The sequence below is a fragment of the Aquimarina sp. Aq107 genome (genome assembly GCF_943733665.1).
Taxonomy (GTDB): Bacteria; Bacteroidota; Bacteroidia; order Flavobacteriales; family Flavobacteriaceae; genus Aquimarina.
Genome location: NZ_OX030782.1, coordinates 2,317,569 through 2,375,239 on the forward strand (window position 1 = coordinate 2,317,569; position 57,671 = coordinate 2,375,239).

52 protein-coding genes (2 of these 52 cut by a window edge) are annotated in these 57,671 nt (G+C 31.3%); 24 read left to right on the forward strand and 28 right to left on the reverse strand.

Annotated features, from left to right (window positions below):
* Positions 1–61 carry the 3' end of a DUF4258 domain-containing protein gene (locus NMK29_RS09765; protein ID WP_108804072.1) on the forward strand. 314 nt of this gene lie to the left of the window's left edge, so the window shows 61 of its 375 coding nt (coding positions 315–375); the start codon falls outside the window, past its left edge; it ends in the stop codon at positions 59–61.
* A 154-nt stretch (positions 62–215) separates the two neighbouring features.
* Here the strand turns inward: NMK29_RS09765 and NMK29_RS09770 are convergent, their stop codons facing one another.
* Both NMK29_RS09770 and NMK29_RS09775 read right to left on the reverse strand, forming a co-directional pair.
* Entirely contained in the window at positions 216–506 is a 291-nt protein-coding gene (locus NMK29_RS09770; protein WP_108804580.1) for a DUF1272 domain-containing protein, read from the reverse strand.
* A 22-nt stretch (positions 507–528) separates the two neighbouring features.
* A complete protein-coding gene (locus tag NMK29_RS09775; RefSeq protein WP_108804071.1) occupies positions 529–1,188 on the reverse strand; it encodes a pyridoxamine 5'-phosphate oxidase family protein in 660 nt (219 codons plus the stop codon).
* Positions 1,189–1,260: 72 nt separating this feature from the next.
* Between NMK29_RS09775 and NMK29_RS09780 the strand changes: the two genes are divergently transcribed.
* Positions 1,261–2,757, forward strand: a complete 1,497-nt coding sequence (locus tag NMK29_RS09780) for a PLP-dependent aminotransferase family protein (protein WP_108804070.1) — start codon at positions 1,261–1,263, stop codon at positions 2,755–2,757.
* A gap of 130 nt (positions 2,758–2,887) precedes the next feature.
* On the opposite strand, the gene NMK29_RS09785 is transcribed toward NMK29_RS09780, so the two are convergent.
* A complete protein-coding gene (locus tag NMK29_RS09785; protein ID WP_108804069.1) occupies positions 2,888–3,268 on the reverse strand; it encodes a VOC family protein in 381 nt (126 codons plus the stop codon).
* Between the two features lie 6 nt (positions 3,269–3,274).
* Positions 3,275–4,450 carry a proline dehydrogenase family protein gene (locus NMK29_RS09790; protein ID WP_108804068.1) on the reverse strand — a complete coding sequence of 392 codons (1,176 nt, stop codon included), beginning with the start codon at positions 4,448–4,450 and terminating at the stop codon, positions 3,275–3,277.
* Positions 4,451–4,616: 166 nt separating this feature from the next.
* Here NMK29_RS09790 and aroB point away from each other — a divergent pair, with 166 nt between their 5' ends.
* Both aroB and NMK29_RS09800 read left to right on the forward strand, forming a co-directional pair.
* Positions 4,617–5,687, forward strand: a complete 1,071-nt coding sequence (aroB, locus tag NMK29_RS09795; protein ID WP_108804067.1) for a 3-dehydroquinate synthase — start codon at positions 4,617–4,619, stop codon at positions 5,685–5,687.
* A 47-nt stretch (positions 5,688–5,734) separates the two neighbouring features.
* On the forward strand, positions 5,735–6,451 hold the full coding sequence (locus NMK29_RS09800; protein ID WP_159092268.1) for a hypothetical protein: 717 nt from the start codon (positions 5,735–5,737) through the stop codon (positions 6,449–6,451).
* Between the two features lie 127 nt (positions 6,452–6,578).
* Here NMK29_RS09800 and NMK29_RS09805 read toward each other — a convergent pair whose 3' ends face one another.
* Genes NMK29_RS09805 through NMK29_RS09815 form a run of 3 tightly spaced genes read right to left on the reverse strand, consistent with a single transcriptional unit; the run spans position 6,579 to position 9,148 of the window.
* Positions 6,579–7,169, reverse strand: a complete 591-nt coding sequence (locus NMK29_RS09805) for a hypothetical protein (RefSeq protein ID WP_108804065.1) — start codon at positions 7,167–7,169, stop codon at positions 6,579–6,581.
* Positions 7,170–7,180: 11 nt separating this feature from the next.
* Entirely contained in the window at positions 7,181–8,623 is a 1,443-nt protein-coding gene (locus NMK29_RS09810) for a DASS family sodium-coupled anion symporter (RefSeq protein WP_108804064.1), read from the reverse strand.
* Positions 8,624–9,148 (reverse strand): hypothetical protein, encoded by a 525-nt coding sequence (locus tag NMK29_RS09815; protein ID WP_108804063.1) that lies wholly within the window; start codon positions 9,146–9,148, stop codon positions 8,624–8,626.
* A 152-nt stretch (positions 9,149–9,300) separates the two neighbouring features.
* On the opposite strand from NMK29_RS09815, the gene uvrA reads away from it, so the two are divergent.
* The 4 genes from uvrA to NMK29_RS09835 all read left to right on the forward strand — a co-directional run bounded on the left by uvrA (position 9,301) and on the right by NMK29_RS09835 (position 17,029).
* Positions 9,301–12,132 carry an excinuclease ABC subunit UvrA gene (gene uvrA, locus NMK29_RS09820; protein ID WP_108804062.1) on the forward strand — a complete coding sequence of 944 codons (2,832 nt, stop codon included), beginning with the start codon at positions 9,301–9,303 and terminating at the stop codon, positions 12,130–12,132.
* A gap of 91 nt (positions 12,133–12,223) precedes the next feature.
* Complete coding sequence (locus tag NMK29_RS09825) at positions 12,224–12,913, forward strand: TIGR00730 family Rossman fold protein (RefSeq protein ID WP_027391673.1); 690 nt, start codon at positions 12,224–12,226, stop codon at positions 12,911–12,913.
* A gap of 37 nt (positions 12,914–12,950) precedes the next feature.
* Positions 12,951–14,201 carry a hypothetical protein gene (locus NMK29_RS09830; RefSeq protein ID WP_108804061.1) on the forward strand — a complete coding sequence of 417 codons (1,251 nt, stop codon included), beginning with the start codon at positions 12,951–12,953 and terminating at the stop codon, positions 14,199–14,201.
* Positions 14,198–17,029: a metalloprotease gene (locus NMK29_RS09835; protein WP_234424290.1), complete on the forward strand. Its 2,832-nt coding sequence runs from the start codon at positions 14,198–14,200 to the stop codon at positions 17,027–17,029. Before NMK29_RS09830 ends, NMK29_RS09835 begins: the two co-directional genes overlap by 4 nt.
* Positions 17,030–17,047: 18 nt before the next feature.
* Here the strand turns inward: NMK29_RS09835 and NMK29_RS09840 are convergent, their stop codons facing one another.
* The gene (locus NMK29_RS09840; protein WP_159092267.1) at positions 17,048–17,752 is read right to left on the reverse strand and encodes a hypothetical protein; all 705 of its coding nucleotides are present in this window, start codon (positions 17,750–17,752) and stop codon (positions 17,048–17,050) included.
* 392 nt (positions 17,753–18,144) lie between these two features.
* Between NMK29_RS09840 and NMK29_RS09845 the strand changes: the two genes are divergently transcribed.
* On the forward strand, positions 18,145–20,559 hold the full coding sequence (locus NMK29_RS09845) for a thiamine pyrophosphate-dependent enzyme (RefSeq protein WP_108804059.1): 2,415 nt from the start codon (positions 18,145–18,147) through the stop codon (positions 20,557–20,559).
* Between the two features lie 9 nt (positions 20,560–20,568).
* Here the strand turns inward: NMK29_RS09845 and NMK29_RS09850 are convergent, their stop codons facing one another.
* The 3 genes from NMK29_RS09850 to NMK29_RS09860 are packed head-to-tail and all read right to left on the reverse strand — an operon-like array spanning position 20,569 to position 22,900.
* Complete coding sequence (locus NMK29_RS09850; RefSeq protein ID WP_108804058.1) at positions 20,569–21,186, reverse strand: hypothetical protein; 618 nt, start codon at positions 21,184–21,186, stop codon at positions 20,569–20,571.
* A gap of 31 nt (positions 21,187–21,217) precedes the next feature.
* A complete protein-coding gene (locus NMK29_RS09855; protein ID WP_108804057.1) occupies positions 21,218–22,021 on the reverse strand; it encodes a hypothetical protein in 804 nt (267 codons plus the stop codon).
* Between the two features lie 36 nt (positions 22,022–22,057).
* Complete coding sequence (locus NMK29_RS09860) at positions 22,058–22,900, reverse strand: 1,4-dihydroxy-2-naphthoyl-CoA synthase (RefSeq protein ID WP_108804056.1); 843 nt, start codon at positions 22,898–22,900, stop codon at positions 22,058–22,060.
* Between the two features lie 169 nt (positions 22,901–23,069).
* On the opposite strand from NMK29_RS09860, the gene NMK29_RS09865 reads away from it, so the two are divergent.
* Positions 23,070–23,552, forward strand: a complete 483-nt coding sequence (locus tag NMK29_RS09865; RefSeq protein WP_108804055.1) for a hypothetical protein — start codon at positions 23,070–23,072, stop codon at positions 23,550–23,552.
* Positions 23,553–23,590: 38 nt separating this feature from the next.
* Here NMK29_RS09865 and NMK29_RS09870 read toward each other — a convergent pair whose 3' ends face one another.
* From NMK29_RS09870 to NMK29_RS09890, 5 genes are all read right to left on the reverse strand, one after another.
* Positions 23,591–24,424, reverse strand: a complete 834-nt coding sequence (locus NMK29_RS09870) for a S1 RNA-binding domain-containing protein (RefSeq protein WP_108804054.1) — start codon at positions 24,422–24,424, stop codon at positions 23,591–23,593.
* Between the two features lie 111 nt (positions 24,425–24,535).
* The gene (locus tag NMK29_RS09875) at positions 24,536–24,877 is read right to left on the reverse strand and encodes a DUF2853 family protein (RefSeq protein ID WP_027391683.1); all 342 of its coding nucleotides are present in this window, start codon (positions 24,875–24,877) and stop codon (positions 24,536–24,538) included.
* A gap of 103 nt (positions 24,878–24,980) precedes the next feature.
* Positions 24,981–26,705 (reverse strand): 2-succinyl-5-enolpyruvyl-6-hydroxy-3-cyclohexene-1-carboxylic-acid synthase, encoded by a 1,725-nt coding sequence (menD, locus tag NMK29_RS09880; RefSeq protein ID WP_108804053.1) that lies wholly within the window; start codon positions 26,703–26,705, stop codon positions 24,981–24,983.
* A 54-nt stretch (positions 26,706–26,759) separates the two neighbouring features.
* A complete protein-coding gene (locus NMK29_RS09885; RefSeq protein ID WP_108804052.1) occupies positions 26,760–27,842 on the reverse strand; it encodes an isochorismate synthase in 1,083 nt (360 codons plus the stop codon).
* Position 27,843: 1 nt separating this feature from the next.
* Positions 27,844–28,269, reverse strand: coding sequence for a PaaI family thioesterase (locus tag NMK29_RS09890; protein WP_108804051.1), 426 nt, complete (start codon positions 28,267–28,269; stop codon positions 27,844–27,846).
* Positions 28,270–28,353: 84 nt separating this feature from the next.
* Between NMK29_RS09890 and NMK29_RS09895 the strand changes: the two genes are divergently transcribed.
* The 4 genes from NMK29_RS09895 (at position 28,354) to NMK29_RS09910 (ending at position 31,257) form a co-directional block, all read left to right on the forward strand.
* Positions 28,354–28,917, forward strand: a complete 564-nt coding sequence (locus tag NMK29_RS09895; RefSeq protein WP_108804050.1) for a TetR/AcrR family transcriptional regulator — start codon at positions 28,354–28,356, stop codon at positions 28,915–28,917.
* 2 nt (positions 28,918–28,919) lie between these two features.
* The gene (locus NMK29_RS09900; protein ID WP_108804049.1) at positions 28,920–29,768 is read left to right on the forward strand and encodes an alpha/beta fold hydrolase; all 849 of its coding nucleotides are present in this window, start codon (positions 28,920–28,922) and stop codon (positions 29,766–29,768) included.
* A 12-nt stretch (positions 29,769–29,780) separates the two neighbouring features.
* Positions 29,781–30,410 (forward strand): alpha/beta hydrolase, encoded by a 630-nt coding sequence (locus NMK29_RS09905; protein ID WP_108804048.1) that lies wholly within the window; start codon positions 29,781–29,783, stop codon positions 30,408–30,410.
* Positions 30,411–30,474: 64 nt separating this feature from the next.
* The gene (locus NMK29_RS09910) at positions 30,475–31,257 is read left to right on the forward strand and encodes a hypothetical protein (protein ID WP_108804047.1); all 783 of its coding nucleotides are present in this window, start codon (positions 30,475–30,477) and stop codon (positions 31,255–31,257) included.
* Between the two features lie 34 nt (positions 31,258–31,291).
* On the opposite strand, the gene NMK29_RS09915 is transcribed toward NMK29_RS09910, so the two are convergent.
* The 6 genes from NMK29_RS09915 to NMK29_RS09940 form a co-directional block, all read right to left on the reverse strand.
* A complete protein-coding gene (locus NMK29_RS09915; RefSeq protein ID WP_108804046.1) occupies positions 31,292–31,663 on the reverse strand; it encodes a nuclear transport factor 2 family protein in 372 nt (123 codons plus the stop codon).
* Positions 31,664–31,673: 10 nt separating this feature from the next.
* The gene (locus tag NMK29_RS09920; RefSeq protein WP_108804045.1) at positions 31,674–32,186 is read right to left on the reverse strand and encodes a DinB family protein; all 513 of its coding nucleotides are present in this window, start codon (positions 32,184–32,186) and stop codon (positions 31,674–31,676) included.
* Between the two features lie 109 nt (positions 32,187–32,295).
* Positions 32,296–33,342, reverse strand: a complete 1,047-nt coding sequence (locus tag NMK29_RS09925) for a S41 family peptidase (RefSeq protein ID WP_108804044.1) — start codon at positions 33,340–33,342, stop codon at positions 32,296–32,298.
* 102 nt (positions 33,343–33,444) lie between these two features.
* The gene (locus tag NMK29_RS09930; protein ID WP_108804043.1) at positions 33,445–34,380 is read right to left on the reverse strand and encodes an AraC family transcriptional regulator; all 936 of its coding nucleotides are present in this window, start codon (positions 34,378–34,380) and stop codon (positions 33,445–33,447) included.
* Between the two features lie 231 nt (positions 34,381–34,611).
* Positions 34,612–35,319 (reverse strand): DNA alkylation repair protein, encoded by a 708-nt coding sequence (locus NMK29_RS09935; RefSeq protein WP_108804042.1) that lies wholly within the window; start codon positions 35,317–35,319, stop codon positions 34,612–34,614.
* Between the two features lie 65 nt (positions 35,320–35,384).
* Positions 35,385–36,752, reverse strand: a complete 1,368-nt coding sequence (locus tag NMK29_RS09940) for a S9 family peptidase (RefSeq protein WP_108804041.1) — start codon at positions 36,750–36,752, stop codon at positions 35,385–35,387.
* A 409-nt stretch (positions 36,753–37,161) separates the two neighbouring features.
* Here NMK29_RS09940 and NMK29_RS09945 point away from each other — a divergent pair, with 409 nt between their 5' ends.
* A complete protein-coding gene (locus NMK29_RS09945; RefSeq protein WP_108804040.1) occupies positions 37,162–39,144 on the forward strand; it encodes an ATP-binding protein in 1,983 nt (660 codons plus the stop codon).
* Positions 39,145–39,256: 112 nt separating this feature from the next.
* Here the strand turns inward: NMK29_RS09945 and NMK29_RS09950 are convergent, their stop codons facing one another.
* The 3 genes from NMK29_RS09950 to NMK29_RS09960 form a co-directional block, all read right to left on the reverse strand.
* A complete protein-coding gene (locus tag NMK29_RS09950) occupies positions 39,257–41,839 on the reverse strand; it encodes a phosphoenolpyruvate carboxylase (RefSeq protein WP_108804039.1) in 2,583 nt (860 codons plus the stop codon).
* A 100-nt stretch (positions 41,840–41,939) separates the two neighbouring features.
* A complete protein-coding gene (locus tag NMK29_RS09955; RefSeq protein ID WP_027391699.1) occupies positions 41,940–42,419 on the reverse strand; it encodes an Lrp/AsnC family transcriptional regulator in 480 nt (159 codons plus the stop codon).
* A 75-nt stretch (positions 42,420–42,494) separates the two neighbouring features.
* Positions 42,495–43,652, reverse strand: coding sequence for a M14 family zinc carboxypeptidase (locus NMK29_RS09960; protein WP_108804578.1), 1,158 nt, complete (start codon positions 43,650–43,652; stop codon positions 42,495–42,497).
* 375 nt (positions 43,653–44,027) lie between these two features.
* Between NMK29_RS09960 and NMK29_RS09965 the strand changes: the two genes are divergently transcribed.
* The 5 genes from NMK29_RS09965 (at position 44,028) to NMK29_RS09985 (ending at position 47,561) form a co-directional block, all read left to right on the forward strand.
* Complete coding sequence (locus tag NMK29_RS09965) at positions 44,028–44,504, forward strand: helix-turn-helix domain-containing protein (protein WP_108804038.1); 477 nt, start codon at positions 44,028–44,030, stop codon at positions 44,502–44,504.
* Positions 44,505–44,583: 79 nt separating this feature from the next.
* Entirely contained in the window at positions 44,584–44,961 is a 378-nt protein-coding gene (locus NMK29_RS09970) for a DNA topoisomerase IV (protein WP_108804037.1), read from the forward strand.
* Positions 44,961–45,767 carry a TerC family protein gene (locus NMK29_RS09975; protein ID WP_108804036.1) on the forward strand — a complete coding sequence of 269 codons (807 nt, stop codon included), beginning with the start codon at positions 44,961–44,963 and terminating at the stop codon, positions 45,765–45,767. The genes NMK29_RS09970 and NMK29_RS09975 overlap by 1 nt, the downstream gene beginning before the upstream one ends.
* A gap of 22 nt (positions 45,768–45,789) precedes the next feature.
* Complete coding sequence (locus NMK29_RS09980; protein WP_108804035.1) at positions 45,790–46,368, forward strand: alkylphosphonate utilization protein; 579 nt, start codon at positions 45,790–45,792, stop codon at positions 46,366–46,368.
* A 197-nt stretch (positions 46,369–46,565) separates the two neighbouring features.
* The gene (locus NMK29_RS09985; RefSeq protein WP_108804034.1) at positions 46,566–47,561 is read left to right on the forward strand and encodes a glycoside hydrolase family 11 protein; all 996 of its coding nucleotides are present in this window, start codon (positions 46,566–46,568) and stop codon (positions 47,559–47,561) included.
* Between the two features lie 55 nt (positions 47,562–47,616).
* Here the strand turns inward: NMK29_RS09985 and NMK29_RS09990 are convergent, their stop codons facing one another.
* Together NMK29_RS09990 and NMK29_RS09995 are read right to left on the reverse strand one after the other, a co-directional pair.
* Positions 47,617–50,292, reverse strand: a complete 2,676-nt coding sequence (locus NMK29_RS09990; RefSeq protein WP_108804033.1) for a DNA gyrase/topoisomerase IV subunit A — start codon at positions 50,290–50,292, stop codon at positions 47,617–47,619.
* 37 nt (positions 50,293–50,329) lie between these two features.
* Entirely contained in the window at positions 50,330–52,183 is a 1,854-nt protein-coding gene (locus tag NMK29_RS09995; protein WP_027391706.1) for a DNA topoisomerase IV subunit B, read from the reverse strand.
* Positions 52,184–52,463: 280 nt separating this feature from the next.
* Between NMK29_RS09995 and NMK29_RS10000 the strand changes: the two genes are divergently transcribed.
* A complete protein-coding gene (locus tag NMK29_RS10000) occupies positions 52,464–53,063 on the forward strand; it encodes a GNAT family N-acetyltransferase (protein ID WP_371924099.1) in 600 nt (199 codons plus the stop codon).
* A 58-nt stretch (positions 53,064–53,121) separates the two neighbouring features.
* Here the strand turns inward: NMK29_RS10000 and katG are convergent, their stop codons facing one another.
* Positions 53,122–55,314, reverse strand: coding sequence for a catalase/peroxidase HPI (katG, locus tag NMK29_RS10005; RefSeq protein ID WP_108804032.1), 2,193 nt, complete (start codon positions 55,312–55,314; stop codon positions 53,122–53,124).
* 185 nt (positions 55,315–55,499) lie between these two features.
* On the opposite strand from katG, the gene NMK29_RS10010 reads away from it, so the two are divergent.
* The 3 genes from NMK29_RS10010 to NMK29_RS10020 form a co-directional block, all read left to right on the forward strand.
* On the forward strand, positions 55,500–55,826 hold the full coding sequence (locus tag NMK29_RS10010; RefSeq protein ID WP_108804031.1) for a helix-turn-helix transcriptional regulator: 327 nt from the start codon (positions 55,500–55,502) through the stop codon (positions 55,824–55,826).
* Complete coding sequence (locus NMK29_RS10015) at positions 55,823–56,272, forward strand: SRPBCC domain-containing protein (RefSeq protein WP_108804030.1); 450 nt, start codon at positions 55,823–55,825, stop codon at positions 56,270–56,272. Before NMK29_RS10010 ends, NMK29_RS10015 begins: the two co-directional genes overlap by 4 nt.
* A gap of 149 nt (positions 56,273–56,421) precedes the next feature.
* Positions 56,422–57,671 carry the 5' portion of an NAD(P)/FAD-dependent oxidoreductase gene (locus tag NMK29_RS10020; RefSeq protein ID WP_108804029.1) on the forward strand. The gene runs 466 nt beyond the window's last position, so only the first 1,250 of its 1,716 coding nucleotides appear in the window; the start codon lies at positions 56,422–56,424; its stop codon lies off the right edge, out of view.

The window sequence follows — 57,671 nt, forward strand, 5'->3', positions numbered from 1 at the left end:
ACTGCATATAGCAAATTGCGATTCTATTGCTAGAATGAATGCTTTAGAGATTTTAAAATAATTAGAGTTTCTTACTAATCATCCAAAAATCAAAATCTGCTTTACCAATGCAAAATTTATTGTCTTAGGCTCAGGTATTGTTCTTGCTATTGTTTGGGTTTTTGTAGAACAAAAAACTAGAGAAAAAAGGAAATCTATATCCTAACAAACCATCTCTATCGTTCTCTAGGGTTAGTACCTCTGAACTTTTCTAGTAATTTCTTGAATTTTTCAAGTTTTACTGGTTTATAAACCACTTTGGTACTTAAAGGATATTTTTCTAATAACTTGGTAGGCCTAGATGGTCTTTTAGTAAAACCACCTCCACAATTTGGACAAACATTAAACAAAACAGTATCTACACAATTTTTACAAAAAGTACATTCAAAAGTACAAATCATTGCCTCTTTACTATCATTAGGTAATGATACATTACAGTTTTCACAGGTGGGTCTAATTTCTAACATACTAATTAAATTTGATTCTACCTTAACTATTATCATTCACATATTGTGATACAGCATTAGGGATTTTAATTTCAGGGTTTAAATCAGATTCCGAAATAGGCTCATATGCAACTTGTTTAATAGGTACGACACCAGCCCAAATTGGTAAATTATGATCTTCTTTTTCATCCACAACACCTTCTGCCCTTACCTTAGCTGAGGCAGTATCTATTTTAATAGCCATTACTAATGTAGCATTAAATTCTTTAGTATTAGGTTTTCTTATATTATTCCAATGTCCCGGAACCATATGATTTAAAATACATTCTAAAGCACTCATCTTCTCTTTAGGATCTTCCACTTTACGTACATTTCCAAAAACAGTCACAGATCGATAATTCGCAGAATGATGAAATGCAGATCTTGCCAAAACCAAACCATCGAGATGAGTTACAGAAATACTTGCTTTACCTTCTTCCAATAAATTAACGATCATTCTATTTTTTAACGAACCATGAATATAAATCGTGTCTCCTTCTCTTCCATACGCTGTAGGTATCACTATTGCTTGATTGTTCCAAACATATCCTACATGACATAAAAAGGTATCATCCAAAATCTTATTAATTTCCATCTTATCGTAGGTAGCTCTTTTTGCCCCTCTAATTACTTTATTAAGAGGGGTAACTTTATATTCTGACATTACTTGTTCTTTTTTTGATTTAAATCAAAATTAGTAGTTTTATGGTGTATTAATTAATCCAGTTTGCATATTATGAGTAGTCCGGTTATATTTCCATTTAAGAGCAACATCGATTTAGATAAAAATTCAAGTCGACACCTCTACTTACAATTATGCGATCAATTGATTGGATTTATCAAATCCGGGAAACTAGCTCCTTCTACAAAGCTTCCTGGATCACGTAAATTATCTGAAGATTTGAAAATACATCGTAAAACTGTGGTCGCAGCCTATGATGAACTAACATCACAAGGCTGGATAGAAAGTATTCCAGCAAAAGGTACATTCGTTAATCATAATTTACCAATTATAAGCCCAAAAAAACTTGCTAACTCCAAGAAACCTGTCTTATTAAAAAATACATCGGGTTTTGAATTCAAAAAACGTAAAAACCTGTTTATAAAAGGAATAGAAACCATAAAAGCTTCTCTCAAAGTAGATGAAGGAGTCCCAGATCACCGATTAGCACCTATAGAAGATATTGCAAGAAACTATAGAAACATTACAAATAAAAAACATTATCAAGAATTATTAACCTATGGTGATACGCATGGCAATTTCGATTTACGCAAAGCACTAGTATCGTATCTAAATCAAACAAGAGGGTTAAAAATATCTACGGATAACATTCTTATAACAAGAGGCAGTCAAATGGGAATTTACCTTGCAAGTAAATTACTCCTTGATGATCAGAAAATTATTATTACAGGAAACACCAATTATATGACAGCTGATAATACATTTATAGAAGCAAAAGGTATTATCAAACGTGTTTCGGTAGATCAACAAGGTATCAGTACCACGGAAATTGAAAAAATATGTAAAAAAAATAAGATTAGTGCTGTTTACGTTACCTCTCATCATCACCATCCTACAACTGTAACTCTATCCGCAGAACGACGTATGCATTTACTTAATCTAGCACAAGAGAATAATTTTGCAATTATAGAGGATGACTATGATTATGATTTTCATTACCGCAACGCCCCTATTTTACCATTAGCGAGTAATGATACCCAAGGAAACGTAATTTATATTGGAGGGTTTACAAAAATTATTGCTCCTGCTTTACGAATTGGCTATTTTATTGCATCTAAAGACGTTATAGACGAGGCAGCAAGATTAAGACGTATTATCGATAGACAAGGTGATACTTTATTAGAACAAACATTGGCAAGAATGATCATCAATGGAGATGTTCAAAGACATAGCAACAAAGTTCGAAAAATTTATAAAGAACGAAGAGACCTATTCTGCGGTTTACTGAACGAGAAACTAAGTGATTTTTTTGATTTTGAAACTCCAAATGGAGGAATGGCAGTTTGGGTACAATTAAAACAGCCATATAATTGGGATGTAGTAATGACGGAAGCTCTAAAACTAAATATAGCCTTTAATCCAGAATGGAGGCGTTATGATAATAACCACTTAGGACACAATGGGATAAGAATAGGGTTTGCTGCTTTAAACAAAGAAGAAATTTTTAGCGTTATAAATACTTTAGAAACCGTTATGAAATCTATTCAATAATTAAATCAAACTTCTTTAACAACCTTGTTCTATTATCTCTAGAAAATATAGCTTTCTTTACTCTACTATTTATAGGATCTATACCAGAATTAATTTCAGTTTTAAAAGTTTTATCTAGTACTGAGTATCACTACTCACTTATTCTCCAAGGAGGATTTTTCCTGTTATCACCAGCAAAATATAAAATAATATTATTCCCATCCGGATCTTTAAGTCTTGCTTCTCTCCACAACCAACTTTGATCTGTTGGTAGTAAATTGAATTCTATACCTATAGATCTTAGCCTATCCACTTCTTTATCTAGTTGTTCCGTTTCAAAATAAACATAAACACCATCTTCCTCTGGTAATTTTTCAACTTCGTGAATAGAAAAAGTAGCTTCTCCTTCTTTACACTCGAACCTAGCATAATGCGGTAATGCTTTTACAATTAGCACTAAACCTAATTTCTCATAAAAAGAAATAGATTCTTCCACATTTTTAGACGGAACAGTAACCTGATTTAGATTCATACGTTATTATAACTTTCTTCTTTTTCTCTCCTTAGATAGTAAATCTAATTCTCTAGTTGTTTGACCAGCAACAGAAGTATTTTCCTCTGCTCTTCTAATAAGATAAGGCATAACATCCTTTACGGGACCGAACGGTAAATATTTAGCAACATTATATCCTTCTGAAGCTAGATTAAAACTAATATGATCACTCATACCATACAACTGTCCTAACCAAACTCTAGGATCATTTTTTACTATTTTTTGTTTTCTCATCAATTCAATAGCCTGATAACAACTTATTTCATTGTGAGTACCTATGAATACAGAAATATCATTTAAGTTTTCTAATATATATTCTAAAGTAGTATTAAAATTAAGGTCTGTAGCCTCTTTACTTTCGCATATTGGAGTTGGGTATCCTTTTTCTGAAGCACGATCATTTTCTTTTTCCATATAAGCTCCACGAACAATCTTCATTCCGATCTTAAATCCGTATACATTCGCCTCTTCATGCAACTTTTTTAAATAAGCTAATCGATCATGTCTATACAACTGCAATGTATTATATACTATTGCTTTTTCTTTATTGTATTTATGCATCATTTTGGCCACTAACTCATCCGCAGCATCTTGCATCCAACTTTCTTCTCCATCAATTAACAGCGGAACATCACATTCGTATGCTTTTTTGCATACCTGATCAAAACGTTCTTCTATCCTTTTCCATTCTTGTTCTTCTTCTTTAGTTAATGGAGTACCTTCTGTTTTCTTTTGCCATACTAGAAATCTGCCAAAACCAGTAGGTTTAAACACAGCAAAAGGAATTGCTTCTTTTTGATCTACAAAATCAAGAATTTTCAATATCTTCTTAAGCACGTGATCAAACTGCTCTTCTTCCTCTTTACCTTCAACAGAATAATCTAAGACAGAAGAAACTCTTCCTTTATCATACATTTTTTCAACAACTGGCAAACAATCTTCTTCATCCACTCCACCACAAAAATGATCAAAAACCGTTGCCCTAATTAATCCTTTAACAGGTAAATGGGCTTTCAACGCAAAATTGGTTACTGCAGTACCAATACGAACAAGAGGTTCATTAGCAATCATTTTAAAAAGAAAATATGCTCTTTCCAGTTCCGAATCACTTTTTAAAGCAAAAGCAGTTTCGGTATTATCAAACAAAGTATGTTCCTTCATTAAGTCTAAATTTTAAATATTCTTAACAATCAACCTAAATTCATTAAAATAACCATAGTATTATTAACTACTAGCTATTTGTTTTAAGATATCTGCAAATATAGAACTTGGAAGTTTATTTTATTACAAATTCTACTTAATTTCACAGCCTGTTAAAACACCTTTTATGAAGCCCATAGTTTCTAAAGATTCTATCGTATATTTTAACGATGAATGCTACACCGCACTTAATGCCTATTTAGAAAAAGCAAACCATTCTAAAATTTTCATTCTTGTCGATAGTAATACCTATCAAAACTGTTACGCTCATTTTATGAGTAAGATTGAAAAAGAATATGAGGTTGAAGTTTTAGAAATCGAACCTGGAGAAATCAATAAAAATATTGATACATGTACTAGCATATGGAATGTACTTGCAGAATATGGAGCTGACAGAAAAAGTTTATTAATTAATTTAGGTGGTGGTGTAGTTACCGATCTTGGAGGATTTATTGCTTGTACATACAAACGGGGTATTAGTTATATTAATGTACCCACTTCTTTATTAGCCATGGTGGATGCCTCTGTTGGAGGAAAAACAGGTGTGGACCTTGGGAATCTTAAAAATATGGTTGGTGTCATTAGCGAATCCGAAATGGTTCTGGTCGATACTGAATTTTTAGGAACTTTGCCTGTTAATCAAATGTGTAGCGGTTTTGCAGAAATGCTAAAACATGGATTAATACAAGACAGAGCATATTGGGATAAAATGAGCGACCTTTCTAAATTAACCACAGATGATTTAGATCAATTAATCTATGACTCTGTAATAATCAAAAATAAGATTGTTTTTGAAGACCCTACCGAACAGAATATCAGAAAATACTTGAATTTTGGTCATACACTTGGTCATGCCATTGAATCTTTTTACTTAACACATCCAGAAAAACCTGAATTATTACATGGAGAAGCGATTGCCATTGGTATGATTCTAGAAGGCTTTATATCCGCAGCATTGCTATCTGTTACAGAATTAGAGCTTATTCAAATCACCCAAGTGATCCTAGCTACATTCCCTAAAGTTGATATTGATCCTAAAGATTATCCTGCAATTATGGAACTATTAGTTCATGACAAAAAGAATGAAAAAGGGAATATTTATTTTGTATTGCTTAATACCATTGGCGATGCTAAATATAACTGTATTGTTTCTGATGATTTAATAATTGATGCTTTTGAATACTATGCATCGTTATAATTTCAGTTTGATTTAATATCTTTAAAACTGAATAAAATCTTACTATCTTGAAAAAAAGACTTTTTAAACTTTTAAAAATATTTTTTACCAGCATATTGGTTATTGTTATATTTCTAATTGCTATTCTATATTTCTCTCTACATCAAAAAATGCCTAGTGGTACTGCTGGAGAGGAAGCTGATAACTTTGCTTTACAAATCCAGAAAGCGGTAAACCATGATAAATTTATTAATACAGACTACATTCAGTGGTCTTTTAGAGACAAAAATCATTATATCTGGAATAAAAAATCTGGAAAAGTCGAAGTAAAATGGGATACTTATCAAGCAAACCTTGATCTACAAAACTCTGAAAACAGTTCTATTACTGAGGATGGAAAGTTGATTGATTCTCCAGAAAAAGATAAGTTATTAAACAAAGCACTAGCCTATTTTAATAATGATTCATTTTGGGTAGTAGCCCCTCATAAACTTTTTGATAATGGAGTGACTCGAAAATTAGTTGATTTAGAAAATGGCACTAAGGGTTTATTAGTTACTTATGATTCAGGTGGCACTACACCTGGAGATTCATATCTATGGAAAGTTGATAAAAACTATTTGCCAACTACCTATCAAATGTGGGTTTCATTAATTCCTATTGGAGGTATCGAAGCTAGTTGGGAGAACTGGAAAACAACGGAAAGTGGAGCCTATTTAGCACAATACCACAAAGCATTAGGTGTTGGGATTCCGATTAGTAATTTAAGAGCTTGGAATGAGTAAAATAAGTAGTTAATATAAAATATCGTAATCAGTACTCTTTACTATGTACTTAGTGCTGTATCGACATGTAAAATTTATATATAATAAGACTAATATTATTACTGATATAATATTAAGAATCAATAAGTCATTCGCATTCATAATTATAGAAATCTACGATTAAACTAAAATCGTCTTTTGTAAGTTCTTCTTGTTTGATTTTATAGATAAGTTCTTTACAATCACTAAAATAATCTAAAGCAACTTTTTTAAAATTAGCACTAAAAAACCCACTTGATATCAGAGGTGTTACCTCTTCTTCCCCTTCTCTTTGTACATAATAATCAACCAAGTTCTTTTTTAAACCATAAAAAGGTAGTCCATTACTATCTACAGGTAAGTAAACTCCTTTAAATTTTCTATAAATGGTTAATTTTCCTTCTTCTATTAATTCTAGGTATTTGTACTTTGACGTTCCTTTAATTTTTTTATACGCTCTAAAATAAACTCCATCTTTCTTGTAAATCTTAATCTTTTCGACATCTTTTAAATCGATAAAACGAGGTTTTTCTTTTTTGTTCTTTCTGTACTTCATTGTGCCATCAGAAAGAGTTTTTCCTAAACCCTTTAATCGAGTACCATCTTTAAAAATTAGAACAACACCATTTTTTTGGCTATATACTTCTGATTGACTAATACCAAAAAAGATAAATAAAAAGAAAAATATATTTTTAAGCATACTAACTCCTATTAGAATAACAAAGACACATAAAACTTAAACAACAAAACCAATAATATCACAGAGATGATATTTAGAATCAATCCCGCTTTTACCATTTCAGATACCTTTACATAACCACTAGCAAATACAATAGCATTTGGTGGTGTTGCCATAGGTAACATAAATGCACAACTAGCAGCCATTGTTACTGGAATTAATAAATGTAACATTGGTATATCAAGTCCTAATGCAATACCCGCCACCACAGGAACAAAAATCGCTACCAGCGCAACATTACTCATCAATTCGGTCATAAAAAGCATAAAAACGATCAGTAATAGTGTAACTACTAATAAGCTCAATCCTTTATTAGCAGCAATCATATTAGCTACCAACTCTATTAAACCTGCATGTGACAGACCACTTGCCAAAGCTAATCCTCCACCAAATAAAATTAAAATCCCCCAAGGAAGTTTTTGTGTGTCTTTCCAAACCAATGTAAACTCTCCTTTACTTAACTTAAAAGGAATAACAAATAAAGCGAAGGCTCCCATCATACTAATTCCAGTATCTGATAATTTTAAACCAGGAAAAAAACCATTAATTGTAGTTCTAGAAATCCATAAAAATATCACCGCACTAAAAATCATTAACACTCTTCTCTCAGTTTGTTTAATTTTACCAAGCTTTTTTAATTCCTTATCAATAACTTCTTTAGAAGCAGAAAAGTCAACAATACGATTAGGATATATCCATTTTACGATCACTAAGTAAACAATTCCGATCATCAATACAGAAAAAGGAAATGCTAGTAACATCCAATTCAGAAAAGAGATCTCTATTTTATATTCATTTTCTAAAAATCCAACTAAGACAGAGTTTGGCGGTGTACCGATAATAGTTGCAACTCCACCTACATTAGCAGAAAATGCAATCCCTAACATAATGCTCAGTGCAAAGTTTCTGTCATTTTTAGTAAAACCATCCTTATCATCTACTAACAATTGAATTACGGATAACGCAATTGGCAACATAACTACTGTACAAGCCGTATTACTAATCCACATACTCATAAAAGCAGTGGCAATCATAAATCCAAGAATTACACGATCAGGACTGGTTCCTGTTATTTTTATAATAGACAGTGCTATTCGCTTATGGAGATTTACTTTTTCTAAAGCCAACGCCATCACAAAACCACCAAAAAACAAGAATACTATTGGGCTACCATAACTTTGCGAAACCGTTTTTAGGTCCAAAACTCCCACTAATGGAAATAATATTAAAGGAATCAAAGCCGTAACCGATATAGAAACTGCCTCCGTTATCCACCAAACAATCATCCAAACCGCTACCGAAATTACTTTGTCGGCAATTTCTGAAACGAGAACAATAGGAAGATTGATCAATAGCAAAAATAATATCGGCCCTGCTATTAATCCAATCTTTTTGATGAGTGGATATGGTGTCATTTATTTTTTGCTACTTCCAGTGAATTGTTGAGATTTATTACTAAATAACACATTAAAAGTTGTTAAACTTCCATACATACGTGTAATATATTGCTGTAGATCTACCTTATCTTGATCATCAATTACCTTAGAACTATTGATCTTTTGTTCCATGACACGGATACGATCTCGTACCATCACTATTTTATGAAAGAAGGTATCAATCGGAATTTCTTTAGAAGCTAAATTAGTGTCTCCAGGTTCTAGTATGATCTTACCACCTTTCCATTTATCTGCAATTGGAACAATTTCGGAGATATCACTGTATCTTTTTAATAATTCTCTAAATGTTCGTTCTACTTCATAGAAACTAATAGTATCAACTTCATCCTCTACTCCATCGATTATTTCAAAATCTTCATCAACATCAATAGTTTCTAATCCATTTTCTATAAAAGTTACCCAATACATTTTTGCGGTAACATTAGTAACTACACCCAATCCATAGGTTGGATGCTTTATTCTAGAGCCAATTCCTAATATCATTAATCTATGTTTTTAAGCTAAAATAAAAAAGTATGACGGTTTTATACACTGATTAATAAAAAATTATAACAGCTATTTAACAATTGTAAAAGCCAGCCTCATTTTACTAACACATTACAAATAACTACATTTGCAATCTTGGTTAAAAATTTATGGCAATTTCAGAGGAAAATATTGAAGTTTTAGGAGCAAGAGTTCATAATCTAAAAAATATTGATGTAACCATACCCCGTGAAAAACTTGTTGTTATCACAGGGTTATCGGGATCAGGTAAGTCATCATTAGCTTTTGACACAATTTATGCTGAGGGACAACGCAGGTATATTGAAACTTTTTCTGCATATGCTAGACAATTTTTAGGGAGTTTAGAGCGACCTGATGTGGATAAAATTGATGGCCTCTCTCCTGTTATTGCTATTGAACAAAAAACTACAAGTAAAAGCCCAAGAAGTACAGTAGGAACAATTACCGAAATTTATGATTTCTTAAGACTATTGTTTGCTCGTGGTAGTGATGCCTATAGCTATAATACCGGCGAAAAAATGGTGAGCTACAGTGATGAGCAAATCAAAGATCTTATTCTTAAGGATTTTAATGGAAAGAGAATAAACATTCTCGCTCCTATTGTACGATCTCGAAAAGGACATTACCGAGAACTTTTTGAGCAAATAGCCAAACAAGGTTTTGTTAAGGTTAGAACAGATGGTGAGATCAAAGATATCACCAAAGGCATGAAATTAGATCGATACAAAAATCACGATATTGAAATTGTTATTGATCGTCTTGCAGTTAGTGATGATAAAGACAACTCTAAACGATTGATGGAAACCATTAATACTGCTATGTATCATGGTGATGATGTCTTAATGGTAATTGAACAAGAATCTCAAGAGGCACGTTTCTTTAGCAGAAATTTAATGTGTCCTTCTAGTGGAATCTCCTATCCTAATCCTGAACCAAATAACTTTTCATTTAACTCTCCAAAAGGAGCATGTCCTAAATGTAACGGTATTGGAAATCTGTACGAGGTAAACGTAAAAAAAATTATCCCTGATGATTCTAAATCAATTAAAAATGGAGGTTTAGTTCCACAAGGACCTCAGAAAAATAACTGGATATTTAAACAACTAGAATTAATTGCACAGCGTTTTGACTTCAAATTAAGTGACCCGATAAAAAATATTCCAGCAGAGGCTATGGAAATTATTCTTTATGGAGGAAAAGAAAAATTCACTGTAGATAGTAAAACACTTGGTGTTAAAAGAGAATACAAGATTGATTTTGAAGGAATTGCTACATTTATAGACAATACTTACACTAATAATGATTCGACCTCTTTACGCAGATGGGCAAAAGATTTTATGGATAATATCCAATGTCCAGAATGTAATGGTTCTAGATTAAGAAAAGAATCTTTATACTTTAAGGTTGGTGAGAAAAATATTGCTGATTTGGCCAATATGGATATAAGCGAATTGGCTGATTGGTTTAAAAAATTACCAGAACAACTTAGCGACAAGCAGAAACAAATTTCTGGCGAAATTTTAAAAGAGATCAATGCTAGAATACAATTTTTAATTGATGTCGGATTAACTTATCTATCTTTAAACAGAAGCAGTAAATCACTTTCTGGTGGAGAAGCACAACGTATTCGGTTAGCAACACAAATAGGATCTCAATTAGTAGGAGTATTATATATCTTAGATGAACCAAGTATTGGACTACATCAGCGAGACAATGAGAAGTTGATTAACTCCTTAGTACAATTAAGAGATATAGGTAATTCCGTGATTGTTGTAGAACACGATAAAGATATGATCGAGCGAGCTGATCATGTCATTGATATTGGACCTAGAGCAGGAAAACACGGAGGAGAAATTATTAGTGAGGGTACTCCAAAAAACCTCCTAACACACAACACTCTTACTGCTGATTATTTAAGTGGTAAAAAAGAAATTAAAGTTCCCGAAAAAAGAAGACAAGGAAACGGTAAGAAAATCTCTTTAACTGGAGCAACCGGGAATAATCTAAAAAATGTTTCTATAGATATTCCTTTAGGAAAGATGGTTGCTGTTACAGGAGTTTCTGGTAGTGGTAAATCTACACTGATAAATGAAACATTATATCCTATTCTTAATGCATATTATTTTAATGGAGTTAAGAAACCAATGCCTTATAAAAAGATAAAAGGCTTAGAAAATGCGGATAAAGTAATCGATATTAATCAATCCCCAATTGGAAGAACACCAAGATCTAATCCTGCTACATATACCGGTGTATTTTCGGAGATTAGAAATTTATTTTCCAAAACACCTGAGGCAATGATTCGAGGATATAAACCTGGACGTTTTAGTTTTAATGTAGCTGGAGGTAGATGTGAAACCTGTAAAGGAGGAGGTTTGCGAGTTATAGAAATGAATTTCTTACCAGATGTGTATGTAGAATGCGAAACATGTCAGGGAAAAAGATTTAATAGAGAAACCCTAGAAATAAGATATAAAGGAAAATCCATCTCTGATGTGTTGGAAATGACAATCAATGAAGCTTGTGATTTTTTTGATCAAATTCCTAAAATTTTTAGAAAACTTAAAACTATTAGAAGTGTTGGTTTAGGATATATTACACTTGGGCAACAATCCACAACACTATCAGGTGGAGAAGCACAACGAATAAAACTGGCTACCGAATTGTCCAAAAGAGATACCGGAAATACTTTTTATATCTTAGACGAGCCAACAACAGGGCTTCATTTTGAAGATATTAGAGTATTAATGGACGTATTAAACGAATTAGTTGATAAAGGTAATACGGTACTAATAATTGAACATAACCTTGATGTAGTCAAAATGGCTGATTATATTATTGACATAGGATATGAAGGTGGTAAAAACGGTGGCGAGGTAGTAGCAAAAGGTACTCCTGAACAAATTATTAAAAACAAGAAGAGTTATACTGCGAAGTTTTTAGAAAAAGAACTGCGATAAATAATTTCTTCAATTTTGAAAATAAATAAACAAATAACAACAACTTGTTAAACAAATATCAGTTATTAACTGAGGTAATAAAATAAATTTTATGAGAAAAGAACAACATCACAAAGGTTGGAACGAAATAAAAACAAATGATTCTTGGGCTATTTTTAAGATCATGGGAGAGTTCGTAAATGGATTTGAAAAAATGAGTAAAATAGGACCTTGTGTATCTATATTTGGATCCGCCAGGACTAAAACGGATGACAAATATTATCAACTAGCTGTTGATGTAGCTCATAAAATAGTAGATCACGGATATGGAGTTATTACTGGTGGTGGTCCAGGTATTATGGAAGCTGGTAATAAAGGTGCTCATTTAGGTGGAGGAACCTCTGTAGGTTTAAATATTGATTTACCTTTTGAACAACACGATAATCCATACATTGACAGTGATAAAAGCTTAGATTTTGATTATTTCTTTGTTAGAAAAGTAATGTTTGTTAAATACTCTCAGGGATTTGTGGTTATGCCTGGAGGATTTGGAACGCTCGACGAACTGTTTGAAGCAATAACATTGATACAAACAAAAAAAATAGCAACATTTCCTATTATTTTAGTAAGTACTGAGTTCTGGGGAGGACTAATGGATTGGGTAAAGAGTACTCTTTTAGATAAATTTGGAAACATCAGTCCTGGAGATATGGATTTAATTCATATTGTAGATACTCCAGAAGAAGTATTACAGATTCTAGATAAATTCTATGGAAAATACAATTTAAGTCCAAATTTCTAGAGACACCTCTTTTCACACAAACTCAACAAACTCAATAATGAAAGGAATATTCATACCCCTTGTACTACTTTTTGGTGTCCAAATTTCTTTTGGACAAGCCACCATTAAAACCATGTTCTATAATGTTCTTAACTACCCCGCTGCCCCTCCAGAAAATAGAGAAGAAATATTAGAAACTATAATAGATAGTTATGAACCTGATATTTTTATGATTTGTGAATTAGAAACAGAAATTGGAGGTGAGGAAATATTAAATGAATCATTAAACGATGATAACACTAATTATTCTAGCGCTCCTTTTTTAAGTAATTTTTCTAACTCCGATGTAGAGCTACATCAATTATTATATTATAATAACCAAAAGTTTACTTTAATAGATAGCCAAAGACTAACAACTACAATAAGAGATATTAACTGGTATACCTTAGAATTAATATCAGACAATCAAGTCGCAAATCCTATTAGAATTGAAGTTTTCGTATCACACTTAAAAGCAAGCAGAGGTACAGAAAATGAGGTTAAGCGTTTAAATATGGTTAATAAATTCATTGATAATTATGAGAATCTAGATGAAGATGCATATGTCATTTTTGCCGGTGATCTAAACGTATATTCTTCGGATGAACCCGCTTATCAAGAGTTACTAAATAGTAACAATAAGATTACCATGGTTGATCCTATAAATAAGCCAGGAAACTGGACTAGTAATGAGACTTTTACCACAATACATACCCAAAGCACCCGTCTTAGTAGTGAAGACTTTGATAATTTTGGAAGCGGTGGTGGATTAGACGATCGCTTTGATTTTATTTTAATATCAGAGAATATGATAAACAATACAGAATTAAGTTATGTTCCTGATAGTTATCTTGCTTATGGTAATAATGGTGATTGTTATAATCAAAGAATTGATGATACAGATTGTACGGGAATATATGATAGTTCATTGAGAGATGCATTATATACTATGAGTGATCATTTACCTGTAGTGATGGAACTACAATCAAACCAACAGTTTTTAAATACTCCGGAATTTACAGAAACAATAAAAAACATACAATTAACCAATGGTAACATTATCCGTGATGAACTGTCTTTACAAATTGATAATACTTTAGAATCAATAGATTTTGAAATATATAATACTTTAGGACAAAAAATAAAATCGTTTTCTGCAGATAGTAATACTATTACTAATATTTCTGTCTCTGAATTAAATCAAGGAATGTATTATCTTGTCCCAACTAATATAAATAGTAATGCCATCAAATTTTTAAAAGTAAATTGAAACTTATCAGAATATTCCATATAATTCTTACTGTATTTTTATTTCTAGCTAATACTTATGCACAACATAATATCGTTATTGATGGAGTTCTCGATACTGAAAACAAGATAATATCAATACAACAAGAGATTACATTTAGGAATACCTCAAATGACACCTTACAAGAGATTTTTTTACATGATTGGGCTAATAGTTTTTCTAGTAAAACAACTCCATTAGGAAAGCGTTTTTCTGAAGATTTTATTAGAAAGTTTTATTTTGCAAAAGATTATGAGCGAGGATCAACTAGCATTGAATCTATCTCTGATCAAACATCAAAACAGTTAACTTGGTCAATTCAAAAACAAGCTCCTGATATTTTAAAATTAGATATAGATACATTATTATCACCAGGAGAAAGCTTTACCTTTAATTTAAAATATCAAGTAAAATTACCTAGCGAAAAATTCACCAGGTATGGTTATCATAAAAATGGAAATTTCAGTTTAAAACATTGGTATATTCTACCTGCTGTCTATGACACAAAGTGGAATACGTATAGTCATAAAAATCTAGATGATCTGTATGCACCAACAATAGATTATAAAATTAATCTTACGCTACCTTCCATGTATCACCTTACCAGTGAATTTGATCAAGAAATATTAACCGATTCAGATGATCCCATTAAAACGATTCTACTTGTTGGCGAGAAGCGAAATGAAGTTAATTTATATGTAGAAAAAGAGAATAGTTTTTATAATATTGAAACGAAGAATATCGAATTCATAAGTAATATCAGGGATAATGATTTGATGCCTGAAATGAAAAGTGTAGCCGTAGAAAAAATTCTAAAATTTCTAGAAAAACACTTAGGCCCATACCCTTTCGATAAAATTTTAGTTTCAGAAAATGATTATAAAAAAAACCCTGTATATGGTTTAAATCAATTACCTGATATTTTAAGACCATTTCCTGATGGTTTTCAGTACGAGATCAAACAACTTAAGGCAATAACAGAAAGTTATTTGGAAAAAACATTAATCATTAACCCTAGATATGATGCTTGGATAAAAGATGCAATACATATCTATATAATGATGGCATATACTGAGCAGTATTACCCTGAAATGAAAATAATTGGTAATCTAAGTAAAGTTATAGGGTTACGATGGTTTCATGCTGCCGACCTAAAATTTAATGATCAATACTTTTTAGGATATAAAAATATTATACGCAACTTTAGAGATCAGGCTTTAAACACTCCACAAGATAAACTCATTAAGTTTAATAAAAATATTGCCAATGCATATAAAGCTGGTGTAGGTTTCAAGTACTTAGAAGATTATTTAGAAGATGATAATATTCTTGCGGAGGCAATCCAAGAATATTATACTAATAATATATTGAAACAAACAAATTCTCAAGAATTTGAAAAAATATTAAAACGACTTGCTACAAAAGATGTTGATTGGTTTTTTGAAGATTATGTCAAGACGAATCAGAAACTTGATTTTAAAATTTCATCTGTCAAAAAGAGCAAAGACTCTCTAGAGGTTACAATAAAAAATAAAAGAGACAACAATATGCCGATATCATTGGGCGCAACTAGGGATGATGTACTAGTCTCTAAAACCTGGGTTAAAGATATAAAAGGTAAAAAAAAGGTAACAATCGGTAATGAAGATATTGATAAATTAGTCTTAGATTATGATCAAAATATTCCAGAATTTAATCGAAGGAATAACTATAGAAATCTAAACTGGATTTTTAATAAACCGTTTCATTTCACTTTTATACAAGATGTAGAAGATCCTACTAAAAGTCAAATATTCTATACTCCAGAGTTCGAATTCAATAATGTATATGATGGGTTTACTATTGGATCTAAATTTTTTAATAAAAACATCATTAGAAAAAACTTTGATTACAGAATCAAACCTAGTTATGGGTTTGCTTCTCAAAAACTGTTAGGTTCTGGTTTTTTTCAAGTACGACAGCAAATTGCTGATGATGATCTTTTTTTAATAAGATATTCTTTTAGCGGTAGTAGTTCTAGTTATGCGCCTGGACTATTGGTAAGACGTTTTTCTCCAACGGTACGATTTTCTTGGAGACCCGAAGATTTACGTTCCAATAAAAGTCAAAACCTTAGTATAAGAAGTGTAAATGTTTTTAGACAACGTGATGAGGTAAATCCTGTTAACACTCCAGATTACAGTGTTTTTAATGTACGATATACATATTCTAACTTTAATCTTATAAACTCTTCTTCTTTTAATTTTGACTATCAACTAAATAAAAATTTTAGTAAATTTTCTACGACTATAAATTATAGAAAATTATTTCTTAATAATAGACAGCTTAATCTTCGTCTTTTTGCAGGAGCTTTTATATTTAATGATACCAGTAGGGATGGTGATTTTTTTAGCTTTGCCTTAGATCGCCCTACAGATTACCTTTTTGATTTTAATTACTTAGGTCGTAGTGAAGATACTGGTTTGGTAAGTCAACAAATTATAATTGCAGAAGGAGGTTTTAAATCTCAATTAGATTTTCCGTTTGCAAATCAATGGATCACCACACTTAATGCCAATACTAACATCTGGAATTGGGTATACGCATATGCCGATGCTGGTTTAGTTAAAAACAGAGGTGTTTCTCCTGAATTTGTATATGATGCAGGTATAAGATTAAGCCTTGTGGCAGATTATTTTGAGCTTTTCTTCCCTATTGCATCCAATAATGGTTTTGAAATAAACCAACCTAATTATGACGAGAAAATTAGGTTTATTGTTACGCTAAGTCCTCAAACTTTAATTGGGCTTTTTACCAGAAGATGGTACTAATTCATTAAATAATTATTTCTATAAATAACGCTCGTTTGCATCAATAGTTTTTTCTGGAGTAGTTTCTAGCAAGAATTTCATAAAAATGTACATACTTAGCACGTGTGCTACATTAATAAGAACAGTGAAAATATTATTAAAATAAAATAATTCGTTAATGGGTAATAAAGAAATTATAAATATGCATAAACAAGAAACTATAATTAATTTCAAACCGTCTCTATATGTATCTTGCATATAAATAAGATATGCCACTAACATATATACTGTAGAGCTGAACAAACAAAAAACTACTTCTGGAATAGCTTCTCTGACCATATCAATTAGTAATTGAGAAATAGAAAAAATCAAATATGCAACTAACGCAGAGCTAATTAAAATTGGTATTGATAAAAACGTACTACGTTGAACAGTTTTAATAAATAGATACTTTCTTATAGCAATTGTACAGAATATAAAATACAAAGATGTTAGAATACATATATACGAGAAATTAGATATAAAATCAGTATAAATAAGAACATCACAGAAGATCATAGAAACCAGACTCAACACATACCATAGATTAATCTTCTTAGTATTACATAAATATATAGCTCCAATAGAGAATATGGTTAAAGGCAAGGCATAGGCTAAATATTTCCTGTCAAAAAATGTAGCAACTATAATAACTACTAAAAAAGCAAGGTAAAATAATATGTCGGTGACTTTTATTTTCTTCAAAAATTCACGATTACATTAATAATGATAATTAATATTTCTTCTAAGTTATATTATTTTTTGGATTTGTAGGAAAAAAAGAAGACAAACCTTAATTCCTACATTTACAAAAACTTATTTTAAAATATCTTCATACAAAAACACATTGATTATCAGATATATAAAAACCATTGTACTATTCAAAAATTATAACAAATAGCTATCCTGCTATGCTTATTTTTATAAATGTGAAAATTTTGAGTATTTGTTAATCAAGTCTTAAAATAATACCCAAAAAAAAGAATTCAACAACAAAAAGCTGTTTTATATGAATTATCATCAATAACTTTAATACTTCTTATCTTGGAATTGACCTGAATTTTAGCTAAATTTGCGAACCGTAAAAAATCGTTCACATGCAGTCTGAAACAACTATTACACCTAATATTTCTTTCGAAGAATATAAAGATCAAATACTTAGAGATTATAAAATCGCTTTAACGAGTAGAGAGTGTAGTTTGTTAGGACGTCGAGAAGTACTTACCGGAAAATCTAAGTTCGGAATTTTTGGTGGAGGTAAAGAATTACCACAATTAGCAATGGCTAGAGTGTTTCGTGATGGTGATTTCAGATCGGGATATTATAGAGATCAAACCTTTATGATGGCAATTGATCAATACAATGTAGAACAATTTTTTGCAGGATTGTATGCGCATACAGATATTGAAAAAGAGCCTTTCGCAGCAGGGAGACAGATGGGTGGACACTTTGCTACTCATAGTCTTAATGAAGATGGATCTTGGAAAAATCTTACAAAACAAAAGAACTCAAGTTCAGATATTTCTCCTACAGCTGGGCAAATGCCTCGATTATTAGGGTTAGCACAAGCATCCAAAGTATATCGTAATGAAAAAAGCGTTTCTGAACACACCAACTTTTCCATCAATGGAAATGAAGTAGCATGGGGTACCATCGGTAACGCAAGTACAAGTGAAGGTCTTTTTTGGGAAACAGTAAATGCTGGAGGTGTTTTACAAGTACCTATGGTAATTAGTATCTGGGATGATGAATATGGTATTTCTGTTCATGCAAAACACCAGACTACTAAAGAAAATATATCTTTAGTTCTAGAGGGTTTCAGACGAGATGAAAAGCACGATGGTTACGAAATCATTGTGGTTAATGGCTGGGATTATCCAGCTTTAGTAGAGGCCTATGAAACTGCAGAAGATCTAGCTAGAGAACAACATATCCCAGTAATTGTACACGTAAAGGAGCTTACACAACCACAAGGTCACTCCACTTCTGGTTCTCACGAGAGGTATAAAAGTGAAGAACGCTTAAACTGGGAGCGTGAGCACGATTGTAACAAGAAATTTAAGGAATGGATTATTGATCACAATATAGCAACTGCTGATGAATTACTAGAACTAGAAAAATCTTGTAAAAAAGCAGTAAGACAAGGTAAAAACAGTGCTTGGAATGCATATATCTCTGAGATTAAAGAAGAACAAAAAGAAGCTTTAATAAGATTAGAAGCAGTAGAAAACAAAAGTGCTAGTAAAAACTTTATCTCCCCTCTTGTAAGAATGTTAGCAGATAAAGATGAACCAATAAGAAAAGATATTCTAGAAGCAACTAGAAGAACATTGCGATATTTAATTAAAGAAGATTTTCCTGAAAAAACGGCTCTTCAGAATTGGATCAACAATTACATTGCAGAAATCCAACCAAAATATAGTGATCACCTATATAACGATTTTGACAGTAATGCTACTAAAATAAAAGAGGTAAAACCTGAATACGCTGATAATGCTGAGATAGTAGATGCCCGTGTTATATTAAGAGATAATTTTGATCAAATATTTAGTAGAGTACCTGAATCTTTAATTTTTGGAGAAGATAGTGGTAAAATTGGTGATGTTAATCAAGGTCTTGAAGGATTACAACAGAAATTTGGGGAGATCAGAGTTTCTGATGCCGGAATTAGAGAAGCAACTATAATCGGACAAGGAATTGGTATGGCAATGAGAGGTCTTAGACCCATAGCAGAAATACAATATTTAGATTACATACTTTATTGTATTCAAGGGCTAAGTGATGATCTTGCTACTTTAAGATATAGAACTTTTGCTAAGCAAAAAGCACCACTAATTGTTAGAACAAGAGGACACCGTTTAGAAGGTATATGGCACTCTGGATCTCAAATGGGTGGATTGATTCATTTATTAAGAGGTATTCACATTCTTGTTCCCAGAAACATGACTAAAGCTGCCGGATTTTACAATACATTGCTAGATAGTGATGAACCTGCTGTTGTTGTAGAATGCCTGAATGGATATCGTTTAAAAGAAAAAATGCCTTCTAATTTATCAGAAATAAGAACTCCATTAGGCGTTGTAGAAACTGTAAAAGAAGGAAGTGACATTACATTAATTTCTTATGGTTCTACACTAAGATTAGTTGAGCAAGCAGCAAAAGAATTACTATCCGTAGGGATAAACGCAGAGGTAATCGATGTTCAATCTCTTATACCATTTGATCTAACTCACGATATCGTAAAAAGTATTGCTAAAACAAACAGGGTTTTGGTAATAGATGAGGATGTTCCTGGAGGAGCTACTGGATATATACTTCACAAACTTATTGATGAGCAAAATATATATCAATATTTAGATAGTGAACCGCAAACTTTAAGTGCGCAACCACATCGTCCTGCATTTGGAACAGATGGTGATTACTTTAGTAAACCGTCTACCGAAGATATTTTTGAAAAGGTGTATGAAATAATGAACGAAGTAAATCCATCTAATTTTCCTAGGTTAAGATAATCAACTTAGTTAAAAAGGATTTTCTATTTTAATTCGTTTACCTTCTTTATAAGAAATAACGAAAATATTTTTATTAATAACACCAGATTTAAGTAGTGTTTTCCTGAATTCCTGCGCTTCTATTAGTGTTTCGAAAATACCTAAACTTAACTTATAATAAGAGGTATCACTATACACAAGAGAATTCGTGAATTTTTCTGAAATCAAAGAAACTTTTTTATCTGTAAACGATTGAATTTGAACAGAGTAAACAGTGTCCTTATTTATCAAATCTCTGTACATATAAAGATTTTTCAAGTCATTTAAATCAGATTGATCACTTTTCAATTGATTAAGCTGTGTTTTTAATCCGTTAATTTCTGACTGAAAAGAAGAAAACTCCTTATTTTCCATTACTACAGTATCACCATTATCTCTATCTACCCAAAATACTACGTAAACAATTAACGCTATTGTAAGTATCAACAATGCAGAACATAACATTTTAAGCATCAATTTTGACGCTCTATTTCTCTTTAGTTCAACAGATTTGTCATTAAGAAGATCTTCTAATTTTCGTTGCTCTACTTCAGCTTTTTCTATTTGATAATGCAATGATAAAAGATCTTCGTTTTTAATATCTGGCATTGGTATGAAGGTTTAATGATACTTTATAGGCTTATGGTAATTTTTGTTTGGTTATTTTATAAACAATTCCATCATTCATCTCTAATAGCATAATAGGATTATCTGAGATAATTTTCTGAAAAGCTTTTAAAGGAAATCCTTTAGAAATTTGATTTAAACTCTGAATACGAACCTTATCATTTAGCTCTAATCTTCTTAGTTTGGTATTTGTATTAGAAACATAGTAATTATCATATAAAAAATATAAGGTATCTCCATTTTTATCAATATCATACTCGGCCTCGTTATTTTCTTTTGCTTTTTCTACAGCCTTTCTACCCTTATAATACTCAATATAATCTACTTCAATAAAAATAACACCATTGGTTCTAAACACATTCTTCACGTAACAATGTTGTTTTTTAAATTTTAGTTTTTTAGAGTCATCTTCTATTGTATCCTTAATACTATCTACAACAGTGGAGTCAACACTTATTTCAGAATTACCTTCAACACGTGATCCCAGTTTTTCTTTATAATCAGATATATCAGTTTTTAATTTCATCAACTCTTCTTGCAAAGAATCATTCATTTTTTTTATCTGATCTATATTCTCGGGCGTGTCCTTTGCTTGATCTGAATCTGGGTTAAAACCATCCTGGTTTAGATAATACATAGTAAAAGACATTCCTATGACTACCAAAAAAAACAAAACCATAAAAATGATACTATTCCTTTTACTTCTCTTCAATTCTTTGGATATAGAAACAAGACGATCTTCTAGTTTCTGCTGTTTCATACCAGATTTTTCAATCCTATATTGTACAGATAGTAATTCGTCTTCTTTATTTTTCATTTCGCATTCTAAATTTCTATAAAATCATTTACACTACTATGGTATCCATTTAATATCTTTAAAATCAGGCTTCCTTTTTTCTAAAAAGGCATTTCTTCCTTCTTTTGCTTCTTCCGTCATATATGCTAATCTAGTTGCTTCACCAGCAAAAACCTGTTGCCCGACCATACCATCATCAGTAAGGTTCATTGCAAATTTTAGCATTTTAATAGAAGTAGGTGATTTTTCTAATATCTCTTGAGCCCACTGATAAGCGGTGTCTTCTAATTCTTCGTGAGGTATAACGGCATTTACCATACCCATTTCATATGCTTCTTGCGCAGAATAATTCCTGCCTAAAAAGAAAATTTCACGAGCCTTTTTTTGTCCTACCATTTTTGCCAAGTAAGCAGATCCATATCCACCATCAAAACTAGTAACATCCGCATCCGTTTGTTTAAAAATAGCATGCTCTTTACTTGCTAAGGTTAAATCACAAACAACATGCAAACTATGCCCTCCTCCTACTGCCCATCCAGGCACTACTGCGATTACCACTTTTGGCATAAATCTTATTAACCGTTGTACCTCTAGAATATTCAATCTATGCATTCCATCCTGACCCACATAGCCTTGATGTCCTCTAGCTTTTTGATCACCACCGCTACAAAAACTATATACTCCATCCTTGGTTGATGGACCTTCTGCAGAAAGTAACACAACTCCTATAGATGTATCTTCTTGAGCATCATAAAAAGCATCGTACAATTCACTTGTAGTATTTGGCCTAAAAGCATTACGAACATTAGGTCTATTAAATGCTATTCTAGCAACACCATTTGATTTTTTATAAGTTATATCTTGATATTCTTTTACAGTTTTCCAGTTTATCGAACTCATTATATTTTTTTTATGCTATCAAAAATAATATAATATATTGTATCCAGCTACATCATTATAGTAGTTAAATCAAGTTAAAAAAGTAATATTTTTACATCTTTCATATAAATTAACACAGGTTTTGCACGATTTTTGATATTTTAGACAAAACAGATAATTAGAAATTACTATGAAGATTTTCCCTATCATATTTTTAAGCTGTATTGGTCTTATCTCTTATGGACAAGAAAAGCCCTCATTAACAATCGATTGGGAAACTTGGAATACACATATTGCGGATAATAGCTCTCAATATACACTTGAACATAAAGAAATAACTCCTTCTTTATCCTATATACGAGAACTAATTTCTACTGGAAATTACGTTTTAATGGAAATCAATTTATCAATTGATTTACGTAAGCAGCATCTTGAAAACGAAACACCAATTCTTTTGCTTCCTGAAAATAAGTTTATACAATCAGATTATGCGTTCTCTCTTCCTAATAGCACAAATCAAAATCAAAATAATTTAAGATTTACGATAACAGGGAATGGAGGGTACAACACTAATAATACCGGAAAAGGAAGTGTTAAAAACAATGCTTATAGAGATGCAAGTACTTATACAGGAATATACTGCCCTGTAACCGGTGTTCCTTTAACGTATTAAAAAAAGGCAGTGGATTAATTAGCAGTGGATTATTGAAACTAATCTACTAAACGAATACCGTCTTTTTCTATCACTATTTTTTTTGCTTTATATAAAGAACCAATAGCCTTCTTAAAGCTTTTTTTACTTAATTGAAAAACATCTTTTATATCATTAGGATCAGACTTATCATTAAGATCAATAAATCCTCCACTTGACTTTAATTCATCTAGTATTTGCTGAGCATTAGGTTCTATAGAACGATACCCATGTCGTTGTAACGTGAGATCAATCTTTCCATCAGGGCGCACTTTTTTTACAAATCCTTTTAACTGATCTCCTGGTGTTACTTTCTGAAAGATCTCATCTTCATACACTAAGCCTAAATGTTTTTGATTGACAATCATATTCCATCCATAAGGAGATGGATGTGATGCAATTAAATCTACTTCATCATAAGAAGATAACAAGACTAAAGAGTTATCTAAAAATGCATTCGTCTTACTTGACCCAACTAATCTGTTTGTTTCCTCATCTAGATAAACATAAACAAGATACCAGCTCCCGATTCTCATCTTAGAGGCTTGCTCTCTAAAAGGTATAAACAGTTCTTTTTCTAAACCCCAATCCATAAACGCTCCAATATCAGAAACGGTAGTGCACTTTAAATAGGCAAATGATTTTACAGTGGCATAAGGTTCTAAAGTAGTTGCAACAATCCGTTCTTCATGATCTAAGTAAAGAAATACTTTAATCTCGTCTCTAATCATAAACTGATTCGGAACATATTTATTAGGCAATAACACTTCATTCCCTTCATCATCACTAAGATAAACACCTTGATCTCTCTCTCTTACAAATTCTAACGTGTTATATTCACCAAGCTTAAGCATCGTTTTATATTTTTGCGCAAAGATAATTGTTTAATCTTCCTATATATCATATTAAAACAAAAAAAGGTGCTCAATCAAGAACACCTTTTTTGTTTTCTAATATCTGTTATTCTATTTGTATACAGATTCTTTCTTAAAATGCTTTGCTAATAAATAATAAACAACTGCTCTATATTTATTTCTATTAGATTTTCCATATGCATCCATAACAGAAGCAATTGCCTCATCTAACTTTGGTCCATCAGAAAGACCTAACTTTTTAATTAAGAAATTTTTCTTTACAGTTTCTAATTCTGAAGGATCACTTCCAGATACCGTAGCAGCATCCTTATTATAAATAGAAGGCCCACAACCAATAGTAACTTTAGTTAAAAAGTCCATATCCGGAGTTTGACCAATTTTATCTTTAATATCCGCAGCGTACTTAGTAATCAATTCGTCTCTTTTACTCATAAGGTGATAATGTTTTAGGTTTTAGTTAATTTATTATGTTATCTCAAATATAACTTATTTATAAATGAATAATTCATTTATAAATTATAATAAAACTGTTTTTTTAGACAAAATGCTTAAAATAATCGATTAAAACACCATCATTCATTTTTCTAGGAGTAAAAACCTCTAATATTTGAGGTTTATCATTCTCATTATAAAGATCTCTTATTGCTTGTTCTAGTTCATCCTTTCCTTGGACAGTAGTATACTTAAAATTAAACATAGTAGACAAGTGTTCCGCTGTTAAACTATGTTTCGTTTCAAAATAAGTACTAAAATTATGACTCTCAGATTTACCTGGTAAAATTCTAAAAATCCCTCCTCCACTATTATTAATTAAAATAATCTTGAAATTAGAAGGAATAGAATCATTCCACAACCCGTTACTATCATAAAAAAAACTAAGATCACCTGTTATTAACGTAGTAGGAATGCCTGAAGCTACTGCTGCACCTATCGAAGTAGAAGTACTTCCATCTATTCCACTTGTTCCACGATTACAGTATACTTTAAATGAAGGATTCAATGAAAATAATTGCGCATATCTAACCGTAGAACTATTGCTTAGTTGAATCATCTGATCATTAGGAATAAGATCAAACATCATTTCAAATGCTTTGAGATCAGAAAAATCTATTTCTTGCAGATACTTTTCATGTCTTATTCTTCTTTGATTTCTTTTTGCTATCCAAAAAGATTTATACTCATTATCAACAATCTTAGTATCAGGTAAAAAGCCAGATAAGAACGCATTAGGATGCATTTTTATATGCTCGGTTAAGCAAAAATATGTATCATAAGCTTTCTTTTGATCAATATGCCAATGAACTTTAGGTTGGTAATTTCGTAAAAAAGCCTTTATTCTTTTAGAAACTACCATACCTCCAAAAGTCAATAAAACATCTGGTTGTAAAGCTTTAAATTCATCATCACTTAAGGACGTAATTAATTGATCAATACAATTTACGTGGGTTTCATGATGAATATTAGATGTTGTTTCCGTCAAAATTAAAACCGAAGGATCTTTAGCCAAATAATCAATAAACTCCTTTTCTATACTATTAGGAGGGTTCACTCCTATCAATACTAATTTACGCTTAGATGCATTCCATTGCATCAACATGTTAGACCGCAACGTATTTGAAATACGCTGTTCTATATGCTCTACAGGAATATTCTTAGGAACTATTGTTGGTTTTATAATTGTATCATATAGCGGTTCATAAAAAGGAACATTAATATGAACAGGTCCATTTCCTTCTATAGCTTTATTAAGCGCTATATTGATCTCCCGCTCATTATGTTTTTGAGCTTCGTGCTGTTTTTGTTTTATTTTAATATCATCTACTTCAATCTCAGGAACAATTTCTGAATATAAATTGGCTGAATATAAAATATGGTTTTCGAATACATTTTTTTGTCGGATCGTTTGCCCATCACCGATATCAATACGTTCAATAGGTCGATCTGCACTTAATACTACTAACGGTACATCACTATAAAACGCCTCTGAAATTGCAGGGTAATAATTTAATAATGCACTTCCCGAAGTACAAACTAATGCAACAGGTTTTTTTATCTGTTGCGCAATTCCTAAGGCAAAAAAAGCGGCGCATCGTTCATCAACAATACTATAGCATTTCATGTTAGGGTTTTCAGTAAAACCAATTGTCAAAGGAGCATTTCTAGATCCGGGAGAAATTACCACATGGAAAATTCCTTTTGCTTCACATAAAGCAACTATGGTTTGAGATAAAGGAATTTTGGAATATAAACGTTTCTTCATTCGAGTCGCTAAATTACAATATAGAGTCAAGTAAAGCCAGTCTTTTAAGGTATTTTAATACAAAACCTTTTTCATTGTTTCGGTCTTTCGTACAGTTTCTTCCCACTCTTTTTCTGGAACAGAACCTTTAGTAATTCCTCCTCCGACGTAGACAATAGCTTTCTCTTTATCTATTTCCATACACCTAAGATTTACATATAGATTAGACACAACACTACCATGGTGATTGATTAACAATTCTCCTAAAAAACCTGTATAATACTTTCGATTATATGGTTCATTGTTTAAAATAAATAATCTAGCCTGTTCTTTAGGCAAACCACATACGGCGGGTGTAGGATGTATCCCTTCAATAATAGAATCAATATCAGAATTTTTATTTTTTAAAACACCGGTAATATCTGTTTTAAGGTGTAATAAAGAACCTGCCTTATATGTATAAGTTTTAGATTTTTTGATATTATGAATTTTTGATGAGAGCTTATTTAAAACAAAATCTGTAACCATAGCTTGTTCTTCAACCTCTTTCGTTCCCCATGTTACATTTAATGAATCCACATAAGGCTGAGTTCCGGCTAAAGCCATAGTACTAAACTCATTTTCTTTTATCATCATTAGAGTTTCTGGTGTAGCACCAAGCCAAGTTCCTACAGCGGGATGATACCATAAATACACAAACGCATTTGGGTAATAATTAATCAATCTTTTAAAAACTTCTAAAGGACTTTTTTTAGAAAAAGAAACCTCTTCTCTTCTAGAAACAACTACTTTTTTAAAAAGCCCTTCATTAATAACCTGTACGCTATCTTTTACAAGCTGTACATATTTTGTTTTTGCTTCTAGATCCTGTTCGGTAGATAAGATATCTTTCTGAATATACTGCGGTATTTTATTTGTTGATACAACTAAAGAACTATAATATGTACTTTTGTCTTTAGGAATTAGAACGGTTTGCTCTCTATTATCAAATGGAGAAAAAACAAAACCAGCTGTACTATACGAATCTATTTCATATAAATTATTATCATTCTGCAGAAAACAATTTATAGTTAATTCTTTAGATTTTCGATATACTACGAATGGCAGTTGACTATCCATATGGGATTGGATTTTCAGGTATAATGCCAAAATATCCATATTACCTAGATTTTGCTAATGCTATTGTCGTTAACTTTACAATGGAAATTAATTGCTTTTCTTCATTCCGTATTTTTATATCCCAAAGTTGAGTAGTTCTTCCTTTATGCACGATTTCGGCTCTAGCATATACATAACCTTCTCTTATACTCTTTACATGATTAGCTGAGATCTCTAATCCTCTAATATAATACTCCTTTGTATCTAAAAAAATATGAGAAGCTGCACTACCAACACTTTCTGCAAGCGCAACCATAGCACCACCATGTAAGACACCATCAGGCTGATGAACCTTTGATGTTACAGGCATCTTTGCAACCAAATAATCTTTACCTACTTCACAAAAAGAAATATCCAATGTTTCCATTAGCGTATTCTTGCACATTTTAGCACATTGCTCCAATATCTCTTCTTCAGTTAACTTCATAAATTTAATTTTAAGTAAAAATAAACAATGGCATTAAATAATTCTAACTATATTTATGTATTATTTTAACGAACGTTCAATAAAATGCCTAAAACTAAAACATCCAAAGAAGAAGTCTTGAGTAAAGTAATCCCCATACTTAGAGAAAGAGGTATCTGCAAAAGCAGCATGAGCGAATTAGCTAAAGCTTGTGAAATTCAGAAATCTCACTTTTACTACTACTTTAACAGTAAAGAGCAATTAATAAAGGAAGTCCTAGCTACGGTAAACAGTTACTTCAAACATACTTTATTTAAAGTAATTGAAAGTAACTCCTTAACCATCGATCAAAAATTACAAAAAATACACGGACTCATTAATAAGATGTTTAAAAACGATCATAGTGGCTGTATTATGGCAAATACAGCTTTAGAAACTGCTCATTTAAATCCTATTTATAAAGATGAAATCAAACATTTTTTTGAAGACTTCATCGCTGGTTTACAACTATTATTAGCTCCTAATTATCCTAAAGAAGAAACCTTGTCACTTGCAGAACAAATGGTTCAAGATTTGGAAGGTGGAATTTTATTAATGCGTATTTATAATGACCATAAATATGTTAATAACGCTGTTTCTAGAATGGAAAAAATAATACTAAAATCTTAATTATGAACTCATTTACTATTCAATCTAACGATGGATACCCTATTTCGGCTCATGAATTTGTTCCAAAAAATCCTACTAATAAAACTATTGTATTTGCACCAGCAGTTGCAGTACCCCAAAAGTTTTATTTTAATATCGCCAATTACCTTGCAGAAAAAGGATGCAACGTATTTACTTTTGACTATCGCAGTATTGGCTCTTCTAATTCTAAAAGCATTAAATCTTTAAAAAATCAAGGATTTTTCTCTTGGGCGATGGATTTTAATGCGGTTTCTAAATATGTGAAAACGAAATTTCCAAATAACAATCAATATATGGTTGGGCATAGTTATGGAGGAAACAGTGTAGGTTTTAGCGATGCTTTCCAATACTATGATAAATACATAACCATAGGATCTCAATTTGGTTTTTATAAACATTTTACTCCTAGAATGCGTTTTTTAATATATTTAAATTTCAAATTCTTCGTTCCAATCACTACTTCCGTTTTAGGATATTATCCATCTGGTTGGTTTGGACTAGGAAGACCATTGACCACAAAAGCAGCAAAAGATTGGGCTGTTTTTTTATTACATCCTGATTCTATGTTACATTTTACAAAAGGTAGCTCCAAAACTTATTATAAAAAGATAAAAGAATCTATGTTACTTATTAGTATTGATGATGATCTTTTTGCTCCTAAAAAATCGGTAGATATCCTGGCAGATAGAGTATACAGCAACGCCCTTACTACAAGAAAACATTTAAAACCTTCGGATTACAATTTAAAAACAATTGGACATTTTGATTTTTTTAGAAAGAAAAATCAAGATATCTTGTGGCCGATAATAGATCAATGGTTTGAACTATAAAAGTAACTAATTATGCAAAAAGAGGTTGTCTATCAATCTACTAACACATTTGATACATTGAATGAATTAACCGATCAAACCAAAACAGTTTGGCTTGTTTTTCATGGAATCGGCTATTTAAGTAGATATTTCATCCGTTTGTTTCAAAGTCTTGATGCTGAAGATAATTATATTATTGCTCCGCAAGCTCCTTCTAAATATTACAAAAACAATGATTATAAGAGAGTAGGATCTAGTTGGTTAACTAAAGAAAATACTGGGACAGAAACTAAAAATGTGCTCAATTATGTAGATGCGATTATGGAATTAGAGAAACTACCAGCTTCTGTGAATTTTGTGGTTTTAGGATATTCTCAAGGAGTTAGTATCGCTAGCAGATGGATCGCAAGTAGAAAAATACAACCAAATGCGTTTGTAATGATTTCTGGTGGATTTCCAAAGGAATTGAAAAAAGATGATTTCACTTTTCTAAACCAAACCACTAAAGTGACCCATATTTTAGGTGAAAATGATCCTTATTTTGAAATCAAAAAAGTAGAAGCTGAAAAAATACGTGTAAAAGAGATATTACCGCAAATAGAATTTAGATCACATCCTGGCGGTCATGAATTAGATATTGAAACTGTTAAGAACATTTTTTGAGCAGTAACATTTTCGGTTATTAAGACATATACTTATAGAAGCTTTAATTTAAATAGCTATTATAATGTCCAAATATTCCTTATTCATAATACTCATCTGCCTATTTTCTTTAGAAATAGTATACTCTTATGAAGATTATTATATCGATCGTGTAACAGGACTAGAGCTAGGATTAGATGGTTCCGAAACAAGTAATTTAAGAGTTATTGATATTAGAGAATGGAACTACGTAATTGAAGAAAAAGGAGGCGTCAAATCTATTCCTGGTATACAAGAATTACACAAAAATAGTTCTGTAATTACATTTGATGAAGATCAGATACAAATGGAAGTACAAAGAATTGCTGATGACACTATGGAAGAAGGTTTAGAGAATCAGGTTTTCATAGTATTAAATGTTAATAATGGAAAAGTTTCTGCGGTCAGAGACTGGATACCAGAGCTAAAGACCAATTCAGAAATCATGATTAACACATATGGCGTTGGTAGTAATAGTGCTCCACGAGTAGGAGAAGGGTTAATGCTTCTAGGACAATTACACGGACATCCTAAAGAATTGCAAGAAAACAAAAAAAATATTAGAACAGTTTCTGAATTTGATATAAAAGTAGCCCAAGAACTAGGGATTACAATTTTTGCCGTTGATGCTTTTAATGCATTTGATACTTTTGATTCAAAAAACTCTAAAAACGGTTCTAAATCCCTTCACATACACTGCGTTACAAAGAATGGTGAAGTTAAAAATTTTATTGGTAGAACTACTGGAAAGAACAATATAGACACCTTTAACTTTTCTTATTATTTCAATTCTATTTTAAGAAAAAACAATAGCATAAAAGTTCTATAGCATTACATTAATCAAAGAAAAAAGTATATCTTATTTATAAAGTATCTCTCAATCTTCTTGAATTAACTGTATCATAGATAATAGTTAATTTTTGAATTTTATTATCTTCTGAAAGATCTAAAATATCAACTACTTTAAAATTCACTTTTTCATTATTCTTAAGTATCCATTCATAATCAAAAAGTAAGGAAAGGCGATTAGTATCTTTCTCTAAAAATATTCCATCTAAATGAAGTTTAGAAGAATTCGTGTCTTCTGATAAATCCTTATAAAATTTAGCTGCTGATAATGTGCCATATAAAGGAGATACCACAATACCATCATCAGTGAATAGGTCTACTACTTTTGGTACATCACCTTTTTCTAATAAAAAAAGATATCTCTTTGCTACTTCTTCTTTTGTCATCTATAATTTTTTACAAATACCTTTCTTTAATAATTTCTACGTGATGGTTTTGATGACCAGAAAGTATATAACCTGCAGCTCTAGCGCTCATAGGACTACCACTCGCCTCTCCTATTTGATTTAACATCTCTGATGTAAATCTTTTATATAATGTAATTGAGCTATTCCTTACAGCCTCAAATTCCTCTATAAGATCTTCAATACTAAATGTATTTGCATTAGAGTTTGGCACATAAGCATCTTGATCAAATCCAATCAAAGGAGTTTGGTCCTTTCTGGCAAACCTAAGCGCTCTATATGAAAATATGCGTTCTGTATCAATTATATGCTGTATTACTTCTGCAATAGTCCATTTACCTTCTTCGTAAGCGTATGTCAACTTTTCATTAGGAATAGTATTTACAAATTCTATAAATTTCTTTTTCCCTTGTTGTAAACCTTGTACGATATTCTCACTTTCTGATTTATCTATAAAAATCCCATAGTACGGATTATACTCTTCTGGTGTAAGTAAAGATTGCATAAATTAACTAGTTAAAAATAATAGCGGAATTTACTAATTATACGGGCATTTGTTGATTGCATTAACAGTTATTTATAAGATTAGTTAATTCTATGAAATAGCTCACTTCTTATTGTTTAGTATCTATAAATTTAATTGCTTCTATAATATTTTTGTCTTTTGATAGATCTTCAAAATTAGCTTCTTTTACAACCATTTTTTCTGGCCTAATTGTTTTTGTAAATTTCCCTGATCTATCAGTCCCATAACTAAGTGTTATAGCTGCTTTTGTCTTAAATGGTAATTCAAACAAATCATTTGCCGTAGTTAATCCATAACTTTCTTCTCCAACAATCAACATGTTTTTTCTTCCTCTAAATCCCATAGCGACAAACTCCCCTGCACTTGCTGTCATTATACCTGTAATTAGAACTACTGGGATTTCAGGTTTTGGTTTGGAGAGTATTTTAGCTTGAGCCATTATTTGATGATTTTCGTAAAAAACGCCATTATGTAACCCAGAACGACTTTTTACATATTTATCAGCATCCAAATATAGGGATACAGTATGATCACCCAGTAAATGGTATAATCCCGCTAGCATCACATTAGAATTCCCTCCTATATTTAATCTCAAATCAATAATCCAACCTTTTATTTTTGCTGAATTATCTATTCTTATTATAGCATCATATATCTCCTGGGCCTTCTGATTTAATTCTTCCTGCGTTGCATTCAATAATAGCATTCCCGGAACAAAAACATAACCATACTGTTCATTCACTACACTGACATTAAACTTTGGCTCTTTTGCATAAGTTTCTAAAAGACTACTATGTAAATCTTCTTGCCCAATTCTACGTTTAAGATTACTTTCATAGATTCCGTTTTCTACAAAGAGAATCATATGATCGCCAGCTATAGAATCAAAAAGGTTTGTACAGACTTTCAGAGATTCTTCGAACGTGTTACTCTTTAATGCTTGCTGTTTAATATAAGGTTTTAACCGAGTCCAATCAACCGTTTTCCTGTATATATAATTAGTTTCTAATTGATTAAAAAATTGATCGTAAAAAACATTAATACTATCTTTTATTGAATAAGATTTCTCCTGACTATAGCTCTTAGAAGAAAAAACAGAAATACTAATAATTAATCCAAAAAATAAACTTTTCATTACTGTTGTTTTAAAATTTTATGATTTCAAAACTATAGGCTTTTAAAGAAAAAGACCCTTGAAAACAGCTAGATAATGTCCAAGAAATAAATATTGGACATATTAGTTAGTATGCTCTTTCTTATATTGAGTAGGTGTTAAACCTGTTATCTTTTTGAATACCGCATTAAATGAAGATTTTGAACTAAAACCTGATTTTTCTGCAATTGCTAATAATGTAAACTTTTTTTCTTCAGAAGAAACCAACAGTGTTTTTACCTTTTCGATTCTATAAGTATTTATAAAATCATTGAAAGACATATGATACGTATCGTGGATGTATAGGGATAGTTCTTTTTCTGATATTGGTAATAAAGACGCTAGATCAGAAACTTTGAGATTTTGATTTGTAAAAATTTCCTCTGTCTTCATATAATACTCTATCTTATTCTTCAATACACTATCTATCTCATCTTCTTTACGATCTTTTAGGTAAAAAGTTTTAAACAATAGATTAGATTTGGTAAAACCAACAAAACCTATCCAATAGATATAGAGAGAATTTAAAACTAATATTACATAATAAAATTCTCCACTATCTTCAAGGTTAAAAAGAATTGCTATAATTTGATGAAGTAAATTAAGAATAATAAATACAATAAACATCCAGGAAAACGTGGACAACCATTCCCAATTTTTACGTATTGATAAAGAACCTTTGATTATCTCTTTATTCTTATTAATAAATCCTAGGATATATATCATGAGAATTAGGTTAAACGTCAGATAAACAAAATCATTATATAGAAAAAAACCTGTTTGATATACTCTATAAAAAATATATTCATCAATACCACTATGGAGCATCACATACCAATAAGCTCTTAAGATTCCATACAAAATTGCGGGAATAAACAATAGATATTCAACAAAGGAAACAACGGAAGCTTTTTTTTCTATTTGGCTTTTTATATAAAAATAAAATCCCACACCAATAAGATACTTATATGGAAATGGAAAAGAAGTCAAAGGAAGAAAACCTATTGAATTGACATTCATATACAGGAATGCATATGTCAAATTGTAAAAGGACAAAGAAAATAAAAACAATATGTAATAATTAAATGCCCTTTTATTCTCTCTTCTTTTAGAAAGAAGATATAAACATAGTGTAAAACCCTGTATTGCACCAAAAAGGACTATAATATTTAATACTGTGTAATTTATGGTGTTGCTTTTATTAGTAAAACGATCAATTAATAAATAAGTCTTTGATTGGTTTTAATAAACTTAATTCTTTGTTCTATATATATTTCTTGGGTAATCAGAGATTCGTACATTTTCTTTTTGCAATTCGTTTAATGCATTTTTTGCTATCCAAATTGCAGAAGAGCTCTTTAATTCTAATAATTGATTAGCAACTTTTATAGCTTTTTTATTTAAATCTATATTTCTCTTTCCAATATTTCTCAAAGCCCAATTTATTGCTTTTTTCACATATAATCTGTCATCATTTGCTTCTTTTTTAATGATTGGAAAAAATTGTTCAAACAATTCATTATCTGATTTTTTATCAGCCATACAATAAGCAGCCATAATAGTAAAACCAGCTCTTTTTTCGAATTCGGGTTTTCTCTTTGTCCAATCAATTATTTTAGCCAGTGCAAATTTACTTTTAGCAAACAGTCCCATACAGAAGCTGTCACAAATTTCCCAGTTTTCAAAGGTTTTTACCCATTTCTCCATCAGTTCTTCTGTAACATCATTAGGATCAAATAATTTACTACACAACAACCTACCTTCATATATTTTACTATCAAAAAGCTGCAAAGCAAGATCATTTCTACCATTTCCAATATCTTTCGCTAATTCTTTTAGATCTTTATGATATATGCCTAAGGAATTATGAGCTACAATTCCAAATTTCTTCTCTTTGAAAATTATCTTTTCAGGGTCTTTTAACTCATTAAGATATACTATTATTTCATCGTAAGTCACACTAAGTTTTTCTGTTCATTAGATTATTTATTCCTAATATTTTACAAAATAAAAGGAGGTTCTTTTTATTTTGTTTTCTTTTTCACCCAATCTATTATTAAGGTTAACGCCTTAGGAGAAAAAGTCTGTTCTATTTCGGCATATTCGCTTAATGAACCACTTTCTGATTCTTGAAAAAGATGATTTAGATTTTCTAAGGCTACAATTTCTACATCTTGGTTACCTCCTTTTGCAAGGGCATCTTTAATTCCGGTTAAATTTTCTTTTACTAAAACCTGCAGATCTTTATCTCCATTTAGAGCTAACACAGGAATATCAATTTCTTCCAAATATACTGCAGGTTGCGACCTAATAAAACTAGCTACTTCTGAACCAGTAATCTGTTCTACCAGCATTTTTCTTTGATTCTCTGGAAATAGTGCCCCATATTTATTAGAGTAATATGAATTAATACTGTCTTTTAATGAAATATTATCTAAGTCGGAATTCACTACTATATCATAAGCTTCCTTTACTACTTTCTGACCTTGTTGAATTTGTAATTCATTGATTCCAAGATTTCTTTCGAATGCAGCTTTTTGCAAAAGCATTAATTTATCTCCATTTATTCCTGGCGCAGCTAATAAAACTAAAAAATCTAAATCACCCCTTTCTACGGCAACTTTAGGAGCGACAATACCACCAATACTATGACCTATTAGTCCTATTTTAGAATTATTAAATTCCTTTCTTTCTTTTAAAAAATCTATTGCATACTTGACATCAGCGGCAGAGACATCTATAGTAACCGTATTAAAATCTCCTTCCGATTCGCCCACACCTCTTTCATCAAAACGAAATACAGCTATCCCGTTCTTTGTTAATTCATTTGCCAATACAAAATATGGTTTATGACCAAACATATCTCCATCTCTATTTTGTGCACCGCTACCACTAACTATAATAGCCAAAGGATAATTACTCTTCTCTTTTGGTACTGTTAGAGTTCCACTTAACTTCACGTTATCATCTTTATTAACAAATACTACATTTTCAGAATGATAATTGAATGGTGGTTTGGGTTCTTGAGGTCTATTTAATGTAATAGTTCCTTTTTTAAGGTTCAAAGGAATAGGGTGACCGCTTTGCGAAAAATTGCCAATAATCTCCATCTTATCATTAAGTCTTCCCTTATACTCTAGTTTAAGATCGGAAAATGAAATAGTTATTATTGAGTCTGTAAAAACTGTAGCTGAAGCTTTAGCACCACTTAATCCTTGTTTTAGAATGCTAAGTGTTGATACATAATCATTAGCAACCTTTTCTACATTAAAAGCTATTTCTAACTTATTTCCATTAACATTTACTTCTCCAATCCAATCCCCAGAAACATCTTGAGAAAACGAAAAAATCGTAAAAAAGAAAAAAGAGAAGATGATAAATATTCTATTCATTTGTGTGAATGTTTTATAAACTAAAATAGTATCTATTTTATACTCAACTAATTTATACTATTTTAATTAGTAAATAGTATGAACAAAAAAGAATGAATAAGACTCATTTTTTTTGTAAGCCGTTATGATACAATATTAATACTTTATGAAAAACTAAGAAAACAATATCCTATTACTAGTAAAGTTTTCTAATGAAAACTCTAGTACTTAATTAACAATTATTAAATATTTCCATTCTAGTTTTATAATAATATTTGTAAGAAAATAGCTTCATTTTATTATTTAATTAAAATAAAAATGTATTTTGCAGACATAAAATGTCATTTATCGTATAAATATCTATTCGGGCTTAAGAAATAAGTAGCAAACAATTTCTATTTGTTTTAGTATTTATCAAAATTGTAATACCATGAAAAGCAAGCCCCATGTATTTCTTTTATTTATCCTTGTCTTTATATCTCTGCATAGTTTTTCTCAACAAAAAGAATTGGATAGTATTATACCCTCTATAAAAAAAGCTTCCGATTCTAGTATTGTAGATTCTGGAACAAAGCATATTGAACAATTATTCAGGAAAAAAGAATTTAATCTTGGTTTGTTATATGGAGACAAGCTTTTAAAAAAAGCTGAAAAAATCGGATATGATAAAGGTATTGCCAATTGCCATAATCAGATTGGCAATATGTATAATCGAAAAGATGAGCCTGTTAAAGCAACATTGCATTATAATCAAGCCGAAATACATTTCAAGAAAGTTAATTTCTTAAGCGGACTGGCTATGGTAAATAATAATAAATCAAGTATCGAGCAAGAACAGGGAAATTTAGAAAAAAGCATTACTTATCTATTAGACGCAAATAAATATAATATGCTTTTAAACGATACTATAGGACTTTCTAGAACATATAATAATATTGGTAATTCCTACGCTATGCTAGGAAAATTTACACAGGCAAAAAAACATTATTTACAGTCTATTGATATAAAAAAGAAATATAAGTTAGCAAAAATAGGGACCAGTTTAAACAACCTAGCACTATTACATTTCAATGAAAAAATGATTGATAGTGCAAGATTGTATGTAAATGAAGCTTTAGAAATATGCAAAAAAAATGAGAATATACGAAGTGCATCTTTTTCTTATGAAATTATAGCCAAAATAGCTTTAGAAAAAAATAATTATGAATTAGCTAAAAAGTACTATGATTCATCTATGACCGCTGGAGTCCAATCAAAATGTAATAGGGCTATTATTAATTCTAATCTACAATTAGGATACATAGCAATAAAAACTGACGATCATATAAAAGCAGAAAAAATGCTTACCAAATCAAGAAATCAACTAATCAAAACTAATATCCCATCCCTTCTTTTAAAAAATTATAGGTATAGTGCACAATTAGATTCTGTACGAGGTAACTATGCTGGTGCTTTTGAATGGCAAAAAAAATATCAAAAGTTATCGGAAAGTAACTCAAAAAATCAAACCTCCCTGAAAATAACACAAGCTGAAAATCGATTTAAGGCTGAAATGGAACAACTTAAGCTCATTGATGCGCAAGAAAAAAGTGCACTGAAGGCAGAAGAAGAGTTATTTAGATATCAGATAATAAATTACATTATACTAGGAATTCTAATATTTCTAACGATTTTCTTATTATATATCATAAAAGCTAGAAAAGAAAGAAAAAAATATATCAAGCAGTTAGATGAATCTAATCAAGTAAAAAACAAACTTTTTTCTATTATTTCACACGACCTTAAAAACGAAATACACGGATTAAACTCAAGCCTTAATCTCTTGAAAGAAAACGGATTATCAATAGATGAATTTAAAGAAATTATTCCTCTATTAGCCAATAGAACCCACCAGACTTCTATTATGCTAACAAATCTATTAAATTGGTCTAAATCGCAAATGAAAGAATTAAATGCAAAACCAACTTCTTTTGATATAACAGAAGTGATTAGCAATAAATTTATGTTTTTCAATCCCAAAGCAAGACAAAAAAACATTAAACTAATTAACAACTTATCTAGCACTCTAGTCTATGCCGATAAAGATATGTTTTCTATTGTATCCCAAAACTTAATGGCAAATGCTATTAAATTTTGTAATCCAGGAGATTCAATAACGTTATTCTCTAAACCAAAAGGAGATTTTTATCAAATTGGATTTAAAGATACTGGTGTTGGTATTGATCCTAATAACATTAGAAAACTATTTGCCGAAGATACATTTACTACAAACGGAACCCAACAAGAAACAGGAACTGGTTTAGGGTTAAGGATATGCAAAGAACTGATTGATCTCAATAAAGGAATGATTGACGTAGAAAGTAATCCTGGAGAAGGAAGCATATTTTATATCACATTACCTATGGCTTCTTAAACTTTATTGATAAATAGATAAAATATACTTTATAAAAAAACTCTCCTTTACGCTATAAAAAAATTATAGCGTAAAGGAGAGTTTTTCGTGCATCTTATATTACAAATTCGATTTACGCAGAATTACGACTTGCGTTAATATTTCCAAATAATGAACGGGTCACCATTTTTTCATAAATTTCTAAATCTTCTGCATCTTTTCCAGTTCTATTAATGTCCTGAATTTTCTTTAATGCATATTGCTGAATTGTAAGTAATGGTAATACAATATTTTCTCTAATATCGATAGAAGCTTTACCTGCTGGCTCATTCTCCATTAACTCAGAATATCCTGTTAACTTTAACAATAAACGCTTAGTGAGCTCATATTCATCATGTATAATATTCCAAAAAGCACCGTATTCTTCATCTTCTTTCATATATGCAGTTAACTGAAAAAATGATTTAGTCAAACTCATCATACTATTGCCTAACAACGCTCTAAAAAAAGCTGATTCCTTATACAGGTTTGTTATTTTGTCAAATTCGTCTCTATCTTCAAACTTTTTCAAAGCTGTTCCAACTCCATAAAACCCAGGAACATTCTGTTTTAACTGACTCCAACTACCAACAAATGGTATTGCTCTTAAGTCTCCAAAATCTAAACTACTACTTTTACTACGCTTAGATGGACGACTACCAATATTAGCTTTTCCATAATATTTAAGCGTACTCATATGCTCTAAATATGGTAAAAACTTAGGATGGTTTTTAAAATCCACATAGGTTTGATAACTAATATCTGCCAATTCTTGCATCGTTTCTTTATTCTCTTTAGAAAAAAGATTGGCTTCGTTTGCTGTTAGTTGATTTTCTACTCCAGCTCCTAACAATTGTTCTAAATTATATTGACAAGAATCTAGTGTTCCGAAATTAGAACTAATGGTTTGTCCTTGGACCGTTATTTGAATTTGTTCATCTTCGACCGTTGGACCAAGAGATGCATAAAATTGATTAGTATTTCCTCCTCCTCTAGCTGGTGGACCACCTCGACCATCAAAGAATATTACTTTTACATCATATTTTCTAGAAATCTCCGTAAGTGCTTCTTTAGCTTTAAAAATACCCCAGTTAGCCATCAAGTATCCTCCATCCTTAGTACCATCAGAGAAACCTAACATAATAGTTTGTTTCATTCCACGGCTTTTTAGATGTTCCATATAAACTGGGTTGCTATATAATGTCTCCATCACTTGGTGAGATACACGAAGATCTGGAACAGTTTCGAACAACGGTATAACATCAACAGTAGGGTTTTCCCAATCACACAATCTAATCATAGCAAAAGCTTCCATGACATTAAGAACACTACCATTATTACTAATTATGTAACGATTTGATCCACGTTCTCCATTATTTTCTTGTATGGTTTTAATTGCATAAATAGATTCTATTGTAGCTCTAGCCATATCATTATCTAATACAGAAGGATCTAATTTTCCAGTTACATTAGATAGCACCGTTATTTGTTCTTCGTCTGATAATGTTTCGTAATCTTCTGGAAAAAAACCTAATCCTAATTCATTAGTTTTCTTTACAATCTCAGTAAGTACACCGTGATGCACTCTAGAATCTTGCCTGATATCTAAAGTTCCAAAATGGAATCCAAAAATCTTTACTTTATTAATTAAATCTTGTAATTCTTCTAAAAATAAGGATTGATGCTTATTTATCAATTCTTCTCTTACTTCTAACAAACCATTCATTAACGTATCTATAGATAAAGGTTCTGCGGTTTTTGCATAGTAGAAATTATCATATAACGCAGATTCTAAAACCCCTAATTTATCTTGTAGATTTCCAAAGGTAATTCTACGTTTTAACTTACGCATATCTCTATAATAATTAATTAATATAGTTTTACGTAAACGTTTTGCAACTTTAAGCGTTGTTTCTGTGGTTACAAACGGATTTCCATCTCTATCTCCTCCAGGCCAAAAACCTAAGTTTATTAGATCATTTTCTAGATCTTCTCCTTTAAATATATCTTGTTGGATATAGTTATAAATAGTCCCTACAGAATGATAGAATACATTTTCTAAATACCATATAAGACTAACAGCTTCGTCATATGGTGTAGGTTTTTCTTTTTTGAAAAACGCTGTTTTACCCAACTGTGCTAATAATCTTTTAATTAACTGAGAATCATTATCTCTAATTGCTGTATCAAGATCATGAATAATACCTAATACAGTACCTGGATAAAATTGTGTAGGATGCGCTGTTAATGTAGGTCTAATCTTAAACCTTCTTAAATAATCTTTTAGTTCCTCTAATTGTCCTTTTGCTTGCGCCTCTTCTTTAATACTTCTTAGTGTACCTCTTCCATCCATATTATTAACGATTGGAAACGCTGCATCTTCTATTGCATCAAATAATACTACCTGACGCTCTATATACTGGATAAATCTAAACAACAAATCATGTTTATCCTTGTTTGAAGGATCATCTTGATAAGATGTAAAAAAATTTTCTACTATCTCTGTAGGGTTCATCTTTTGATCATACCCTTTTTCACAAACTTCCTTAAAAAGAGGTAATAATACACCTGTATTGGTGATTTCATCAAAAGGTAATGTAATAAATATACTATTGTATATTTGATATTTAGTAAGAACGTTGTGGTTAAAACGATCTATTTTTGGTTGTCTTGCCATAATTGTGGTTACGAATATGGTTGATTAATAATTATTTTACATTAAAAAACCCTCTAAGATGATTTCCTAAAGGGTTTATATGTTTTAATACGATTGCCCTTTACAAATCTTGGAAAATAGAATGCATTAAGCGTTTTTTATCATTAATACTTTCCTCTAATGATATCATAGTTTCCGTACGGTATACTCCATCAATATCATCTAACTGAAAAATAATGTCTTTCGCATGATTCGTATCTTTTGCTCTTACTTTACAAAAGATATTAAACTTCCCGGTTGTAATGTGAGCTACTGTCACAAAAGGAATCTCTTTAATTCTCTGTAATACAAATTTAGTTTGTGAAGTATTCTGAAGATATATCCCTACATAAGCGATAAAAGAATACCCTAATTTTTTATAATCTAATGTTAATGAAGAACCTTCAATAATTCCAGCTTCTTCCATTTTCTTTACACGTACGTGTACGGTTCCTGCAGAAATAAGTAATTTTTTTGCGATATCCGTAAATGGGGTACGAGTATTTTCGATCAACATGTCTAGTATTTGGTGATCTACTTCGTCTAATTTAAATTTTGCCATAGTAATTCTAATAAATTTTCCCGATTAATTACATTGCAAAAATAACAGAAAAATTATCTATTCATACATTTTTTTTCAACTTTTTCTTAATTCTGTTGAGAATAATTCATCATTTAACTTGAATTTTAACAACTCATTTTCCGGAAGTACCTCTACTGTAACGTTTTCGTTAAATATCACTCTTTTATTACCGATAATTTCTCTATGACCATAAACATTTCGTAAATCATCAATTTTAACAATTTTTGGAATGAATTTAATATCATTTTGGGATAATTCTTCAGTATACTGGATGGCGATATCAACATTCTTATTATTCAGAATAACATCTCTAATGATGATATCATAAAAACATTTCCCATTTTCTGGAATATTAAAATAAGCTTGATGTTTACTCCCTAGCACATCATTCATTGAAATATATCGAATGGATGTTACCAATGCATAAAAAATATAAACTCTAGTAGTATCTCGTGTATAATCGTTTTTATAATGTCCAGCTTCAAATAAAATAGTAGGAACACCTAAATCTGATAATGTATCTCCAACACAATTTATATTAAAACCATCATCATATCTACCAATACCATTAGGAATGCACTTTTGTAATACAGAATTCATTTCTGCAATAATCTCCATAGCTATTTTACGAGACTTGGTAATTGTACGATCCTTATCACCAGCAGGTGATAGAAAAGAAACAGTAGCAGGTATATCTGTTGTTCCTACACTAAAAATAGTACGTTGTCCGTGTAAATTGAATGCGAAATCTGGTTTGATCTTATCAATTACATTTCTCAATATTACACTTTCCTTTTGACTCCTATCCTGAGCGTCTCTATTAAGATCAATCTGATTATGATTAAGCCTAGTATAAGCTTTTGCACCATCAGGGCTTAATATAGGTATTATATATAAGGTACAAGAAGCTAATATTTGTTCTGAAACTTCATTAGAGTCATCGGATAGCATATTCAAAAAATCGAACATCGATTTTGTAGTTGTACTTTCATTTCCGTGCATCTGTGACCAGAACAACAATTTTTTGGGACCATTGCCGACTTTAATAAGATGTATAGGAGCTTCATTTTCTGAGACACCTAACTGCTCCACGTTCATTCTACTAGAAAGATTATCTATTAACGGACCTATATGACCCAAATGTATATAACGTCCTAATAACGTTGATTCTTTGTATTTAGTAAATAAACGAGATAATTCATTAATATCCATAAGCATATAAAAGAACCAAAATTACTACTGTTTACCGAAGATTCATAACAAATAGCTTAGTTTTTACAGATGTAAACCTAAGCCGGATTTACAATTGTAAATAAGTGCTATTTACAGATGTAAACATCGAGAAAATGATGTTTGTTTAAGATGTTAAACAGAAATTTAAATCATGGAATCAAAATGTTATAGAAGTAACCTAATTACTAGTAAACATATTATAAATAACTGTATTTCAAATATAAAAAGATATTCACCTATAGTATTAGTTTAATATTAGTTTTGTTTATTACTATTAAAGTTACAATTGTAAACTGTTGTTTTCTAACGTTTGTTTACCTTTGTAACATATCAATAATTATAAAATCGTTTACAATGGTAAACACTGCAGCTTTTGGAAAAAGAATCCAAGAAATCATGAAATTTTATCACGTTTCAGCCTCAGGATTTGCGGATGCTATGGGGGTTGGACGCTCTTCTATTTCTCATATTTTATCTGGCAGAAACAAACCTAGTCTAGATTTTGTTATGAGAATTACGGAAGCTTATCCTGAAGCAGAATTATATTGGCTCCTATACGGGCAAGGATCTTTTCCTAAGTCAAAAATCCCTAAACAAGAACAAGAAAATCCTAAGCAAAAAGAGCCTATAACTCCTACTCCAATAATATCATCTACCGAAACGGAATCAGAACAAGACCTATTTTCGCATTCTAATAATGATACACCTTTACCCAAGGATGCTCCAGAAGAAACAATAGCACCAATAATTAAAACTAATTCGACAAATAAAAATATTAGCCAGATAGTCTTTTTTTATAAGGATGGTACTTTCGACGTTTATAAGAATTAAATATCTTAACAACTTTTATACTGGTTACTGTAAAATCTGTTGAAATAGATTTATTTTCGTTTCTCGTTATTATACTTTTATGAAACGATTTATTTTTTTATTATTTATCTCTGCTCTGTTTACAGGATGTTACCAACAAAAACGCGACTGTACAGAATTTCAAACAGGAACGTTTGAATTTGAGACATATCTAAACGGAGAACTTGCTAAAACCACATTTGTACGTAATGACTCTATAGAGATTGATTATTTTCAAGGTAAAAGTGATACTGCAAGTATACGCTGGATTAATGATTGTGAGTATATCGTAAAAAAACTTCATCCTAAAAATATGGCTGAAGAAAAAGCTATACACATGAAAATATTAACTACCGAAAAAGACACATATACTTTTGAATATGGTCTTGTAGGTGTTAAAAAAAATAAACAAAGAGGAACTGCTAAAAAAATTAAATAATGTTTGAAATTTTCGCAACGGCAGATGCTTGGATAGCATTGTTAACATTAACCTTTTTAGAAATTGTATTAGGAATTGATAATATTATATTTATTTCATTAGCTTCTAGCAAATTACCAGATCAAGAACAAAAAAAAGCTACAAACATCGGTTTGTTATTAGCTATGGTAATGAGGATTGTTTTGTTATTTGGTATTTCTCTACTTGTAGCAATGGAGGCTCCTTTTTGGCACATCAACCTTCCTTGGATAGAGGCCGGAATTAGTGGTCAATCCCTAATATTATTTGGAGGAGGAATATTCTTATTATACAAAAGTGTTCATGAAATCCATGAAAAAGTAGATGAAAAAGGAGAAGAAGAGAAAGAAATACAAAAAAAAAGTTCGAGTTCTTTATCTAAAGCTATTATTCAGATTACATTAATTAATGTAGTTTTCTCTTTTGATTCTATACTTACTGCCGTTGGTATGACGAATGGATTGAGTGATAATCCAACAGACGCTTTGATTATCATGATTATTGCGGTCGTTATTTCTGTTTTAATCATGATGTTGTTTGCTACTCCTGTTGGTCGTTTTGTAAACAAACACCCTTCTATCCAGATTCTTGGACTATCTTTCTTAATTTTAATTGGATTTATGTTGATAGCCGAAGCTGCACATCTAGCACATTTACAGATATTTGATTCTGAAGTAGGGACTATACCAAAAGGATATTTATATTTTACTATTGCATTTTCGTTATTTGTGGAGTTTATCAACTTTAAATTACGGAAAAAAGGAAAATTAAGTAACCAAGAGAGCTAGTTTTACAACTTATAAATCAAGAATGAGTAAACTAAAAGAATTACAAGATCGTAGTCATACTACATGCGAATTATGTGGTGCTACTGATAATTTATCAATATATGATATCCCAGAATCTCCAAATGTAGGATTAGACTCTAGTATTCTTACTTGCTCTATTTGTAAAGATCAAATCGAAAATATTCTTACAGTGGATCCTAATCATTGGCGCTGTCTTAATGATAGCATGTGGAGTCAAGTCCCTGGTGTACAGGTTATGGCGTATAGAATGCTTCATAGATTAAAATCTGAAGGATGGCCACAAGATCTTATTGATATGTTATATCTGGACGATGATACTTTAGCATGGGCTAAAGCTACAGGAGAAGGTGATGATGAAAGTACTAAGATTAAGCATTTAGACTCTAATGGAGCTTTACTTAATGCAGGTGACAGTGTGGTTTTAATAAAAGATCTAAATGTTAAAGGGGCTAATTTTACTGCGAAAAGAGGAACTGCTGTTCGTAATATTTCTTTAGTCCACGACAACCCTGAACATATAGAAGGAAAAGTAAGTGGTCAACATATTGTTATTTTAACCAAGTTTGTAAAAAAGTCTTAATTGATTATATTCTTAATCAAGAAACTAGAAAAATTTTATTTAAATTTTAAGTAAAAAAAATATTCAATATCCTCAATAATTTTTGTTTTTCATAGTTATTAAAGAATTTTGCTTTGTTTTACTCAATTAACTAATTACCTTAAGTAAATCGCTCTAATCTGCTAAAAATCAATTTTTTGAAACAAAAATTAATTACAATGAACTTATTTTACAAATCAACATTTCGAATTATCCTTCCATTTTTATTTTTAATCTTTTCTCTTGGAAATACTAAAGCACAGACCTATTGTATACAATCAGGGTCAGAACAAATTACCGGAGAAGAAGATGGGTTTAGATATGAGTTATGGAATCAAAATTCTCAAGGAACTGCTTGTATGACATTAGGTAATGAAGCATTATTTAGTGGAGAATGGGATGGTATATTAAACTATTTAGCGAGAAGAGGATTAGGATACAATCAAACACAAGAGCATCAAGAAATAGGAAACTTTTTTACCACTTATAACTGTAATTACAACCCTTCTACTTCCTCGGGGAACTCTTATCTATCTATTTACGGATGGACTATTGATCCACTTGTAGAATATTATATTATTGAAGATTGGCGAAATTGGATTCCATCAATGGCAGATGGAGCTGTATTAAAAAAATCTTTTGAAATAAATGGAAGCGTTTACGATGTTTACGAAAACACTAGAGTAAATCAACCTTCGATTGTGGGGAACACTACTTTTCAACAATATTTTAGTATCAGAAGAGACACAAGAAATAGTGGTACAATAGATATCTCTGAGCATTTTAAGCAATGGGAATCTATTGATATGAATTTAGGAAAACTACATGAAGTGTCTTTTGTTGTAGAAGGATACCAAAGTAGTGGTAGTTTTGAGTTTAACGAACTTGATATATTTATAGATAATACCACGCTTGGAATAAATGATATAGATAATCCCAATTCTTATTTTGAGATTTACCCTAATCCAGCGATTGATGAAGCTTATATAAAGTTTAAAAAAACTAACACAACTAAAAAACTTAAAATCTATGATACTTCAGGTAAAATAGTGTTATCAAAAAACTATGACCACACAGAGAACATAGCAAAAATTTCTAATTTAACAAAAGGTGTTTACTTTGTTTCATTAAACATCAATAATCAAAAGGTAGTAGATAAATTAATCATCTATTAAAAAAAGAAAAATCATTATCGAGTACATTTTAGTTTTCGATAATGATTTTTCTTTTTTAAAATAAACTTGTCTGCTCCCCATCTCCGTCATCTTCTTCGTTATCAAGTGAAACCCCACTACCCGTCTCATTTCCAGATATTTTAGAATCTGGTGTTATAGATTCTTCTCCTACTACCTCTATTTCTTCTGTCGGAATCTCATCTGGCTCTTCATAAGGTAAAGAGTCTAATAAATTAATCTGCCTTACTTTCTCTGTAGTTAATTGATTTCCTTGCGCCTTGATCCCTTTTACTGAAATAAAGTCTTCTAAACTTATTTCATCATTAGGTTTTTGTTCTTTTCCTCTAAGTTTATTATATACTATTTCTGCGACAGGTCTATGGTCTGTGGAAACAATTTCTAAAAATGATTTTTGGTGATCGGAAATAATCGTTTCTTCTCTATCCGAGTTTTCTACTAAAAATCGTTTCACATAATAACGTTCCTTTTCTCCATCCCAGTAAATAGCAGAAACTGGTTTCATCGGTTTCCATTTCTCCAAAACAATCATGTCCGAATCAAAATGGACTGTAATTTCAGGAATAATAGTTTTTACAATTCCTTTTTGGTTAATAATCAGTAACCTATCTTCTCCTTTAAACTCTCCTAAAAGTTCTCCTCTTCCATCAACATTTAGTCTCCTAACTGTATCGTCAAACCATATTTTACGAGGTTTTAGAGTAGATACACCTTGCTCTTTTAGTTCGATTTTTTTGATATTGTATTTAGTTACAATATTTCCCTTTACTCCTCTACCTTTTATTAATAGGTCAGAAAAATCAAGGTCAAATTTAAGCTTCTTAATACTTCCCGCTTGACGAAGAAAAATAGTAATCACCTCTGCTTCACCATTAGGATTTGCAGTGAAGTAAGTTGCTTTTGAACCCTTTTTACCTTGCGTTAAATCATATTCCTTATCTCTTGTAACCCCGGTAACAGCAAAACGTTTGACATAAGATGGACCTCCTCTACCATCTTGATAAATCATATTATAGATAGTTCGCTTATCCTTCTTTTTAAAGACTGCAACATGAATAATGTCTTTCCCTACAAAAGTTTTAGCATCCACTTTTGTTATCATCATTTTACCATCTGCCATAAAACAAATAATATCATCAATATCAGAACAATCCGTTACATATTCATTTTTACGTAATGACGTACCTACAAAACCTTCTTCTCTATTTACATATAGTTTTGTGTTTCTGATAACCACTTTGGTAGCCTCGATATCATCAAAAATTCTGATTTCGGTTTTACGCTCTCTTCCTTTACCATATGTATCTTTTAATCTCTTAAAGTAAGAAATAGCATATTCTACCAGATGCTCTAAATGATGTTTAACCTGCGCTATATCATCCTCTAACGCTTCAATCTTTTGTTGCGCCTTATCAATATCAAATTTTGAGATCCTTTTAATTCTAATCTCTGTTAAACGCACAATATCCTCTTCAGTAACTGCACGTTTTAGGTGTTTTATATGAGGTCGCAACCCCTTATCAATCGCCTGTATTACTCCTTCCCAAGTTTCTTCCTCTTCAATTTCGCGATAAATACGGTTTTCGATAAAAATTCGTTCTAATGAAGCAAAATGCCATTGCTCTTGCAATTCATTTAATTGAATCTCCAACTCTTTTTTAAGCAGTTCTAAGGTATTATCTGTAGAACGTTTTAACATTTCGGAAACTCCTATAAAATTAGGACGACTATTCTCTTCAATAACACATCCTAATGGCGAAATTGACGATTCGCAATTGGTAAAGGCATATAATGCATCAATAGTTTTATCTGGAGAAATACCACCTGGTAAATGCACTAATATCTCTACTTCTGCAGCAGTATTATCCTCTATTTTTTTTATTTTAATCTTACCTTTATCGTTAGCTTTAAGGATAGAATCTATTAAACTAGAGGTTGTAGTGGAGAAAGGTATCTCATTTATAACCAGTGTATTCTTATCTAATTGAGAGATTTTTGCACGTACTCTAACTTTTCCTCCACGATTACCATCATTGTAGTTAGTAAAATCGGCTATTCCCGCTGTTGGAAAATCCGGCAGTATTGTAAAACGTTTTCCTTGTAAATGTTTTATTGAAGCTTCTATCAGTTCAATAAAATTATGAGGAAGAATTTTAGTACTCAATCCTACTGCAATACCTTCGGCACCTTGAGCAAGAAGTAATGGAAACTTTACAGGAAGATTTATTGGTTCCTTTTTCCTACCATCATAAGATAATTGCCAATCGGTAACTTTTGGATTATAAACAACATCTAAAGCAAATTTTGATAAACGCGCTTCAATATATCTAGATGCGGCGGCTCTATCACCGGTAAGAATATTACCCCAGTTACCTTGCATATCGATTAACAGATCTCGTTGTCCAATCTGTACCATAGCATCAGCAATACTTGCATCACCATGTGGATGATACTGCATCGTATGCCCTACAATATTTGCAACCTTATTATATCTCCCATCATCCAAATCTTTCATAGAATGAAGAATTCTTCGTTGCACAGGTTTTAATCCATCTTCTATTGCTGGGACTGCACGTTCTAAGATTACATAAGATGCGTAATCCAAAAACCAGTCTTTATACATCCCAGTAACTTTGGTAATCACTTCCTGAGGTTGATGATCCTCTGGGGTTAATTCATTATGTAATTCTTCGTTTTCGTTTTCTATATCCATACCTTTTTCTGGGGCACTTTTTTGTATTCCTTTAGTACTACTCTTCTACTGCGTCTAATTCTACCTTTAAATTTTCAATAATAAACTCTTGTCTACTAGGTGTATTTTTTCCCATATAAAAAGACAGTAGCTCTTCTATAGACTTATCTTTATCTAACATTACAGGATCTAAACGAATATCATCTCCAATAAAATGAACAAACTCATCTGGAGATATTTCTCCTAACCCCTTAAATCGAGTAATTTCAGGCTTTCCAGACAATTTTTCAATAGCATCTCTTCTTTCCTGCTCAGAATAACAATAGATGGTTTCTTTTTTATTTCGTACTCTAAAAAGTGGTGTTTGAAGAATATACAAATGACCTTCTTTAATTACTTCTGGAAAAAATTGAAGAAAAAATGTAATTAATAACAACCTTATGTGCATTCCATCGACATCGGCATCAGTAGCAATTACAATATTATTATATCTAAGATCTTCTAAGGACTCTTCTATATTTAATGCTGCTTGTAATAAATTAAACTCTTCATTTTCATACACAATTTTTTTACTCATATTGTAGCTATTTAGTGGTTTCCCACGTAAGCTAAATACGGCTTGTGTATTTACGTCTCTCGATTTTGTTATTGATCCACTTGCAGAATCTCCCTCGGTTATAAATAAGGTACTCTCTAAATTCCTGTCTTTTTTACTATCAGTAAGATGAACTCGACAATCTCTTAATTTTTTATTATGTAAACTTGCTTTTTTTGCTCGTTCACGAGCCAGTTTACGTATACCAGATAAATCTTTTCGTTCTCGCTCTGCTTGTAGTATTTTTCTTTGTAGTGCCTCTGCTACATCTGAATTTTTATGTAGAAAATTATCTAATTTCGTTTTTACAAAATCATTGATGTAGGTTCTAACAGTTGGCAAATCTCCACCCATTTCAGTAGAACCTAACTTCGTTTTTGTCTGACTTTCAAAAACGGGCTCCATTACTTTTATACTAATAGCAGAAACAATTGATTTACGAATATCACTAGCCTCATAATTTTTTCCGTAAAACTCTCTAATTGTCTTAACTACAGCTTCTCTAAAAGCTGCTTGATGTGTTCCACCTTGTGTAGTATGTTGCCCATTTACAAAAGAATGATACTCTTCGCTATACTGAGTTTTACTATGCGTAATTGCTATTTCTATATCATTACCTAATAAATGAATAATAGGATACAATCTATCATCTTCATTAATATTATCTGAAAGCAGGTCTTTTAATCCATTTTCTGAAAAATATTTTTCTCCATTAAAAATGATGGTCAACCCAGGATTTAGATACACATAGTTTTTAAGCATCTTCGCCACATACTCCGTTCGATACTTATAATGTTTGAAAATTGTATTATCGGGAACGAAAGAAACTTTTGTTCCTCTTCGTCTAGAGGTTTCGTCTAGAGTATCTTGATTCGTAAGGTTTCCTTTTTCAAATTCTGCAGATGCAGATTTTCCATCTCTAGTAGATTCTACTCTAAAATACGTAGATAAGGCATTAACAGCTTTTGTACCAACACCATTTAACCCAACAGACTTTTTAAATGCTCTTGAATCGTATTTTCCACCAGTATTCATTTTAGAAACTACATCTACAACTTTACCTAAAGGGATTCCACGTCCATAATCTCTAACAATTACTTTATCTCCCTGTATTGAAATCTCAATGGTTTTACCCGCGCCCATAACATATTCATCAATAGAATTGTCAAGCACTTCTTTTAATAAAATATAGATTCCATCATCAGCTGAAGATCCATCACCTAATTTTCCAATATACATTCCAGGTCGCATACGGATATGCTCTTTCCAATCGAGGGATCGTATATTATCTTCGGTATATTTAGTTTCCTTACTCATAAAATTTTAGGTAGAATGCTTGCTAATATAAGATTTCACTTACTAAATTGAAATAGTCCTCTTACAAAGTAATTAACAATTCTAAATAAGTTTTTGTTGATTATTTGAACTACAATGGATTAATTAAAAAATTGATCGATATTATTAGTAAAAACCCTTATCATACTTTTCTAAAGTATGATTTAATATTATAAAATACTTATTCTTTATATCTTATACATCTAAATTAAAAATAGTGTTTCTACTAAACTAAGTTGTTAGGTTTCTAAAAAAAAGCATCTTGATAAAAATTAAAAAAAATACAAGCTTAAATATTTCTACATCGAAAAAACTTACTCTAGAAAAAAATAAAACCATTATAATTATCGAAACCAACAGACTAATACTGCGTAAACTACAAGTTTCTGATGCAGAAAAGTTCTTTTCATTAAATTCTGATCCTGAAGTTTTAAAATACACAGGTGATTATCCTTTTTTATCGATTGAAGATGCAAAATCCTTTTTAAAAAATTATCAAGAGTATAATATGAATGGGTATGGACGCTGGGCTGTATTACTTAAAGAAACAAATGATTTTATTGGCTGGTGTGGTCTTAAACGAAACGAAGATGGAGATATTGATATCGGTTTTCGTTTTTTTAGAAATAAATGGAATAAAGGATATGCGACAGAATCTTCAATAGCCGTATTAGCATATGGATTTACTCAATTAGGTATTAAAGAAATTATTGCAAGAGTGGCATCAGAAAACAAAGCTTCCATTAAAGTTTTGGAAAAAATAGGCATGATGTTTTGGAAAAAAAGCGACTGTAAAGGAATCCCCAACGCCCTATTTTTCAAAATCGATAAATCTGATTTTCAAAATATTGTGCGCAAATAAAAAAGGTGACCTACCGTATAGATCACCTTTTAAAAATCTCAATTTTTCAATTTCAATATTATTTTAAATCAAATCGATCTAAATCCATAACTTTAGACCAGGCTGACACAAAATCATTAACAAACTTTTCATTAGCATCTTCTGAAGCATATACCTCAGCAACTGCTCTTAATTCTGTATTAGAACCAAAAATAAGATCAGCTCTAGTACCTGTGAATTTAGTTACTCCTGTTCTACGATCACTACCTTCAAACAGTGTGTCATCCTTAGATATAGGTTTCCAAGTATAAGTAAAATCTAAAATATTCTTAAAGAAGTCATTCGTTAATGCATCGTCGCTATCTGTAAACACACCATTATTGGAACCATCATAATTAGCATCTAACACTCTTAAACCTCCAACAAGAACTGTCATTTCAGGAATAGATAATGTTAGTAACTGAGCACGATCAATTAATAATTCTTCTGCAGCTAATTTTAAATCACCTCTTAAGTAATTTCTAAATCCATCAGCTAAAGGTTCTAAATGTCCAAATGATTCTACATCTGTTTGTTCTTGAGAAGCATCTCCTCTACCACTTGTAAAAGGCACGTTTACATCGAAACCAGCATTTTTAGCTGCTAGTTCTACACCTACATTACCTCCAAGAACAATTAAATCAGCTATAGAAACATCTCCAGAAAAATCTTTTTGTATACCTTCGTAAACACTTAAAACTTCTGATAAAGCTTTAGGATTATTTACTTCCCAGCTTCTCTGTGGTTCTAAACGAAGACGCCCTCCATTAGCTCCTCCACGATTATCAGAACCTCTAAATGTAGAGGCAGATGCCCAAGCTGTAGTAACTAATTGCGAAACGGTAAGACCAGAAACCGAAATCATATTTTTTAAAGATGCAATATCTGAATCTTTAAGACTCTTACCTGCTGGAATTGGATCTTGCCAAATTAGTTCTTCATTAGGAACTTCTGGACCTAAATAACGAGAAACAGGCCCCATATCTCTATGTGTCAATTTATACCACGCTCTAATAAAAGCATCTTCAAACTCTTCTGGGTTATTACGAAAACGCTGAGAAATCTTTAAATAATCAGGATCCATTTTTAATGCCATATCGGCATCAGTCATCATTAAAGCTTGTCTCTTCGAAGCATCACCTGCAGTTGGTGCTGTAGGAGCTCCAGAATCCGCAGTTGGAGTCCATTGATTTGCTCCTGCTGGACTTTTTGTTTGTTCCCAATCATAATCCAATAATACTTTGAAAAAATCATAATCCCATTTATCCGGATTAGGTGTCCAAGCACCTTCTAAACCACTAGTAATAGCATCATCTAATACTCCTGTTCCATATGTATTTTTCCAACCTAAACTCATCTCTTGAATAGAAGCTCCGTGTGGTTCAACACCCACATATTTATCTGGGTCTGCAGCACCATGAGCCTTTCCAAAAGTATGACCTCCAGCTGTAATCGCAACAGTTTCTTCGTCATTCATCGCCATTCTACCAAACGTTTCTTTCATAAGTTTAGCCGTTCCTAAAGGATCAGACGAGCCATTGGGACCTTCTGGATTCACGTAAATTAACCCCATATGAGCCGCACCAAGATACCCTTCGAGATCGCCATCCGCGAAACGTTCTTTATTAGCTAACCATTCTGTTTCATCACCCCAATAAACATCTTGTTCTGGTTCCCATACATCTGCTCTTCCTCCAGCAAACCCAAACGTTTTTAAACCCATAGATTCTATTGCGCAATTCCCTGCAAGAATCATTAAATCCGCCCAAGAAATCTTTTTACCATATTTCTGTTTAATCGGCCATAGCAGTAATCGTGCTTTATCCAAGTTTCCATTATCTGGCCAACTATTTAACGGCGCAAAACGTTGATTACCTGTACCTGCTCCTCCTCTACCATCACCAACTCTATAAGTACCCGCACTATGCCATGCCATTCGGACCATTAAACCTCCATAATGACCATAATCTGCAGGCCACCAATCTTGAGAGTCTGTCATTAAAGCCACTACATCTGCTTTAAGTTCTTCATAATTAACACTATTAAATGCCTTCGCATAATCAAAATCACCACCCATAGGATTAGACTTTGATCCATTTTGACGAAGAATATTTAATTTTAATTCATTTGGCCACCAATCTCTATTTGATGTACCCGCGCCCGCGCTTTCTTTTTGAGGTCCACCCATAAATGGGCATTTACTGATGTCTCCTCCGTTTTGTGAATTATCCATAATATCTATTGAGTTTTAAAGTATGTGTTACCAAATTTAATGAATTGCATTTCTATTGCATATAGATTAATTATATATTTAAATGAATTAACAATAAATAAAATCTATACCACATGAATTAAAACAAAACTTGCGTAACCGAATGATTACATTTATATTTGTAACCAATCAGTTACATATTAATAATGAGAAGAGATGTTTTTCAAGCCATTGCAGATCCCGTTAGAAGAGATATTATCTCTTTACTGGCAGAACAAGCACTATCTATTAATGCCATTGCTGAAAAATTTGATATTAGTCGACCTGCTATCTCTAAACATATAAAGATCCTAGAAGAATGTGGAATTATATCAATAAATAAAAAAGGTAGAGAAAGATATTGTCTAATTCAGCCTAAAAACCTTGTTCCTGCATTCCTATGGATAGATCAATACAAAAATTTATGGGAAGAAAAATTAGACTCTTTTGAAGAATATTTAAATAAACTACAATCTAAAAACCAAAGAAAATGAATGATTTGAACAAACGTACATTATCATTAACCAGAACCTTTAATGCTCCGATAGAATTAGTTTGGGAAGCTTGGACGCAACCTGAACATATAGCTCAATGGTGGGGCCCAAAAGGAATGAAAACTAAAGTTATCTCTCACGATTTTAGTGTTGGAGGAACATGGAAATATTCAATGTTAATGCCCGATGGTAATGAATTTATCTCAGAAGGTGTCTACATCGAAATCATAGAGCATAAAAAAATATCGTCATCCGCTAATTTTAAACCAATGACAGAAGGAGTAGAAATACAAGCGCTGTTTGAAAAGGATGGAGATAAAACTAATTTTACTTTTAATGTAGTCCACCCTACTGAAGAATATTGTCAACAACAAGAAAAAATGGGCTTTATGAACGGTTGGGGATCTGTTTTCGATAGACTTAAAGATTTTGTTGAAACCACATAATATTAATTATTCAACAGATTTCATTATTTCTATTATAGTAATAACTTAAATGTAAGATATCCTTCTTAGCCACTTCTTCTGTATTCTAAAAAACTATACCTTTAACAAAAATTGCTAAATCTAAGATATAATAACAGGTATTAGAGTGTATGGAAAAAGAAAACTATTCGGAAATATCTTCAAATGAAAACAAAAAGTATGACACCATAATTATTGGATCAGGTGCTGGTGGGCTTTCTGCCGCAATTTGTCTAGCTCGTTCTGGTCAAAAAGTTTTAGTACTAGAACAACACGATGTTCCTGGAGGATGGTGTCATAGTTTTTATCTTAACGGATATCGTTATACTCCCGGAGTTCATTACGTTGGTTTACTAAATAAGGGAGAATCCACGAGTACTCTTTATGAAGGTTTGGGAATTGCGAATGATATTTCTTTTTTCAGAATGAATCCTGAAGCTTACGAACATTGTTGGATTGGTGATGAGCGAATTGATATGCCGGCAGGATACGAGAATATCAAAAAAACACTAAGTGAAAAGTTTCCTGAAGAAGAAAAAGGAATCTCCAGTTATTTAAAACTAGTTAGCGATGTTTGTTATGAATTACAATTAATTCCCAAAGTAAAAGGTTTCTGGGCGCATCTAACCATACCATTCCGAACTAAAAACATGGGGAAGTACAGTGTATTTAGTCTTCGAAAAGTTATTAAAAAACACATTAAAAGTCCATTACTTAGAGCTGTATTAAACATACAAATTGGTGATCACGGATTACCTCCAGGACAAGCAAGTTTCCCTTTACACGCAGCAGTTATGGGGCATTATTCTAGCGGTGGCTATTACCCTATTGGTGGTGGTGGCGCTTTAGTAAAAGCTATGACAAAAACCCTAAAAAAACATCAAGGAGAAATAAGAACTAGTGAAAAAGTAAAACAAATATTACTAGAAGGCAATAAGAAAAAGAAAGCGATTGGAGTACAATTAGAAAATGGAGAACAAGTTTTTGCAAAAAGAATTATTTCTAATGCCGATCCAGGAAAAACATTTATTGATTTAATTGGAAGAGAACATATTAGTAAAAAGCTTAATAAACGTTTAAATAAAACTAAATATTCTTGTACTTCATTAATGCTATTCCTAACAGTCGATATGGATGTGCGCAAAGCTGGTTTGGACTCCGGGAATATTTGGATGATGGCGCACGAGGATCTTGATGCTTTATTTGAAGAAACTCAAAAAATTAATATTTTAGAAGGTGATACTTTTCCTGGAATGTTTATCAGTTGCACTACACTTAAGGATCCTATAAGTTTTGATGGTAGATACCACACTATAGAGGCCATCACTTATATTAACCATGAATCCTTTAATCAATTTAAGAATGAAAATAGCAGACGTTC

Bases quoted from the DNA above. Each gene is read 5' to 3' on its own strand.
- NMK29_RS09770 (WP_108804580.1), bottom strand. From the start codon at position 506: ATGTTAGAAATTAGACCCACCTGTGAAAACTGTAATGTATCATTACCT.
- NMK29_RS09775 (WP_108804071.1), bottom strand. From the start codon at position 1,188: ATGTCAGAATATAAAGTTACCCCTCTTAATAAAGTAATTAGAGGGGCA.
- NMK29_RS09780 (WP_108804070.1), top strand. From the start codon at position 1,261: ATGAGTAGTCCGGTTATATTTCCATTTAAGAGCAACATCGATTTAGAT.
- NMK29_RS09785 (WP_108804069.1), bottom strand. From the start codon at position 3,268: ATGAATCTAAATCAGGTTACTGTTCCGTCTAAAAATGTGGAAGAATCT.
- NMK29_RS09790 (WP_108804068.1), bottom strand. From the start codon at position 4,450: ATGAAGGAACATACTTTGTTTGATAATACCGAAACTGCTTTTGCTTTA.
- aroB (WP_108804067.1), top strand. From the start codon at position 4,617: ATGAAGCCCATAGTTTCTAAAGATTCTATCGTATATTTTAACGATGAA.
- NMK29_RS09805 (WP_108804065.1), bottom strand. From the start codon at position 7,169: ATGCTTAAAAATATATTTTTCTTTTTATTTATCTTTTTTGGTATTAGT.
- NMK29_RS09810 (WP_108804064.1), bottom strand. From the start codon at position 8,623: ATGACACCATATCCACTCATCAAAAAGATTGGATTAATAGCAGGGCCG.
- NMK29_RS09815 (WP_108804063.1), bottom strand. From the start codon at position 9,148: ATGATATTAGGAATTGGCTCTAGAATAAAGCATCCAACCTATGGATTG.
- uvrA (WP_108804062.1), top strand. From the start codon at position 9,301: ATGGCAATTTCAGAGGAAAATATTGAAGTTTTAGGAGCAAGAGTTCAT.
- NMK29_RS09825 (WP_027391673.1), top strand. From the start codon at position 12,224: ATGAGAAAAGAACAACATCACAAAGGTTGGAACGAAATAAAAACAAAT.
- NMK29_RS09830 (WP_108804061.1), top strand. From the start codon at position 12,951: ATGAAAGGAATATTCATACCCCTTGTACTACTTTTTGGTGTCCAAATT.
- NMK29_RS09845 (WP_108804059.1), top strand. From the start codon at position 18,145: ATGCAGTCTGAAACAACTATTACACCTAATATTTCTTTCGAAGAATAT.
- NMK29_RS09850 (WP_108804058.1), bottom strand. From the start codon at position 21,186: ATGCCAGATATTAAAAACGAAGATCTTTTATCATTGCATTATCAAATA.
- NMK29_RS09855 (WP_108804057.1), bottom strand. From the start codon at position 22,021: ATGAAAAATAAAGAAGACGAATTACTATCTGTACAATATAGGATTGAA.
- NMK29_RS09860 (WP_108804056.1), bottom strand. From the start codon at position 22,900: ATGAGTTCGATAAACTGGAAAACTGTAAAAGAATATCAAGATATAACT.
- NMK29_RS09865 (WP_108804055.1), top strand. From the start codon at position 23,070: ATGAAGATTTTCCCTATCATATTTTTAAGCTGTATTGGTCTTATCTCT.
- NMK29_RS09870 (WP_108804054.1), bottom strand. From the start codon at position 24,424: ATGCTTAAGCTTGGTGAATATAACACGTTAGAATTTGTAAGAGAGAGA.
- NMK29_RS09875 (WP_027391683.1), bottom strand. From the start codon at position 24,877: ATGAGTAAAAGAGACGAATTGATTACTAAGTACGCTGCGGATATTAAA.
- menD (WP_108804053.1), bottom strand. From the start codon at position 26,705: ATGAAGAAACGTTTATATTCCAAAATTCCTTTATCTCAAACCATAGTT.
- NMK29_RS09885 (WP_108804052.1), bottom strand. From the start codon at position 27,842: ATGGATATTTTGGCATTATACCTGAAAATCCAATCCCATATGGATAGT.
- NMK29_RS09890 (WP_108804051.1), bottom strand. From the start codon at position 28,269: ATGAAGTTAACTGAAGAAGAGATATTGGAGCAATGTGCTAAAATGTGC.
- NMK29_RS09895 (WP_108804050.1), top strand. From the start codon at position 28,354: ATGCCTAAAACTAAAACATCCAAAGAAGAAGTCTTGAGTAAAGTAATC.
- NMK29_RS09900 (WP_108804049.1), top strand. From the start codon at position 28,920: ATGAACTCATTTACTATTCAATCTAACGATGGATACCCTATTTCGGCT.
- NMK29_RS09905 (WP_108804048.1), top strand. From the start codon at position 29,781: ATGCAAAAAGAGGTTGTCTATCAATCTACTAACACATTTGATACATTG.
- NMK29_RS09910 (WP_108804047.1), top strand. From the start codon at position 30,475: ATGTCCAAATATTCCTTATTCATAATACTCATCTGCCTATTTTCTTTA.
- NMK29_RS09915 (WP_108804046.1), bottom strand. From the start codon at position 31,663: ATGACAAAAGAAGAAGTAGCAAAGAGATATCTTTTTTTATTAGAAAAA.
- NMK29_RS09920 (WP_108804045.1), bottom strand. From the start codon at position 32,186: ATGCAATCTTTACTTACACCAGAAGAGTATAATCCGTACTATGGGATT.
- NMK29_RS09925 (WP_108804044.1), bottom strand. From the start codon at position 33,342: ATGAAAAGTTTATTTTTTGGATTAATTATTAGTATTTCTGTTTTTTCT.
- NMK29_RS09930 (WP_108804043.1), bottom strand. From the start codon at position 34,380: ATGAATGTCAATTCAATAGGTTTTCTTCCTTTGACTTCTTTTCCATTT.
- NMK29_RS09940 (WP_108804041.1), bottom strand. From the start codon at position 36,752: ATGAATAGAATATTTATCATCTTCTCTTTTTTCTTTTTTACGATTTTT.
- NMK29_RS09945 (WP_108804040.1), top strand. From the start codon at position 37,162: ATGAAAAGCAAGCCCCATGTATTTCTTTTATTTATCCTTGTCTTTATA.
- NMK29_RS09950 (WP_108804039.1), bottom strand. From the start codon at position 41,839: ATGGCAAGACAACCAAAAATAGATCGTTTTAACCACAACGTTCTTACT.
- NMK29_RS09955 (WP_027391699.1), bottom strand. From the start codon at position 42,419: ATGGCAAAATTTAAATTAGACGAAGTAGATCACCAAATACTAGACATG.
- NMK29_RS09960 (WP_108804578.1), bottom strand. From the start codon at position 43,652: ATGGATATTAATGAATTATCTCGTTTATTTACTAAATACAAAGAATCA.
- NMK29_RS09965 (WP_108804038.1), top strand. From the start codon at position 44,028: ATGGTAAACACTGCAGCTTTTGGAAAAAGAATCCAAGAAATCATGAAA.
- NMK29_RS09970 (WP_108804037.1), top strand. From the start codon at position 44,584: ATGAAACGATTTATTTTTTTATTATTTATCTCTGCTCTGTTTACAGGA.
- NMK29_RS09975 (WP_108804036.1), top strand. From the start codon at position 44,961: ATGTTTGAAATTTTCGCAACGGCAGATGCTTGGATAGCATTGTTAACA.
- NMK29_RS09980 (WP_108804035.1), top strand. From the start codon at position 45,790: ATGAGTAAACTAAAAGAATTACAAGATCGTAGTCATACTACATGCGAA.
- NMK29_RS09985 (WP_108804034.1), top strand. From the start codon at position 46,566: ATGAACTTATTTTACAAATCAACATTTCGAATTATCCTTCCATTTTTA.
- NMK29_RS09990 (WP_108804033.1), bottom strand. From the start codon at position 50,292: ATGGATATAGAAAACGAAAACGAAGAATTACATAATGAATTAACCCCA.
- NMK29_RS09995 (WP_027391706.1), bottom strand. From the start codon at position 52,183: ATGAGTAAGGAAACTAAATATACCGAAGATAATATACGATCCCTCGAT.
- katG (WP_108804032.1), bottom strand. From the start codon at position 55,314: ATGGATAATTCACAAAACGGAGGAGACATCAGTAAATGCCCATTTATG.
- NMK29_RS10010 (WP_108804031.1), top strand. From the start codon at position 55,500: ATGAGAAGAGATGTTTTTCAAGCCATTGCAGATCCCGTTAGAAGAGAT.
- NMK29_RS10015 (WP_108804030.1), top strand. From the start codon at position 55,823: ATGAATGATTTGAACAAACGTACATTATCATTAACCAGAACCTTTAAT.